Origin of the sequence: Pedobacter superstes (genome assembly GCF_037622515.1) — a bacterium.
Taxonomy (GTDB): Bacteria; Bacteroidota; Bacteroidia; order Sphingobacteriales; family Sphingobacteriaceae; genus Paradesertivirga; species Paradesertivirga superstes.
The window spans coordinates 519,045-576,715 of record NZ_JBBJCN010000003.1; the positions used below are offsets into that span (position 1 = coordinate 519,045).

A 57,671-nucleotide genomic window follows, 5' to 3' on the forward strand; every position below is an offset into this window, starting at 1 on the left:
ACTACTGAACAACTTATTGACGGGATGTGTATGACAATGGGAGGTCGTGTAGCTGAGGATATTGTATTTAATAAAATATCAACCGGGGCGCAAAACGACCTAGAACGGATTACAAAACTGTCATATGCAATGATTACCCTTTACGGGATGAACGATAAAGTTGGAAATATCTCCTTTAACGACCAGCAGGATCAGTTTAACAAGCCATATTCTGAAAAAACATCTGAATTAATTGATGATGAAGTTAGAAAATTAATCACCTCAGTTTACGATCGTACAAAGGATCTGTTAAACGACAAACGTGAGGGATTGGAAAAATTGGCTCAAAAGCTTCTTGAAAAAGAAATTCTGTTCCAAAGCGACCTTGAAGAAATTCTAGGTAAACGCCCTTTTGAAAACCGTACAACATATGATGAATTCGTAAATGGTGACGATTCCGGAAATCAGGCGCCTGTTGCAGAAAACCTGCATCCGGAACCTGTTGGCGATACTACAGAACCATTAAAAAGCTCTGATACGACATTATAAGTAAAACACTAATTTAGAAAAGCCCCAGAAATTCTGGGGCTTTTTCTTTGAATTAAACTTGCGATACCTCATTTTTGTAACCCGGGATGAAAGAAACGACTGCCAAAGAAAAGATGCTGAAAAAAATACGGAAAGCGTTATTAGAAAAACGTGATAATCCGTATCCAAATCTTGAAGAAGCACCTTTATACGAAGACCATACTGATTTATTAGAAGTTCTGTTCGCAGAACAACTTACCTTAGTTGCAGGCAAATTTATCTTTTGTGAAGATGAATTCCAGTTTATTGAAAATCTGCTTCTTTTGGCAGATGAAAAAAGCTGGCGAAAAATATATTGCTGGGAGCCATCACTCCAGGAAATGTTAAGTCAGTACGAATTTCCATTTTACAGCACCGATACAGACTTTCTTCAGGCAGAAGTAGGTATCACCTTATGTGAATCGCTTATAGCCCGCAATGGCAGTGTTTTGATATCTAATGGAAATGCAGCAGGCAGAAGATTAAGCATCTACCCGCACCATCATGTAGTAATCGCTTACACATCTCAACTGGTGCTTGATCTAAAAGATGCCTTTAAGCTTTTGAAAACCAAGTATGAGGATAAACTCCCTTCACTGGTATCAAACATCACAGGTCCAAGCCGCACGGCTGATATTGAAAAAACGCTTGTACTTGGCGCACATGGCCCCAAAGAACTGATCGTTTTTTTATTGGATGATTCGAATTAATTTTTAAGCTCTAAAAAAAATGGCGTTGTGAAATTCACAACGCCACTTTTTTGTCAATCAGGATCTATACTATAGCTTCCGTTTAACCTCAACTTGTTCGTAAGCTTCTACTATATCGCCTTCCTTAATATCATTAAAGTTCTGAATATTCAGACCGCATTCGTAGCCTTTCAGAACCTCCTTAACATCATCCTTAAATCTTTTTAGAGATGCCAGCTGACCGGTGTAAACAACAACACCATCACGTATAATACGGATATTACTATTCCTGTTAATTTTACCATCAAGAACCATACATCCGGCGATTGTTCCTACTTTAGAGATCTTAAATGTCTCACGAATTTCAACATTTGCCGTAATTTGTTCTTCAAACTCAGGAGCAAGCATACCTTCCATTGCAGCCTTAACCTCGTTGATAGCATCGTAAATAATAGAATATAAACGGATATCAATTTCTTCTTGTTCAGCAAGTTTACGTGCACCGCTCGAAGGCCGTACCTGGAAACCTATAATGATCGCATCTGAAGCAGAAGCTAACAATACATCAGATTCTGAAATCTGACCGACCGATTTATGAATAATATTAACCTGAATCTGTTCAGTAGATAATTTCAATAACGAATCAGATAACGCTTCGATAGATCCATCCACGTCACCCTTAACAATGATATTAAGCTCCTTAAAGTTACCAATCGCTAAACGGCGACCAATTTCATCAAGAGTAATATGTTTTTGAGTACGTAGGCCTTGTTCGCGTTGTAACTGAAGTCGCTTATTTGCAATTTCACGGGCTTCAACTTCACTAGCTAAAGCATTAAATTTATCACCAGCCGTTGGAGCACCTTGCATACCAAGAACCTGTACAGGAGTGGAAGGACCAGCCTTATCAACTTTCTGACCACGTTCATTAGTCAATGCCTTAACTCTCCCGCTAAAGCTTCCGGCTAATATCGGATCACCAACTTTCAGTGTTCCTGCTTGTATTAGAACCGTAGTAACAATACCACGTCCTTTATCTAATGCTGCTTCGATTACTGTACCTGTTGCACGTTTGTTAGGATTAGCTCTAAGTTCCAATAACTCTGCCTCCAATAAAACTTTTTCAAGCAGCAGATCTACACCAACGCCTGTTTTACCGGAAATTTCCTGCGATTGATACTTTCCACCCCAATCTTCAACTAAGATATTCATCGCTGATAACTGCTCACGAATTTTATCGGTATTCGCGCCTGGCTTATCTATCTTACTAAATGCAAATACTATTTGAACACCTGCAGCTTGTGCATGATTAATTGCTTCACGCGTTTGCGGCATCACGCTATCATCAGCAGCAATCACAATAATGGCGATATCTGTAATTTTCGCACCACGGGCACGCATTGCAGTAAAGGCCTCGTGACCCGGTGTATCCAGGAAGGTTATTTTGCGCCCATCTTCAAGAGTAACTTCGTAAGCGCCTATATGCTGGGTAATACCCCCAGCTTCACCGCCAAGTACGTTTGTTTTACGAACAAAATCCAGCAAAGATGTTTTACCATGATCCACGTGCCCCATTACGGTTACAATTGGAGCCCTTGGAATTAAATCTTCTTCGCGATCTTCCTGTTCAAGACTGGCTTCTTCGTCTTCCGGTTTAACAAACTCAATTACATATCCAAACTCATCGGCAACGATAGTAAGAGTTTCGGCATCCAGTCTTTGATTAATAGATACGAACATCCCCAAACTCATACATGTTGAAATGATTTGAGTAACCGGAACATCTATCATACTTGCCAACTCATTTGCAGTTACAAATTCCGTTGTTTTAAGTACTTTAGATTGTAGTTCGCTTTCCATTGCAGCATCTTCTGCTGACTGAGCAACATCATCTCGCTTCTGACGACGGAATTTTGCTCTCTGAGCGAATTTTCCAGACTTACCCGCTCCGCTTAAACGTGCAAGAGTGGCTTTAATCTGATCTTGTATTTCTTTTTCTGTTGGTTCTTCTTTAGACCCTCCGCCAGCTGAACGTTCGCCCATCTGAGCTTTACGGCCTCTGAAATCCGGTCGTCCGGGATGCTGTGATTTAGTTTCTCCGGTTGCTCCGGTTCCACCGGCTGCGGGTGGACGAGTTCCTGGCTGACCAGGATTTGCAGGACGAGCTGTTTGTCCCTGTCCTTGCCCCTGAACTGAAGGAGTTTGACCCGGTTGACCTTGCGGACCACCTTCTTTACGTTTACGTTTACGTTTATGGTCGTTACCAGCTACATTCGAAGAAGAAGCCACAGGCTGATCTTTACGACGACTTGACTGCTGGTTTGATAAATCTATTTTTCCGATTACATTTGGTCCTGTTAATCGCTGAGCTTTAGCTCGAATAACCTCATCAGGCTCTTCGGCTGGCTCTGAAGCCTCAGCTGCTTTTGAAACAGGTTCTTCCGGAACAACTTCTACAGGCTCCGGAGTTGAAATTACTTTTTCAGCTTCAACAGGCTTAGCCTCTTCAGGTTTAACCTCAGCTGGCTTGACTTCTTCAGGCTTAGCAGCTTCAGGTTCCGGCAATTCAATTACAGGTTCCGGTTTAATTTCAGGTTTAACTTCTTCCTTAACAGGAACAGGTTCAGGCTCCAGTTTCATTTCCGGCTGGTGCTCTGGTTCAGGATCTGGCTGCGGAGTAACAAACTCGACAGGAGCAGGTTTCTCAACTTTGACCTCTTCAGCAGGTTTAATTTCTGCACGCCCTTTACTGTTAAGTGCGTCCAGATCTATTTTACCTACAACCTTAACGCCAGGTAAAGTTCCTTCTTCAGGAGTTTCCTTAGCTGGAGCAGGCTCAGCTTTTGGCTTATCTGCAGGGGGAGGAATAAAAGATCCCGTATTTTTAATTAAGATTTCTTCTTGTTCAAAGTCGTTCCCACGACGTGGTTCTGGTCTTTCCGGTGTAGAAAGAGGCGCATCATCACGACGTATTTTGCCTATAACAATCTGTCTTGCTTCTTCACGCACGATTTTATCACCCTGATACTCTTTCAGGAGGACTTCGTACATTTCCTCGGTGAGCTTTGTATTAGGCTTAGCTTCAACCTTGTAGCCTTTTTTTGTTAACGACTCTACCGCGGTTGCTAAGCCAATATTCAGCTCTTTAGCAGCTTTAAGTAAGTTTATGCTTTTACTTTCTGACATCAAAAAAAATTACCTCTTAAAAATTTGTACAAAAGTACGTTTTTATATTGTTATTGAACAGTTAAACCTGACCAACTTATTATTCAAATTCCGATTTCAGTATTCCAACTACTTCTTTTACTGTACTCTCTTCCAAATCTGTACGTCTTACCAACTCATCAACCGACAATTCAATAACTGATTTAGCAGTGTCTAATCCGATCCTCTTAAACTCATCGATAATCCAGCCGTCAATTTCGTCAGAGAATTCTTCTAAATCTACATCTTCATCATCAACGTCAGATTCTCTGTAAACATCAATCTCATACCCTGTTAGTTTACCGGCAAGTTTAATATTATGTCCGCCGCGGCCAATAGCCAACGACACCTGATCAGGTTTTAAATAAACCGCAGCCCTTTTATCTTCATCATCCAGTTTGATGGTGGTAATTTTTGCAGGACTAAGCGCACGTTGTATATATAGTGAGTTATTATTCGTGTAGTTTATCACATCGATGTTCTCATTCTTAAGCTCACGTACGATACCATGAATCCTCGAACCTTTCATACCTACACATGCTCCAACCGGATCTATTCTATCATCATAGGACTCAACAGCCACTTTGGCACGTTCTCCCGGCTCACGAACAATCTTCTTGATAATAATCAAACCATCAAAAATCTCAGGAACCTCCATCTCAAATAAGCGTTGCAAAAATTCCGGAGCAGTACGTGAAATAATGATCTTTGGATTATTATTTATCATCTCAACTTTAGAAATCACCGCTCTCAGAGAATCACCCTTTTTGAAGTAATCTGCAGGTATTTGTTCAGTTTTAGGCATAATTAACTCATTGCCTTCATCGTCAAGCACCAGAGTCTCTTTTTTCCATACCTGGTAAACTTCCCCGGTAATAATCTCGCCTACTCTGTCTTTATATTTTTTAAATATTTCGTCTTTTTCAAGCTCAAGAATTTTTGAAACAAGAGTTTGACGGGCAGCTAGAATTGCACGGCGACCAAAACTTTCAAGAGTTATCTGTTCAATAAAATCATCGCCAACTTCTAAATCAGGGTCAATTTTATGTACATCGGCAAGCTCTATCTCCAGATCATCATCCTCCGAAAAACCATCCTCCATTACCGTTCTTGTGCGCCAAATCTCCAAATCCCCATTATCAGGGTTTACAATAACGTCGCAATTTTCATCTGTTCCGTATTTTTTACGGATCATACTACGAAAAACTTCTTCAAGTACACTAATGACCGTTGGCCTGTCAATGTTTTTAAAATCTTTGAATTCCTGAAAGGAATCAATCAAATTAATATTGCTCATTTTTCTACTTAAATGAAATTAAAACCTTTGTTTCTATTATATCACTAAAAGGTATAAAGCTTTCAACAATTTCCGCTTTCTTTCCTTTTTCTTTCACTTTCTCTTCTATTGCAATACCCTCGTCTGCAACGCTCAGGAGCTTACCCTCACGCGACTTGGACTCAGCCTGTTTAATCCCAAGGTTCCGACCAATGTTTTTTTCGTACTGGCGCTTCATCGTTAATGGAGTGTCGAGCCCCGGAGAAGATACTTCTAAATTATATGCCTGTTCAATTACATTCTCTTCCTCAAGATAGAAGCCAACATGGCGACTTATTGCAGCACAATCTCCAACGCCAATACCATTATCTCCATCAACCAGAATAATAAGAGTGCCATTTGGATACATCTTAACATCTACCAAAAACAAATCTGGTCTTTCAGAAATTTTTTCCTCAACTAAATCAATTACCCTTTGCTCAATATTCATTTTTAATCCTACAAAAAGTATCTAAAATAAAAGAGGGGACACACGTCCCCTCTTTTCAGATGGTGCAAATATAATTTTTTTTATTTGTACAAAGAGAATTTTGAAAGCAAAAAGATTTATTTCTCAATACAATAGCCTTTAAATTATAAAATTCTAAGTTTCGCAATATCAAATAAACTTAAAGTTTAAAATGATGTTTAACCTGAAACAACAAGAATTATGAAATTGATAATTGAAATTTTATTAATGGGTGCTGCCGTAGCGTTGGCAGCCTTTCTTATTCCCGGAGTGCAGGTCAGTGGGTTTTTGAGTGCAATTATTGCCGGAGTGTTAATCGCTCTGGCAAATGCAACTATAGGAACTATTTTACGCCTCCTTACATTTCCCATCAATATTTTAACGCTGGGAATCATGTCATTTATTATTACAGTACTAATGGTTTTGCTAGTAGATAGCCTGATGGATGGATTTAACACCAGCGGATTCTTAGCGGCTTTACTCTTTGCTATTGTACTAGCGTTAATTAAAATGGTTTTTGGAATGTTTAACAGGGATTAATTCTTGCGATGGTCGCCTTAGTTCCCGAATTAAATCGAATATTGCTTACCTATACCGGGACAATATGAGCCCGGTATACATTTTGTACAACGTCAGAGCTCTTATGAAAGCTTGAAAAAGTCCCTATGAGTATTAACACTCAGAAATATTAAACCGCCATTACTTTAAAATTTCCCTTGAAATTATCAATTTCTGGATCTCAGAAGTCCCTTCATAGATCTGGGTAATTTTAGCGTCACGCATCAGCCGCTCAACGTGATATTCTTTAACGTAGCCATAGCCCCCATGAATTTGTACCGCTTCTATCGTAGTTTTCATGGCAATTTGCGAAGCAAATAATTTTGCTTTAGAAGACGCTTCTGCAAAAGGCTGATGGCTGTCTTTCAGCCAGGCAGCTTTTAAACACAATAAACGTGCGGCTTCAATATCAGTAGCCATTTCAGCTAATTTGAAACCAATAGCCTGATGATCGGAGATAGGCTTCCCAAATGTTTTCCTTTCTTTTGAATAGGCTAATGCTAACTCATATGCTCCGGAAGCAATACCCAGAGCCTGTGCAGCAATGCCAATCCTGCCTCCCTGCAAAATTTTCATGGCAAATTCGAATCCAAATCCCTGATTACCTATCAGGTTATCTTTGGGGACCTTTACATCAGAAAACATAATAGAATGTGTATCAGAACCGCGGATACCCATTTTATTTTCTTTGCGGCCAACCGTTACCCCTGCTGTTGCCTTTTCAACAATGAAAACATTCATGCCATGTGAACCCAATTTTGCATCGCTTTGTGCTATTACAATATAAACCGACGCAGACCCTCCATTTGTTATCCAATTTTTAGTTCCATCCAATAGATAATGATCACCGGCATCTTTGGCAAAGGTATGCTGAGCGTTAGCATCGGATCCAGCTTCTGGTTCTGACAAACAAAAAGCCCCTAAGATTTCACCTGCGGCAAGTGGCTTTAAATACTTTTCCTTTTGTTCTTCAGTTCCATATTTTTCCAGGCCGTAACAGACTAAAGAATTATTTACAGACATTATAACAGCAGTTGAGGCATCTATTTTAGATATCTCTTCCATAGCCAAAACATAAGAAACAGTATCAAGCCCTGAACCATTGTATTCAGGAGAAACCATCATTCCTAAAAATCCCAAATCAGCTAACTTTTTGATTTGTTCGGCAGGAAACTTTTGTAATTCATCCCGCTCTACCACTCCTGGCTTCAGCTCATTACGCGCAAAATCTCGTGCAGCCTGCCGGATCATCAAATTTTCTTCACTGAATTGGAATTGCATACTGTCAGATTAAGGGTATCAGCTATTACGAATTTTCTGTTCGATAGCAGATGTAGAATATCCTGCAATATATTCTATAGTTTTCACTTGACCGCCATTCGCAAGAACTATATCCGAACCTACTATCTTATCAACAGTGTAGTCCGATCCCTTAACCAATACATCGGGATTTATCGCTTTTATAAGCTCAAAGGGCGTGGCTTCGTTAAATAACACTACCGCGTCAACGAAAAACAATGAGGCCAGCAAATGTGCGCGGGAAATCTGATTGGTAATTGGCCGGCCAGTTCCTTTTAAGGAGGATGTTGAGCTATCGCTGTTAAGGCCAACTATAAGCTTATTCCCCAGATCGGCGGCTTTAGCGAGATAGTCTATATGGCCAAGATGCAGCAAATCAAAGCACCCATTGGTAAAAACAATCTTTTGTTCCTTAAAACGCCAAATGCTTAAAAAGGGATTAAGCTTTTCGAGGGGAAGGATTTTATTCTCGACCAGGGTAAGGTTGTCCATTAAACGCATATATTTTTTTTACAAAAATACTTTATTTGGACAGATTGTTCTACTTAATCAAATGATTATCATCATCGGGGAAAACTGATATAGGATTATATTTTCTCGCTTCTTCCATTGGCAAATGTCCATAAGACATGATAATCAGAATATCCCCAAGCTGGGCCAGTCGTGCGCAGGATCCATTAAGGCAAATTGTACCAGAACCCCGCTCGCCTTTTATCACATAAGTTTCAAACCGGGCGGCATTATTGTTATTCACAACCTGAACTTTTTCATTGGCAATAATATTTGCAGCGTCCATTAAGTCCTCGTCAATTGTGATACTTCCAACATAATTCAACTCCGCCTGTGTCACTTTAACCCTATGTATCTTTGACTTCAAAATCTCAATAACCATATACAAAAGTAAAAAAGTTTAATTTATGATTCCATTTTAATCCCATCAACTCATTAAGCATTTACTTTAAGATTATATTATCAATCAATCTGACATGCCCTACTTTTGCTGCTACAAGGGCAACAATACCCTCTGCATCCTTCGATTCTATTGGCAAAAGAGTGGCGGAATCACATATTTCAAAATATTCAGGAATTATTCCCTCAGTATTGCTCAATATGCCCCAGGCTTCACTCTTCAACTGTTCAATTGATAGTTGGTTGAACTTTTCACTAGTCCGAAATAAAACTTTTGAAAGAGCTAAAGCCTGTTTACGCTCACTGTCTGAAAGATGAATATTTCTGGAACTCAAAGCTAAACCATCTTTTTCACGGACTATTGGACACATTACCAATTCCAAAGGCATCTTTAATAATTTCACCATATGGTCGAGAACCATCACCTGCTGGTAATCTTTTTGACCAAGAAACATATAGTCTGGTTTTACTGCATCAAGGAGTTTTTTCACGATCTGAGTAACTCCCTGATAATGACCGGCACGGAATTTTCCTTCCATGAGGTTCTCCAGATAGCCAATTTCAAAATTCCATTCCTCCTTTTCACTATACATTTCATTCACTTCCGGAAGGAAAAGCACATCACAACGCGATGCCTTTAACAGATTAGTGTCAGCTTCAACTGGCCTGGGATACCTTTCAAGATCAATTTGGCTGGTAAATTGAGTCGGATTTACGAAAATACTGCAGACCACAATATCCGTCAGTTCAGCTGCAATTTTTATAAGCGACATATGGCCCGCATGAAGTGCACCCATGGTCGGTACAAAACCGATAACTTTATTTTCTTTACGGAAGTTGCTAAGTAAGTCGTTAAGGTCTGACTTAGATGTGAGAATTTCCAAATTTATGTTATATTCAATTTGCGCAAAGGTGGTCATTAGTAAAAAATTATCAAAGCCCCTTGCGTAATTCATTGATATATCATATAATATGCTTATATTTGCAGTCCGAAATACAATTCTATTTATCTAACATTTGGAGATGGCAAAAACGAAGCTACTGTTTATTACCCACGAAATGTCGCCTTTCCTGGAGTTAACAAAAATTTCTGAAATAACACGGCAGTTACCCCAAGCGATGCAAGACAAAGGTCTGGAAATCAGAATCCTTATGCCTCGTTTCGGAAACATTAATGAACGCAGAAACCGCCTTCATGAAGTTATCCGCCTTTCAGGGATGAACATCATTATTGATGAAAATGATAACCCATTGATTATTAAGGTTGCCTCTATACCTTCAGCGAGAATGCAGGTATATTTCTTAGACAATGAAGAATATTTTCAGCGAAAGCAGGTATTTAGAGATAACGGCAATAAATTTTATGCTGACAATGACGAACGCGCAATTTTCTTTTGCAAAGGCGCATTAGAAACCGTTAAAAAGCTGGGGTGGTCTCCTGATGTGGTACATTGCCATGGGTGGATGAGTTCTTTAGTTCCGGTTTATTTGAAAACAACCTATAAAGACGATCCGACTTTTAAAAATTCGAAAGTTATATATTCTGCTTACAGCAACTGTTTTACCGAAAAATTGAACTTAGATTTTCCGAAAAAAGCAATTATGAATGGCATGAGTGCCGAGCACACTGAGGCATTTACAGCGTGCGATAACAATGCAATGCATATCGGAGCAATAACCTATTCTGATGCTGTTGTATTTGGAGATGCAGAGGTTAGTGATGAAGTGTTAAAGTTTGTTAAAAGCACTCAAAAAGTCACTTTATCGTATGACTCTACATCAGATTACGAAAATTATTATAACCTTTACGAAGAAATTGCAAACGAAGAACTCGTTTCTGTAGCTTAATAAGGAAATTATCATGAAATATATTAAACTGGACTTATTAACCTTGTTGATAAGTCTTTTTATTTTAAGCAGTTGTGAAAAAACTGGCACAATAGGATTAGATATTGCTCCTCAGGATTCTATCAAAAGTATTTTTACAGATGCTATTACGGTGCATTCAGTAACTGTCAAAGAAGATAGCGTAAGCACTTCAAATATTTCACAAAACCCCTTTGGATTTTTAACTGATCCTATTTTTGGCACCACGGAAGCGAACCTTGCATTGGGATTAAATCTTCCATCAGATAATTATTCTTTTGGATCCAATCCTACATTAGACTCTGCCGTACTGGTACTTAAATATGGTGACGAGTTTTATGGTGATTCATTAACTTCTAATTACATTATTAACGTTCACCAACTAAAACCTACGTTTAATACCTCGATAAACTATTTTAACACTAATAAATGGGGTGATTATACTTCAGACCCGGTAAGAGGCTCATCGCCAATTGTAAAAAGGTTTGCCTGGAATGATAGTACAACCATTAATACAATTGTTAAGGGCGGCCCCGATAAGTCTGCAGTAGTAGCGCCTCAAATTCGGATTAAATTAGATGCTGCATTTATTACTACTAATTTTTTAAATGCGGGTTCTGCGAGGCTTAAAAATAATACAACCTTTTCCAGCTTTATAAAAGGCTTATATGTACGGATTAATAAAAATCAGTCTACTGGTAATGGCGGTATTATCTTTTTTAACCTTCAATCGACTATAAGCGCATTAGAAATTTATTATAAAACTCCCAATGGAGCAGCAATTGACAGCAATGTAGCTATTTTTAAAGCTGTGGGTGCATCAGAAATTAAACATAATCATGGAACAGCTATTCAGGCCCAGTTAAATAACCCCAGCCAAAATAGCGCGACCGTTTATGTACAGCCTTTAGCTGGACTAAGAACGAAATTGAATTTCCCGGATTTAAAAGGGCTAAAAAATGAAGGTAACATTTCAGTAAATAAAGCAGAACTGGTTATTTCTGTTGATGAAGGTTCTGTCAATTTCTTTAAGCCAGCTCCCAGATTAACACTTTATCAATTGGATATCGCAGGGCAAAGAAAGGCCGTGCCGGATAATGCAATTGGCGGAACTGATGCAAGATTCCTGGATGAGCGGATATTCGGTGGGTTTTATAATGCAAGCAGTAAAACGTATACGTTTAATATTACATCGTATATACATGATTTAATCAATAAGCCAATCATTCAATACGATACCTTTATTGCTCCTATTGATTTGCCTTTAACAGGAAGATCAAATATATTCCCTGCGGCAACAACCGCAGCAAGATCTGTATTGGGTCCTATAAAGTTAAAACTTACTTATACCAAGCCGAATTAAACCTCCGGCTTTTTTTTAACCTTTCAAATTTTGTAGCTTAGCAGGCTAAATTTTACTACCATGTGCGGAATAGTTGGTTATATAGGGCATAGAAATGCCTGGGACGTTATTATCAAAGGCCTTCATCGTCTAGAATACCGTGGGTACGATAGCGCTGGTGTAGCCTTAATGAATCATGACCTGAAAATTTACAAAAAAACAGGGAAGGTTAGCGAACTGGAAAACTTTGCTAAAGATAAAGACATAAGCGGAACCATGGGCATGGGGCATACCCGCTGGGCTACACATGGAATTCCATCCGATTATAATTCTCACCCCCATACCTCTGGAAGTGGCCGCCTGTCTATAATACACAACGGCATTATAGAGAATTACGCTGTCTTAAAAGAAGCGCTTATAGCAAAAGGACATACTTTTACCAGCGACACAGATACTGAAGTTCTTGTACATTTTATAGAAGAAATTCAAATCGCTAATAACCTCGATGTATTCGAAGCCGTACGTGTAGCACTTCATGAAGTTGTAGGAGCATACGCAATTGTTGTAATGAGCGATGACGAACCTGATCTTTTAATAGCTGCAAGAAAAGGTAGCCCGATGGTTATCGGCGTAGGCAAGGACGAGTATTTTATAGCCTCTGATGCCTCACCAATAGTAGAATATACTAAAAATGTCATTTATCTTAAAGATAGCGAGATTGCTTATATTAAGCGAAACGAACTCGTTATTAAAGGCACAGACAATCATGTAGTGACGCCGTCTATTCAAGAACTGGCTATTGAGCTTGAAATGCTTGAAAAAGGCGGTTATGATCACTTTATGCTTAAGGAGATTTACGAACAGCCACGTTCCATAAGAGATTGTATGCGGGGACGTATCTATCCCAATGAAGGCAAAGTTCAGTTAGGTGGAATTAAGGATTATGCCGACAAATTAAAAAACATTGACAGAATCATAATAGTCGCTTGCGGAACTTCATGGCACGCTGGATTAGTGGGGGAATATTTGATTGAAGAATATGCCCGTATCCCGGTCGAAGTGGAATACGCATCTGAATTCAGATATAGAAATCCCATTATTTCTGAAAAAGATATTGTCATCGCGATATCCCAGTCGGGTGAAACGGCCGACACCATGGCTGCTATAGAATTAGCGAAAGAAAGAGGCGCTACGATTTTCGGAATTTGCAATGTTGCAGGTTCTTCCATACCCAGAATATCTGATGCCGGAGTTTACACCCATGCCGGGCCTGAGATAGGAGTTGCTTCAACTAAAGCATTTACAGCACAAGTAACCGTACTGACTCTGATGGCTTTCTTTATGGCTCAGCAAAGAGGCACGCTTAAAGAGAGTACTTTGGTAAGCTTATTAACCGAATTGGATACTATCCCGGAGTTGGTTGACAGATGCTTAAAGGCAGATAACCATATCATAGAAATAGCCACTGCTCTAAAAGATAAAACTAATTGCTTGTTCCTTGGAAGAGGCAGCGGTTTCCCGGTTGCTTTAGAAGGTGCACTAAAACTTAAAGAAATATCATACATCCATGCAGAAGGTTATCCGGCGGCTGAAATGAAGCATGGTCCTATTGCACTTATTGATGCTGAAATGCCTGTGATTGTAATTGCCACCAGGAATTCATCCTACGAAAAAGTTATCAGCAATATCCAGGAAGTAAAAGCCAGGAAAGGAATTGTAATTGCAATTGTTACTGAAGGTGATAAGGATGTTAGAAAAATGGCGGATTACGTTATTGAGATTCCTGACGCTAATGAAGCATTCTTACCTTTATTAGCGACCATTCCACTACAGCTGTTATCCTATCATATTGCAGTTATGCGGGGTTGTAACGTTGACCAGCCCCGAAATTTAGCGAAATCGGTAACTGTAGAATAGCAACAGATAAAAAGGAAAAAGAGGCAAAATTGCCTCTTTTTTTGTATCTTATGTCTTTTCACCATTACTATTCACTATTTACCTCTTCAAATAAACCTTACAGGTAAATTACCGTAAAGAGCGTACCCCCTAGCTTTTTACTCTATACCCATTATATAAATAATATCAATATTAAGTATATTCGTATAATTCAATATTATATGACACTCGTACAATTGGAGTATATAATTGCTCTTGATACTTTTAGAAACTTTGTTACTGCCGCTGAAAAATGTTTTGTTACACAACCTACTTTAAGTATGCAGATTCAAAAGCTGGAGGAAACATTAGGTGTTAAGCTATTTGATCGCAGCCGGCATCCCGTCGTTCCAACGGAGATCGGGCAGCAGATCATTGCCCAGGCAAGAGTAATTCTCAACGAAAGAAATCAGTTAAAAGAACTGGTTAAAACTTTCAATAACGAACTTTCAGGAGAATTGAAAATAGGCGTAATTCCAACTGTAGCCCCTTACCTTCTTCCTCAAATCATACCAAATTTCACAAAAAATTACCCCAATGTTCAATTAATGATCTGGGAATATACTACAGAGCAAATTATTCATAACCTAAAAGTGGGAACATTAGATTGTGGTATCTTGGCAACACCGCTTGAAGAGAATAGTCTACATGAAATCCCTATGTTCTACGAAAGTTTTGTAGTATATCTCTCGGCTACCAGCTCATTAATTCCAAAAAAAAATATTCATTATCAGGACATCAACTTTGATGAACTTTGGTTACTAAACGAAGGGCATTGTATGCGTAACCAGGTTTTGAATATCTGCAACCGCAAGAAAGCTGGGAGTAACCAAAAACTATTCGAATACAATACCGGAAGCGTCGAAACCTTAAAGCGAATGGTGGACCTAAACAGCGGAATAACCATTTTACCAGAATTAAGCCTAAAAGATCTAACTGAGGAACAAGCTAGTCGTGTTCGAAGTTTTGCTGTCCCTGTACCGGTTAGGGAAATCAGCATTGTTACCCACAGAAGCTTTTTAAAACGAGGTGTTATTACCGCACTTGAAAAAGAAATTATAGAAACTGTTCCCAGAGAGATGCTTCAAAAAGACAAAAAAGAAATTTTGGAAACGTATTAACTTCTTCCACTAAATGATCTGACTATCCAGATTATCACTGCAACAATTATTATGACTACAAATATCGCTGAATAAAAGCCGGCTTGAAAAATATCTCCAATAAGCTCACAGCCCGACAAAAATGTAAGTGTTAAAAAAGCGAGGGAAAAAAAGATAGAATTTCTCATAGGTCTAAAATCAAAAAAGTAGTGTATTTATTAAATACACCACTTTTTAAGAAAGGTTTTTTATTATAGATTACTTTTTTGCCGCAGCGTAACGTTCTGCTACTGCATTCCAGTCAATTACATTAAAAAATGCAGAGATGTAATCAGGACGACGGTTTTGGTAATTTAAATAATAAGCGTGCTCCCAAACATCCATTCCCAATACAGGAGTTCCTTTAACATCCGCAACATCCATCAATGGATTATCCTGATTTGGGGTTGATGACACCTGCAGTTTCCCATCAGCACCAACACTTAACCAGGCCCAACCAGAACCAAAACGGGTTGCTCCTGCTTCGCTGAATTTCTTCTTAAATTCTTCAAAAGATCCAAAAGCTTCGTTAATTGCTTCAGCCAGTTCTCCAGAAGGCTGACCACCAGCGTTTGGACCCATAACTGTCCAAAACAGACTATGATTGTAATGACCACCGCCGTTATTCCGTACAGCAGCCGGATACTTAGAAATAGATGCCTGAAGCTCTTCCAGTGACTTGGATTCTGCATCCGAGCCTGCAATAGCATTGTTAAGATTTGTAACATAAGCATTATGGTGCTTTCCGTGATGGATTTCCATAGTTGCTTTGTCAATATGAGGTTCAAGTGCGTTGCTTGCGTAAGGTAACGCTGGTAATTCAAAAGCCATAATATTTGAGTTTTTAAGGTTAAAATTTCAAAGACACAAATATAACTTATGATTAAAATATTTGTTCAGCCGGATGTCAACTTTTATTTCTTTTCGACAAAAAGAAATCTTTTACCAGCGCTGAACACTCTGCCTCCTTAACTCCGCCGATAATTTCTGTTTTCGGATGAAGTATAGGATATTTAATCCGCTGGAACCCCCGCTGGGCATCAGGAGCACCATAAACGATTCTGCTTATCTGTGTCCAGTAAGATGCCCCGGCACACATCACACATGGCTCAATGGTAACGTAGAGGGTGCAATCTTTAAGATATTTGCCGCCGAGATAGTTAGCGGCTGCTGTAAAAGCCTGCATTTCCGCGTGAGCTGTAACATCATTTAAGCGTTCTGTTAGGTTGTGCCCGCGACCAATTATTTTTCCATTTAAAACAATTATAGCACCGATCGGGACTTCATCCAAACTTAAAGCAACCTTAGCCTCCTTTAACGCTTCATTCATAAAAAACTCATCAGGAGATATTGTTGGTTCATCATTAAAGCTTACGTATCTCATTTGATTCTTTGTTTGCTGCGCATAAACGGTCTATTTAGAAAGGAAATATGAATAAGAGGCGCTCCCAGTCTGCATACTCTTTCCGAGTCAAAATTAGGATAATCCTCTTTTCAAACCCGCCATTTTTTCAAACTTTTAAAAATGCTATTTGATCAGTAATCAAAAAGTATAGATTTGCAGCATGGCTGAAGCACGATTAAAAAAGGGAAAAGAAAAAGCAGTAAGGCAATTACACCCCTGGGTATTTTCAGGAGCAATAGAAACGGTGAAAGGGAACCCGGTTAACGGGGAAATAATTTCAGTAACCGATTCCAATGGTGAATTTCTTGCAAAGGGCTTTTTTAATAACCAATCTCGTGTTGCGGTTAGATTACTTGAATGGGATAAAGATGTTGAGATAAATGAAGAATGGTGGCGAAACCGGATTGCAAAAGCTGTTAAAGCAAGGGAAATTTTGTTAAATTCTGAAGAAACTACTGTTTGCCGTATTATATTTAGTGAAGCAGATTACCTCCCGGGACTAATAGTTGATAAATATTCAGACTTTTTATCCGTTCAAATTCACACTGCCGGGATCGAAAGCATTAAGCCAATTTTGCTTGACGAATTACAAAAGCAACTTAATCCAAAAGGAATATTTGACCGAAGTGATGCCTCCGCCAGAGCCCATGAGGGACTTGAACCTACGCACGGCATCTTAAGAGGGATCGCTCCTCCTGAATACGTCGAGGTGCTTGAAAATGGAATAAAGTATTTAATAAATATTTCTGAAGGGCAAAAATCCGGTTTCTTTTGCGACCAAAGAAATAACAGGCGCATAGTGGCAGAGCATTCACAGGGAAAGAGGGTTTTAGATTGTTTTTCTTATTCCGGAGGTTTTAGTTTAAACAGTCTGCAATCAGGTGCAGCTGAGGTTGTAAGTGTAGACAGCTCTGCCTTAGCTATTGAGACCTTAACAAAGAACATAGAACTGAACAACTTCGGCAGATCAAAACATCAATCCATACAGTCTGACGTTAATAAACAGCTAAGAATCTTCCGCGAAAGCGGTGAAAAATTTGATATTGTAATTCTAGACCCGCCTAAATATGCACCAACGCGATCTGCTTTGGATAAAGCGTCGCGAGCTTATAAAGATTTAAATAGAATCGGCATGTCACTTTTAAACAGCGGGGGCTTATTAGCCACTTTTTCCTGCTCAGGCGCTGTTGATATAACCCATTTTAAACAAATATTGGCTTGGGCAGCTCTAGATGCCGGTAAAGAAATTCAGTTCATTTACCAGTTCTGCCAACCCGAAGACCATCCGGTAAGAGCATCCTTCCCGGAAGGTGAATACCTAAAAGGATTGCTCTGCAGGATAGTTTAACTATCCATGAAAATCGGCATTCCCTGGATTATTGTGTAAGCTAACCGGTTTGGATTTTGCTCTCATTCTCAGATTTAACATTTCAACCAGTACCGAAAAGGCCATAGCAAAATAAATATATCCTTTAGGAATATGTTGTTCGAAGCCCTCTGCAAGTAAAGAAACGCCAATCAGCAACAGGAATGAAAGCGCCAGCATTTTAATAGTTGGATGATTGTTTACGAAAGAGCTAATTGCGCTGGCAGAGAACATCATTACAATAACTGCGATTACTACTGCAGCAATCATCACTAAAATTTCATCTGCCATACCTACAGCTGTAATTACCGAATCGAGCGAGAAAACAATATCCAGAATCAATATTTGAACAATAACTCCTGTAAAAGAATGAACTTTACCAGTTTTTTGGTGGTGCTCTTCTCCCTCAAGCTTTTCATGGATTTCACTTGTGCTTTTGTAAATAAGAAAGAGTCCGCCTGTTATTAGTATTAAATCACGACCTGAAATAGCCATTTTCTCATAAAGCCCTGCGTTTGTTACTCCAATCCAATCCGCCGGATTAAATAAAGGAGATGTTAAGCTCATTACCCAGCTTAATGACAACAGAAGAAGCACCCTTGTAATCATTGCCAGGGCCAGGCCTAATTGTCGGGCCTTCTTTTGTTGATGTTGAGGCAGTTTACCTGATAAAATAGAAATAAATATAATATTATCTATTCCCAGTACAATCTCAAGAACTGTTAAGGTTATAAGCGATATCCAGATTTCCGGACTAGAAAGAAGTTCCATAATTTTATGTAAAAAAACTAATGCGAATAAACGAAAAAAACCTCCCAAACACTGGAAGGTTTTTTTAATCATTAATTTAAAAAGAACGTATGTATACTTAGAAAGCTAAGTCAATTCAATTCAAGCAATTACTACCTTAAAAATCAATATTTTAGGTTTTTCCGCTTTTATCTAAGATGTTCGGATAAAATTATTGTTACAGAAAATTCCGGGTACTTTTAAACTACTTTTCGTAACAAACATACATTAAATGTTCATAGTTAAAATGTTAATTTTTGTTAAACAATACTAAAATAACCCTGAAGATATTTATTTGGCAAAATCAGGTATACTATAAGCCCTTAATTCAGATCATGCCAAATAATTATCAATACTGCTTACCGCATTCCTGAATCTACTCTTGTTTGTACCAGATATAGTAACATAATTAGCATCCAAATTTTTTAATTCCTTATGCCATACTTTCATGAAGTATTCCCTCATATGTGGAAAATCTCTAAGCGGATCATCCTGCCAGGGTAAATCAATATCCATTAAAAGGTAGAGATCGTATGGATGCTTCGGAATCTCTTCCACTACTTCTTGCGGCGACTTGCCAAACATATAATCGCTCCAGATTTTTACCGTAATAAAGGTTGTATCGCAAATTAAAAGCTTGTTTGCTTTAGCAATTAATCTATTCTCCAGAGCAAGCTGACCTTTAAACATATTAATTTCATCAAGCCAGGTGCATGGTTCCGTCAATTTTTCGCAGTATTCCCGAGCGTACTCAGGAACCCAGACAGTATGATAATGTTCTGCCAGTTGACGTGATAGAGTTGATTTGCCGGTAGATTCCGGTCCGACTACCGCGATTTTTTTTATTGGGTTGATTGCTTCCATGTACGTTGCCAGTCAAGAAAACCTATAATTGCCAAAGCGAGGAATAGGGTATACAAAACAGCGGTTAAGGCTAGATTTTTATACAAGTATAGGGGCACATAGCATATATCCACAATAATCCATAATAGCCAGTTTTGCAAAACCTTACGAGTCATTAAAAATTGAGCTACAAAACTTATAGCTGTGCAGGTACCGTCTATATAAGGAACGTCTGTATCAGTAAACTTATCTAAAAAAATCCCCAGTAACACCGAAAGAATAATTATTAAAAGTATTATTCCTGCGTATTCCATCCTATTTAAAGATACAATTGGCTTTGCACTCTGCTCGCGCTTTAACCAATAAAACCAGCCATAAATACTTGCGCCAAGAAAATATAATTGTAAAGCCGCATCACCATAAAGTTTATATTCATAAAATAAAACCATATAGGCTAATATGCTGAGAATAGCAACAGGCCAGTTTAAGATATGTTGCCTGGCAGCGAGGTAGACGCAGGAAAAACCTGTAATGGTACCAACCCACTCAAGCGCCGAAGTTTGTAAAAGCTGCTCCCAAACGAGTTGCCAGAAAGAAGATTGGCAGAATATCACTCAACAAATTTAGCGTTATGATGTGTATAAAAAAACCTTCCCAAAATTGAGAAGGTTCTGCTTCAAAAATAAAGCTTATTGGGCGGTTGCAGGATTAGAAGTAAATCCTAAACTGGCTTTTACACTTACATCAGCATTTAATGAATTTCGTAAAACATACTCCATTCTTACTCTTGCTGTAGAACTCTTTATAATATCATCCAAAAATCGTGAATTATCAATATCAAGAACTATGCTTGAACCCGCATTAGCAGAAATATCATTACGACTGGCAACTAAAACCTCCCCGGAACCATCACCTCTTGAAAGATATAATCTAACGGTACTAAATACTCCAAGATTCTGGTTTGATGGGCTACTTGCCTCTATTCTGGCATTGGCAATCCTCACTTCTTTTATTTGAGAGTTCGAACTTCCTCCAAAAATCTGGTCAGCACTACTGGCAGGGCTTACAGCCGATCGCATGCTACCGGAGCTTGTCCCGGCGGGAATAATCAATGTAGCGGTATAAGGTAATGTAGACCTGACAATTGACTGAACAGTGGCACAAGCAGTAATTATTGAAAGGGCCATTAAGCCTAAAAGTAACTTTTTCATAATTGTGTGTATTTTGATGTGTAACAGTTATGCTGATAAAAGGTTTTTTTGGCTATTTTGGTGATTTAATAATTGCTTATGAATTGCTTTTCCTTAATTGGTTTAATCACCTTCTCTCTTCTGTGTGAAATGAGCTTTGCTCAAAAAAAGCAAAGCATGTATTTTTTGAAGAATAACGGGAGTCAGGTAAAATTGAAAGACAGCGCAGATTTTATCCGGGTAATACAGGAACCCGATTCTGGCTCAACTTTTTATAATCTATATGAGTATTATCAAAACGGCAATAAAAAGAGATTAGGCAAACTATCATCTTTTGATCCGAAACTGATTTTTGAAGAAAGCCTGGCGTCTTATTATCCTAATGGCAAAAAAGAAGAGATTGCGGTATACGCAAGAGGTAAAACCAGGGGAACAGTATACAACTACTATCCCAATGGCCAATTAAAGAAAACAAGTGTAAATGAGACCGCTAAAAACAACCTCAATATATTAGGCATTAATTCCAAAATAATATCATACTATGATTCTACAGGAGTTGAATTAGTAAAAGAAGGAACTGGCTATTATAAAACTTTTGCAGAGGAAGGTGATCTAATAGAGGAAGGCAGTTATGTTGACAGCGTAAAACATGGAGCGTGGAAAGGATCTTTTATAAAAAGGAATGCTTCATATGAAGAACAATATGACCATGGAAAGTTTATTGAAGGAGAATCAAAGTTGAATGATGAAGCTCCGGTTAAATACACGAAAATTGAAGAAATGCCAAGCTTTAAAGGCGGAATAGAAAAATTCCTGCAATATATCGGCAGAAATTATAGATATCCGAGAGAAGCCTCTATCCAAAAGATAAGTGGGAAAATAATAGTATCATTCGTAGTAGAACAGAATGGATCTTTAACTAACTTAAAAGTTTTGAAGGATTTAGGAGCCGGCACAGGAGCCGAGGCCTTAAGAATTGTCAGGCAGTCTCCAACGTGGATTCCCGGCCGTCAACATGGAATTCCGGTCAGATTTTCTTACACTCTTCCTATACATTTAAAAACGCAATAAACAGGAAATAGGCCCCGAATTTTTTTGGATAATATTTAAGGTAAAAATAGCTTCTTTTTTATACCTTTGCATCCCGACAATCAGGTCGGGACTTTCGTGTCAAAGCGCTCCCCGGCAATTATTGAAAATCGCATTTTTAAATTTTGACTTACAATTTTTTCACTCCCTAAAATGCCAAAAGACACTTCCATAAAATCAGTATTAATTATCGGTTCAGGACCTATTATTATCGGTCAGGCTGTAGAATTTGATTATTCAGGTTCTCAGGCAGCTCTATCACTTAAAGATGAAGGAATTGAAGTTTCTATCATAAACTCCAATCCGGCTACTATCATGACTGATAACGTTATTGGAGACAATGTTTATTTGTGGCCCCTCACTTGCGAAAGCATTGAGAAAATACTGCAGGAACGTCATATAGATGCAGTTCTTCCTACAATGGGAGGGCAAACAGCTCTAAATCTTGCCAAAGAAGCCGAGGAGCGTGGTATTTGGGAAAAATACGGAGTTCGTATAATTGGAGTTGATATCGCAGCTATCGAGAAAACTGAGAACCGCGAAGAGTTCCGCCAACTAATGGTTGATATTGGTGTTGGTGTAGCTCCATCAAAAATTGCAAATTCTTTTCTAGAAGGGAAAGAGGCTGCGCAGGAAATCGGATTTCCTTTAGTTATTCGCCCTTCTTACACAATGGGTGGTTCTGGCGGCGGCTTTGTACACAAAAAAGAAGATTTCGATTTAGCCTTAAGCCGCGGCTTACAGGCATCCCCAACACATGAAGTTTTAGTTGAAAAAGCGGTAATTGGCTGGAAGGAATATGAGCTTGAGCTGCTCCGCGATAGTAAAGACAACGTAATTATCATTTGCTCCATCGAAAACTTTGACCCGATGGGTATCCATACCGGAGACTCAATAACCGTTGCCCCGGCAATGACTTTAAGCGACCGCTGTTACCAGGACATGCGTAATCAGGCAATTACCATGATGCGTGCGATAGGTAATTTTGCAGGAGGTTGTAATGTTCAGTTTTCGGTAAATCCTGATGATGAATCGATCATAGCCATCGAGATTAATCCGCGCGTTTCACGTTCATCAGCGCTAGCTTCAAAAGCTACCGGTTACCCTATTGCAAAGATCGCAGCAAAACTTGCTATTGGATATAATCTTGATGAAATTGAAAATCAGATTACAAAAACAACATCAGCGTATTTTGAGCCAACACTGGATTACGTTATCGTAAAAATACCACGCTGGAATTTCGATAAGTTTAAAGGTGCCAATATGGAACTAGGGCTTCAAATGAAAGCTGTTGGTGAGGTAATGGCTATCGGACGTACGTTTGTGGAAGCACTGCAAAAGGCTTGTCAGAGTTTAGAAATAGGCAGAGCTGGTTTGGGTGCTGATGGCCGCCAGAACCGCAATCTTGATGAAATCATGTATGGCCTCGAGCACCCAAGCTGGAATCGTTTGTTCCTCATAAAGGATGCTATGACACTTGGAGTTCCTTTGGAATCAATTCGCAAAGTAACTAAAATTGACAAGTGGTTTTTGGTTCAGATTCATGATCTTGTACAGCTTGAGCAAGAACTTAAACGTTATTCATTAACAAACATACCAAAGGAATTCTTTTTCACTCTTAAACAAAAAGGGTTTTCCGACATACAGATCGCATGGCTGTTAGGCAATGTTACTGAAGATGAGGTTTATGACCGCAGAAAAGAATTAGGCATTAAACGTGTTTATAAAATGGTAGACACATGTGCGGCTGAATTCCCTGCACAAACTCCTTATTACTATTCAACCTTCGAAGATGAAAACGAGTCGACACCAAGTGATAAGAAAAAAATCATCGTATTAGGTTCCGGGCCGAACCGCATCGGACAAGGTATTGAGTTCGACTACTCCTGCGTTCATGGCTTAATTGCTGCTAAAGAAAGCGGATTTGAATCAATTATGATTAACTGCAACCCTGAAACCGTTTCAACAGATTTCAACATGGCAGACAAATTATACTTTGAGCCGGTTTTCTGGGAACACGTTCGGGAGATTATAGAGCTTGAAAAGCCCGAAGGAGTAATTGTTCAGCTTGGGGGGCAGACAGCTCTTAAAATGGCTGAAAAGCTTCATCAATTCGGAATTAAAATAATTGGCACCTCTTATGACAACATGGATATCGCCGAAGATCGCGGCAGATTCTCGGATCTGTTAAAAGATCTTGAAATTCCTTATCCGAATTATGGAGTTGCCGAAGATGCAGAAGAAGCCCTGGTAGTAGCTAAAAAAGTAGGCTATCCTGTTCTGGTTCGCCCAAGTTATGTAATTGGTGGACAAGGGATGAGCATCGTAATCAACGATGAAGATCTTGAAAATGCAGTTGTCAAACTTCTTGGAGATCTTCCGGGAAACCGTGTATTAATTGATCACTTTTTGGATCGGGCTGCTGAAGCAGAATCGGATTCCATTTCTGATGGCGATGATGTGCATATTGTTGGATTAATGGAACATATTGAACCGGCGGGTATTCACTCTGGTGATTCCAGCGCAGTGCTTCCTCCCTTCGATCTGTCGCCAAATGTTATCAGCCAAATGGAAGAATATACCGTGAAGCTGGCCAAAGCCTTAAATGTAAGAGGATTACTAAACATTCAGTTTGCAATAAAAGACGAAAAAGTTTACGTTATTGAGGCTAATCCAAGGGCTTCTCGTACTGTTCCTTTTATCGCCAAAGCCTACGACGTTCCTTATATTAACATTGCTGCCAAAGTAATGCTTGAAGTAAATAAACTTAAAGACTTCACTATTGAAAGAAAACTGGTTGGTTATGCCATCAAAGAACCCGTTTTCTCATTCGATAAGTTCCCTGAAGTTGAAAAGCAATTGGGCCCTGAGATGAAATCGACTGGTGAAGCAATCAGATTTATCAAAGATTTGGAAGACCCTTACTTTGTAAAATTGTACAAAGAGAAATCGATGTACTTGAGTAAATAGAAATTGAAGCCGGTTATCTTGAGCCGGCTTTAATTCACATGTTTTTATTAAATTAGGATCTGCGCGTTTTAATCTTAAACTGCTACAATTAATAATCCCCTTAATAGCCTGCCTATTACAGATTCTCTTAAAAAACGCATGTAGTTAGTGATTCAATATCGCTTCACAAATTGCCAATGGAGATCAGAAAACAAAGCCAGTTAATTCTCTTTATCAAAGTTATTCTGTAGAGCCTTTAATTTTGGCTATAAAATAAACCGTACTTTTTTGGATTATTAAAATAATTAAACCAACTATCAGCCCCTCATCAAAAGACAACTCCCAGTTTTTTATAAATGTTGTCATTGTTATCACCAAAAGCATAACTGATGGAAACTGATATCCGAATATTTTTTTTAAATTAAACGACCGCTGGCATAAAGGAACAGCTTTCTTTAAACTATACACTTCTAATAATATAGAAATTTGCACTAGAATTAAACATACAAGACTACTTCGCATCTATCAATATATATGACTTAACATATCCTCGGGCAGATTCTTCTATTCCGCAGTACAGTCCTCCACAATAAAATCCTTTGCACCCCCGGCATTGCCACAAGGCTCCCGAAGAATCATCCTCGCAAATCTATAAGGTTGAACCAGATTGTGCAATTTGAAACACAAGCAAGTAATTTGGAAACGTTCCCAATATATGGGAATGCTCCCATAGCCTTGAATGTCCTTTAATTCTATTGGGAGTTCGAAGGTTAGCAGCAGCAGTTTCCCGATATAAACATTGGTTTATTTTAGGACAATTAACCAAACAAGGAACTAAACACCTCTTCTATTTTCGAAACACTGTTTATTTCGATAGAATAACGTTTTATATCAAGGCCTTTTTGATTGTATTTGGATATATATATCTTTTCAAATCCCAACTTTTCTGCCTCAGCAATACGCTGCTCAATCCGATTCACAGCTCTTATCTCACCAGACAAGCCCACCTCTGCAGCAAAGCAAACTTTAGTTGAAACCGAAATATCTTCGTGTGAGGAAATAATTGCAACCACCACCGCTAAATCTATGGCCGGATCTTCAACTTTAAGTCCGCCGGCAATATTTAAGAAAACATCCTGGGCGCTTAAACGAAAGCCGCAACGCTTTTCAAGAACAGCCAAAAGCATATTCATCCTTTTCGTGTCGAAACCAGTTGCCGAACGTTGAGGAGTTCCATAAGCCGAAACACTCACTAAGGCCTGCGTTTCAATAAGCATAGGCCTTGCACCTTCCAGCATGGCTGAAATAGTAATTCCACTTAATTCTTCATCCCTTTGAGAAAGCAGGATCTCTGAAGGGTTAGAAACTTCACGCAGGCCACTTCCCTGCATTTCATAAATCCCGAGTTCTGATGCAGATCCGAAGCGATTTTTAATTGCTCTTAAAATCCTGTACACATGGTGCCTGTCGCCTTCAAACTGCAAAACGGTATCAACCATATGCTCCAAAATTTTAGGGCCCGCAATGGCTCCGTCTTTCGTTATATGACCTATAAGAAAAACAGGGGTAGAACTCTCTTTGGCGAAGCGAAGTAATTCTGCGGTGCATTCACGCACTTGTGACACACTTCCAGGAGTGGACTCAATGTGTGCCGAATGAAGAGTTTGTATAGAATCGATTATTACAGCCTGTGGCGCTAGGAGTTCAATCTGCTTAAAAATATTCTGCGTGGAGGTTTCTGTAAGAATATAGCATTCGCCGCCCTTTCTTTTGGATAATGGTGCAAGTCGTTCTGCTCGCATCTTAATCTGCTGCTCGCTTTCCTCTCCGGAAACATACAAGATTTTCATATCAGGAAGATTTAACGCTAATTGCAGCATCAAAGTGGATTTCCCAATACCTGGTTCACCTCCTATAAGCACTAAAGACCCGGGGACAATGCCACCGCCAAGAACACGATTGAACTCCGTATCAGGGGTGATCAAACGACTTTCTTCGGCAAATACTATTTCATCAATTGCAGAAGGCTTTGCGATTCTTGAGTTCCCCTGACCAGTCTTCCATTCCGGAACAGAACTATTAGACTTTTGAATAACTTCTTCAACAAAACTATTCCATTGATTGCAAGACGGGCATTTTCCAAGCCATTTTGCTGATTCGTAACCGCAACTCTGACAAAAATATGCTGATCTGGTTTTAGCCATTATTTTATATGCAAATGAAAAGGATGTGCAAATGTGCAGATATAAAAGTGGAGATGAAAAAGAAATGTACAGATGGCTATATCAGCACATCTGCACATTAAAAATTTGTGTCTATAACTTGATTTCTTCGTCCTTAGAATTGAGGAAGTGAAATTCTGTCAGATAGTAAGAAGGTTCCCCTTTTACTTTGATCCATTTACTAAAATTAAAGAACCATTTCCACTGGCGTGAATAAATTCCTTTTTTAATATATGCTTCGATATAGGGATGCACGCAAAGCGTAATATTTTTTTCATTCTGCTCATTAAGGATATAATTGAGATTATTTTCAATGTCATCCATCAGAATTATGCTGGCCTTAATTTCACCTGTGCCGTCGCAAGCAGGACATTTTTCATTCGTCACGATATTCATCTCCGGACGAACTCTTTGTCTGGTTATTTGAACAAGGCCAAATTTACTAGGGGGCAAAATAGTATGCTTGGCACGATCAAGTGTCATTTGCTCCCTTAAATACTCGAACAATTCTTTCCGATTGGTAGGTTTATGCATATCGATAAAATCGATCACTACAATTCCCCCCATATCTCGCAAGCGTAATTGCCTGGCAATTTCTTTAGCCGCCTCCTTATTTACCTGAAAAGCGTTTTCTTCCTGATTCTCCGGATGTGCAGTACGATTACCGCTGTTTACATCAATTACGTGTAAAGCTTCTGTATGTTCTACAACCAAATACGCGCCACCTGGCAGGTTTACGGTTTTACCAAATGCCCCTTTGATCTGTTTGTCAACTCCAAAATGCTCAAATATCGGTTCGCGCTGTTTATAGAACTTTACTATGCGTTCTAACTCAGGTGAAATCCCTTGAATATAAGAGCGCACTTCTTCGTAAATAGAAGCATCATTTACATGGATATTTGTAAAATCAGCATTAAGCAGATCACGTAAAATGGTTGAAGCTCTTCCCATTTCACCTAAAATCTTTTTAGAAGGCTCCGTTAACGGAAGTCTGCTTGTAAAGGATTCCCACTTTGCAATCAGATCGAGTAAGTCTTTTTGTAATTCAGCAACCCCTTTCCCTTCAGAAACAGTACGAATAATAACACCAAAGTTTTTTGGTTTAATGCTTTCAACAATCTTTTTAAGACGATTTCTTTCGCTATTATTTTTTATTTTTTTCGAAATAGAAATTACATCAGAAAAAGGCACTAATACAACAAACCTTCCTGCTATAGAAAGATCGGAGCTTAGTCGCGGGCCCTTTGTTGAAATTGGTTCTTTAGCGATCTGAACCGGCAATAACATATTGCGATTCAGGATCTCGGAAATTTTGCCGGATTTGTTTATGTCCTCTTCCAGCTTAAAACTATTTAGCAGTTTCTCTTTGTAACTGCCATTCTTTACAATCTTAGTCAGCTTTACAAGCGACTGTACCTGAGGCCCCAGGTCAAGATAATGCAAAAAAGCATCTTTTTCATATCCAACATCCACAAAAGCAGCATTTAGCCCAGGCATGATCTTTTTTATCCGCCCAAGGTAAATATCACCAACAGCATAATTGTTGTTAATGTGCTCAGTGTTGAGTTCTACGAGTTGCTTATCCTGCAGTAAAGCTATAGTCACCCCGTTGGGGGTTGAATTGATGATTAATTCTTTTACCAACAGCTATTCTTTTATGGCGGTGGTGCCGCCCGGGTACAACACGAAAAAATGAATAATAACACAAGAACCTCCTATCGCGAAGCGTGGAGGTAATAAAGTTAATTAGTGCATAGCACATTAGTTAACTAGTATAGAACCAATTAACTAATGCCTAACGACTAATAAACTATTTTTTCTTATGTCTATTTTTTCTTAAACGCTTTTTACGTTTGTGAGTAGCCATTTTATGTCTTTTTCTTTTTTTACCGCTTGGCATAGCTTTTAGTTTTTAAAATGTTTTATTTGATTATTTCTTTAATTCTTGAATTTTACCGTCAACATACCTGGTCAGATTCGGGTCAGCTGCGAGCTCCTTACTTTTTTCATAAGCAGTTATTGCTTCACCTTTTTGTCCGAGATTTTCGTAGGCCGAGGCCAAATAAAACCATGCGTCTGGCGTAGGTTTTACCTCAATTACTGTTTTGAATCTGTTGACTGCTTTATCAAATTGGCCAGACTTAATTGAGAATAATCCCAAATTTAAATTGGCCTTAACGTTTTTGGGATCCTGCTTAACAACTTCTAAAAGAAGCGTGATTCCCTGCATTGGATTTGGTGTTCCGCTTACATAAGCAACCCCCAAACCCGTTTTAGCATCTAAGCTTCCCGATTGTAATTCCAGGGCTTTTTGATACGATTCTATAGCTTTCTGCACCAGGGCAGGTTGTATCAAGCTATCTTTTTCTGATTGATAGGCGTCAGTAAACAGATCTCCTGCCTTTATCCAATCAGAATAATTGTTGCCAGCCTTAGCAAGCAATTCAAAATAAAAAGCACCCGGCGCAGGCTGATTTACATCATCCCACTTTGCTGCAAGTTGCTTTTGCAAATTTAATTTTTCGGTAGCATCAGCTGATTTTAGCTGATTTTCAAGATCACTGATTTGCTGCGCTAAATTAGCATTAAGACTTTGTTTACCCGTTTCGGAAGCGGATTCGATTGTTAAAACTGAAGCTTTTGTTTCTCCAACTTCAGCGGAATGATCTTCTTCTTTAACTAATCCCTTAATATCTAAAGAAAGCAAAAGCCCCATTAGCACAACTACTAATCCGATAACCGCTATTTGCTTTCTGTTCATTTGATATTAAGCTTCTGCACCAGCCGCTTCTTTAGCTGCTGCTTCTAACTTTGTAACATTACCGTTTTTAACTTTTTCAACAAACACTTTAGCAGGCTTGAAACTTGGAACGAAATGTTCCGGGATAATAATGGCCGTGTTTTTTGAAATGTTACGTGCTGTTTTTGTCGCTCTCTTTTTCACTACAAAGCTCCCAAAACCTCTTACATACACATTTTCACCTTCTACCATTGAGGTTTTCACCACTTTAAAAAACGCTTCTACCGCTTCTTGTACATCTAACTTCTCAATTCCAGTCTTACTAGATATCTCTGCGATAATTTCTGCTTTAGTCATGTCTAAATTAATTAAACTTTATTCGTAAACACTTAATTGTTTTGGGGTTGCAAAAGTATTGCTTTAAATCGAATTCATGAAATAAAACAAAAAATTATTCCTGCAACATTGTATTTATACGTAATTACCTTTGCAAAATTGTTTTAACAGATTGCTAAATGAGTTTTATTAGAGAGGTTATTGAGTGGTATAATATCCATAAACGTGACTTGCCCTGGAGAAAAACAACAGACCCATATATCATTTGGCTATCTGAAGTTATTTTACAGCAAACCCGTGTAGATCAGGGCTTACCTTACTTCTATCGCTTTGCTGAAAAATACCCTGAAGTATCTGATTTCGCATCTGCCAGCGAAGATGAAATTTTAAATTTGTGGCAAGGCTTAGGATATTACTCACGCGGAAGAAACATGCATCGCACCGCACAAATTGTCATGGAAGATCATGCAGGTTATTTTCCTAAAACATACGATGAACTTATTAAACTAAAAGGGATTGGAGAATATACTGCTGCAGCAATTTCCTCATTTGCAGCTAATGAGGTTAAAGCAGTGGTTGACGGGAATGTGTTCCGGGTTCTGGCCAGATATTTTGGAATTGCTGAACCAATCAACACGTCAAAAGCTAAAAAAACCTTCACCAAAATAGCAAATGAAGTTATTGATGATGCAAATCCAGCATTGAGCAACCAGGCATTAATGGAGTTTGGGTCGTTACAGTGCAAGCCGAAAAAACCCCTTTGTTCAAATTGCCCCTTACAGAATAGCTGCCATGCTTATAAATACAATCTGACTGATACACTTCCTGTAAAATTAAAAAAGACAGCTGTTCGGAATCGTTATTTTAATTACATCGTTTTTATAAAGGACGAAAAAATATTAATGAACAAAAGAGGGCCGAATGATATCTGGCAAAACCTGCATGAATTTCCCCTAATAGAAACTGAAGATCTGAAGAATGCGTCAGATATAGTTACAGATGGTGAATTTCAGAAGCACTTTGGAAGTGTTGAAATTAAATCCGTGGAAGGCCCGATTAAACACCTGTTAAGTCATCAAAAGATACACGCCCAATTTATAATAATTGACAAGGTAAAGAAGGGTATCAACTTTGCAGATAATAACTGGTTTTATACGGATTTTAGTACTTTGGATAAGCTTGCCCAGCCAAAATTAATTTTTGCTTTCCTGAAAAAATTCCTACCTTGAAACCTGATTTACTTATAAAATTATTTTCATGTCAGGAGTTAACAAAGTTATTTTAATTGGACATTTAGGTAAGGACCCTGAAGTCCGTCATCTTGAAGGCGGTGCTACTTTAGTTAATTTCCCTTTAGCCACCTCCGAAACCTATAATAAAGACGGCAAAAAGGTTGAACAAACAGAATGGCACAATATTGTTATGTGGCGCGGACTTGCAGATGTAGCTGCTAAATTTCTTCAAAAAGGAAAACAAGTTTATATTGAAGGAAAACTCCGTAGCAGAACCTATGAAGATAAAGAAGGAAATAAAAGATATGTTACCGAAATTGTAGCAGAAAACTTCACAATGCTTGGTCGTAAAAATGAAAACGAATACAGCAATGGCAATACCCAAAATTCAAACAACCAAAATTCCGTAAAAAACGAAGAACAAATGGTTGATTTTCACGAAGATGGCTCTGACGATTTGCCATTCTAAAGACCACTCATTCAGCAAGTTACACCTTAACTGAATGAGTAATTCCTTCCTTTTTCACAGGCATTATCTCTGTTACTGGAAAACATACATTAAATTTACATTACCTATTATGTAACTTAACTTTTATTCGATACTTTTGCATGCTTTAAACCTTTTAATACACTGTAAGTCAAAGCATAGAAATGAACGTATCAAACTACATAACTACAACTTCCACTCCATACAAAAATGGGTATGTGAGCTGTATGGTACGTGAGAAAAACACTACTGAACGTTTGGTTTTAAGGCACCGACGACCGTTCATGCCCAGGGTTTGATTTCCAACTCTCTACCTGGTTCCGAATAATCGGAATAGATAAACAACAAATTTTCTTTAAAACTGTAAAAGCTTAATGCTTTTTTATCCGTAAAGCGGATTTTTTTAATAAAATGAACGAAAACGATTTCTCTATAGTAGTAGCATCTGAAGCCCATATCAAATATGCGCAACAGATTTGTGATGAAATGGCCGAATCAGCTAAAGCTCGTGGAACCGGTATCGCAAAAAGAAGTCCAGACTATGTGGGCAACAAAATGTGTGAAGGGAAAGCGGTTATTGCTTTGCATAAGGATGGCACGTGGGCGGGGTTTTGCTATATCGAAACCTGGGATGGCGAATTTGTAGCTAACTCTGGCTTAATAGTGAATCCCATTTACCGCAAAGCAGGACTAGCCAAAGCAATTAAAAAAAGAATCTTCAATCTGTCAAGGGAAAAATATCCTGATGCAAAGATATTCGGCTTAACTACCGGCTTGGCGGTAATGAAGATAAATTCTGAATTAGGCTACGAACCGGTAACCTATTCTGAGCTTACCAAAGACGAAAATTTCTGGAGCGGCTGCAAAAGTTGCGTCAACTTCGACATATTAACCATGAAAGAACGTAAAAACTGTCTCTGTACAGCAATGCTTTACGATCCGGTTGAGAAGAAAAAAGATGCCGAAGAAGCTGCAGAAAAAGCACAAAAAGAGATGACTCATAAAGCTTCTTTACTTGAGCGAATTGAGGAATCTATTAAAAAATCTCTAAAAAGCGTTATTTCATATATTAATCTTGTTCCTGATACTTACACCAATAAATAATGAAGAAAAAAGTTGTTTTAGCCTTTAGCGGCGGTTTAGATACATCATATTGTGCCATTTACCTAACTAGAGACTTGGATCTTGAAGTACACTCTGTAATTGTTGATACAGGTGGTTTTAGTAAAGAGGAACTTGTTCAGATTGAAAAAAGAGCCTACTCATTAGGGGTTACATCTCATCACGCGGTAGATGCGGTGAAAGGCTATTACGAAAGTTCTATCCGTTTCCTGATTTATGGAAACGTATTGAAAAACAACACCTATCCGCTTTCAGTGAGTGCAGAACGCGTTACCCAGGCTACTGCCATTGCTGAATATGCAAAAGAAATTGGTGCCGATTTTGTTGCTCATGGTTCAACCGGAGCTGGAAATGATCAGGTACGTTTTGATATGATATTTAATATCCTTTGCCCTGAAGTGGGGATCATTACTCCTATTCGCGATTTAAAATTATCCCGCGAGGCAGAAATCAAGTATTTAAAGAAACATGGCGTTGAATTTAATTTCGAAAAAGCCCAGTATTCTATTAACAAAGGTATCTGGGGAACTTCTGTAGGAGGAAAAGAAACGCTTTCTTCAAAAGGAATTTTACCCGAAGAAGCATGGCCTACCCAGGTAACTAAAACGGATACGGAGCAGGTTGAACTTGAATTTAAAAAGGGGGAACTTATTGCCATCAATGGTCAGCAATACAATCATCCTGTTGAGGCCATTCAGGCTTTACAGGCTTTGACGGGCCCTTACGGAATTGGCCGTGATATACATATTGGTGATACTATTATCGGCATTAAAGGTCGGGTAGGATTCGAAGCTGCGGCACCAATGGTTATCATAAAAGCTCACCATACTTTAGAAAAACATACGCTTACTAAATGGCAGTTAAGCTGGAAGGACCAGTTGGCAATGTTTTATGGTAACTGGATGCACGAAGGGCAGTTCCATGATCCGGTTATGCGTAATATTGAGGCTTTCTTTACTGATACTCAGAAAACAGTTTCTGGTAAAGTCTTTATTCAATTAATGCCTTATCGTTTTCAGATTATCGGAATTGAGTCAGAACATGATTTAATGTCAAGTAAGTTTGGAAGCTACGGTGAAATGAATGAAGGTTATACCGGAGAAGATGTAAAAGGCTTTTCTAAAATTTTCGGCAACCAGGTAAAAATTTACCATAAAGTTAATCAGGACTCGGCAGCACTTGTGAACTCTAAATAACAAAGGCAGAGCAAAATTATCTCGATCATTTCACTACTATTAAAAATAAATCAAAACGAATGAAAATTAAGGCAGGTGTTGTTGGCGGCGCCGGATATACAGGAGGAGAACTGCTTCGAATCCTCATAAATCACCCTGATGTTGATATTACCTTTATTCATAGCAACAGCAACGCCGGCAATTACATTTATGATGTTCATACCGACTTAATAGGTGATACAGATCTAAAATTTACCGGAGAGCTTTCCCAGGATATTGATGTTTTGTTCTTATGTGTAGGACATGGAGATGCAAAGAAATTTTTAGACGCAAATCCTGTAGACAATGGAATTAAAATCATCGATCTGAGTCAGGATTTTCGTTTAACGAAAAGCGCGCAACTCGGTTCCAGGCAGTTCATCTACGGCCTTCCTGAGCTTAATAAGGAAACGATTAAATCTGCTAAAAACATAGCAAACCCCGGATGTTTTGCAACATGTATCCAATTAGCCTTATTGCCACTGGCTAAAGCAGGCTTGTTAAAAAATGAAGTTCACATTTCTGCAACTACAGGTTCAACCGGAGCAGGTCAGGGCTTATCTGCAACATCACATTTTAGCTGGAGAAATAATAACCTTTCAGTTTATAAAGCTTTCGGCCATCAGCATTTAAAGGAAATAACTGAATCTTTGCAAAAAGCGGGTTCTCCTCTAGGATCTGAGGGATTAAATTTCATTCCATACCGGGGAGATTTCCCAAGAGGAATAATGGCGTCTATATACACTGAATGTGATCTGAGCCAGGAAGCATTGGACGATCTATATCAACAATATTATGCTGAACATGAGTTTACACATGTCAGTAAAAAAAACATCGATTTGAAACAGGTAGTCAATACAAACAAATGCCTGATTCATGTCGAGAAACATGGAAACAAAGTCATGATACTAAGTATCATTGATAATTTATTAAAAGGAGCATCCGGACAAGCTGTTCAAAATATGAACCTAATGTTCGGACTAGACGAAAGAGCGGGATTGAAGTTGAAGGCAGCAGCGTTTTGAGCAGAAAGGTGAAAGCATAAAGCTCGGCATGATACGTTTTCAAAAAGAACTGCTTATTCTATTCCGATGATATTATTGAAGGCTGGGAAAGCATGCTGAAAAGGATTTTACGAATTTGATGAGTGGAATATTGGTGTTTGTTTTCCAAAGATTTAAATTAAATACCTGAAGAGCTATATATAAATATAAACAATGAAGTAAATCAGGTGAAAGCAATGCTTATGGCTTAATTAAGTCTATATGCGGCTAGGAGTTTTATGCTTTTAGCTTTCACCTTTAACCCTGGTAAAATGAAATTATTCGACGTATATCCTATCAATAATATAGAGATTATTAAAGGAGAAGGAAGTCTTGTCTGGGATAAAAATGGCCAGGAATACCTGGATTTATATGGTGGTCATGCTGTAATATCTATCGGACACACTCATCCGCATTACGTCAACCGGCTAACTGAACAACTAAATAAACTTGGGTTTTATTCTAATTCTATTGAAATTCCCTTACAGGCGGAATTAGCAGAAAAGCTAGGTAAAGTTTCCGGAAGGGAAGATTACCAGCTATTTTTAATTAGCTCAGGTGCTGAAGCAGTTGAAAATGCGTTAAAGCTGGCGTCATTTTATAATGAGCGTAAAAAGATAATTTCTTTCACCGGAGCATTTCATGGCCGGACATCTCTTGCAGTTTCAGTTACTGATAATCCAAAGCTGGTAGCGCCGGTTAACCAAACCGACAACGTTATTTTCCTTCCTCACAATGATGAAGCGGCATTAGAACGAGCTTTCTCTGAATCTGGAAATGAGATCTGTGCAGTAATCATCGAAGGGATTCAGGGCGTTGGCGGAATAAAAGTGGCAACAGAGAGCTTTCTTCAAAAAATCCGTTCGCTTTGCGATAAATATAACTCGGTTTTTATTGCTGATTCCGTTCAATGCGGATATGGCAGAAGTGGAAAATTCTATTCTCAGGATTTTGCCGGGGTAGATGCAGATATTTACACCATGGCAAAAGGAATGGGCAACGGTTTTCCAATAGGCGGAATATCAATATCTCCGAAGTTTAAGGCATGGCATTATATGCTGGGTACTACTTTCGGGGGAAACCATTTGGCTTGCGCAGCCGGTTTAGCAGTTCTGGAAGTTATTGAACAAGACAATCTGATGCAAAATGCCGCCGAAGTTGGAACCTATTTATTGAATGAGTTAAAAAAATTCGACAGAATTAAAGAGGTACGGGGTCGGGGATTGATGATTGGAATTGAATTGCCGGAAGAATTAAGTCACGTAAAAAAGGATCTTTTATTCAAACATCATATTTTCACCGGAGAGGCTAAGCCAAATGTGATTCGCTTATTACCCGCTCTTAATTTAAGTAAAGCTCATGCAGATCGTTTTCTCGAAGCTTTCAGTACCATTATGACATCTGCGGCTGTAACCGCATAGTAATTATTAAAATGAAGTTATTCACGTCTGTACATGATGTTGCCAATGTTCCTGCCATTGTAAAAGGAGCGTTGGAACTTAAAGCAAATCCTTTCGCTCATCAGGAACTTGGAAAAAATAGAACCATCGGGTTAATTTTCCTTAATCCGAGTCTGCGTACCCGTTTAAGCACTCAGAAAGCGGCGCTTAACTTGGGCATGAATGCTATTGTAATGAATATTGACAAGGAAGGCTGGGCCCTGGAAACCCGTGACGGTGTTGTAATGAATGGAACTACAGTGGAACATATTCGTGAAGCAGCTGGTGTTATGGGAGAATATTGCGATGTTTTGGGTATCCGTTCTTTTCCAAGTTTAAAAGACAAGGAAGAGGATTACAGCGAGGATATCTTTAACAAATTCATCAAATACAGCGGCATACCAGTTGTGAGTTTAGAAAGTGCAACTCGTCACCCCTTACAAAGCTTAGCAGACTTAATCACTATAGAAGAACATAAAAAAACGGCGAGACCCAAGGTTGTTCTAACCTGGGCTCCGCATGTTAAGGCGCTTCCTCAGGCAGTGCCAAACTCGTTTGCAGAATGGATGTGCAAAGCTCAGCAGGAGGGAATGATTGATTTTGTTATCACTCATCCGGAAGGCTATGAACTGGCAGAAAATTTCACTCCAGGTGCAAAAATCACTTACAATCAGGATGAAGCCTTAGCAGGAGCAGATTTTATTTACGTAAAAAACTGGTCGAGCTATCGCGATTACGGGAAAATTTTAAGTGATGGAGAAGGCTGGATGATGTCGCAGGAAAAACTCAAAATCACGAACAAAGGGAAAGTGATGCATTGCCTTCCTGTTCGCCGGGATCTGGAATTAGCTTCTGATATTTTGGATAGCGAAGATTCTTTGGTGATAAAGGAAGCCGGTAATAGGGTGTGGGCAGCTCAGGTTGTATTAAAGAGTATATTGGAAGAATTGTAATGAAACCGCTTTATGTAATTAAAATAGGTGGCAACGTAATCGACAATTCAGAGAACTTATACAACTTCCTGAACGATTTCGCCGGACTGGAAGGTCATAAAATTCTTATTCACGGAGGCGGCAAACTGGCAACGGACCTTTCGCACTCTATGGGTGTAGAACCCAAAATGGTGGATGGTCGCAGAATTACCGACATAGAAACATTGCGTATTGTAACCATGGTTTATGCAGGTTTAATCAATAAAAACATTGTTGCTCAACTTCAACGCTTCGAATGTAATGCTATTGGTCTAACAGGAGCAGATGCAAACTTAATTCGTGCAAACAGGCGGCCAGTGAAAGATATTGATTACGGATTTGTTGGCGATTTGCACGAAGGTTCAGTAGCAAAGGATAAGTTAAGGGCCTTACTCGAAACTGGCTTAATTCCAGTTTTTTCTGCAATCACTCACGATGGTGAAGGTCAGCTTTTGAATACCAATGCCGACACGATCGCTTCAGCCATCGCGATGGCAATGTCATCTATATATAAGGTTAGTCTCGTATATTGCTTTGAAAAAAAAGGGGTACTAACCGATGTAAATGATGATGAGTCGGTTATAAGACAGATCAGTTCATCTGAATTTGAAAAGCTTAAAGCAGATAACATTATTGCAGGTGGCATGCTGCCAAAACTTGAAAACGCTTTTAAAGCTATTAACACTGGGGTTAATGAAGTTTACATAGGCAAATCTGATGAGCTTGCCCTATTAAATGAACAATTATTCGGAACACGACTATTTGCATAACATGGAAAATAACGGAAATATCGCCATACTTGGAAGCGGAAACATGGGCCTGGCTTTTGCGGATGGTCTGGTAAAATCTAACACCTATCTCCCTTCACAAATCATATTGACAAGAAGAAGTATCAACAGTTTATCCAAACAAGCTGAGGAAGGTTACCAAACATCGACTAACAATTTTGAAGCGGCAAACAATGCTTCAATTGTTGTTCTGGCAGTTCTTCCTCAACAGTTAAATACACTTCTCGCAGAAATTCAGGGGGCGATTAATCCGGAAAAACATCTGATTATTTCTGTAATAACAGGCGTTACCTGTAAAGATATTAAAGCGAAATTAAGCGAAAATATACAAGTTGTCCGCGCTATGCCTAACACTGCAATTTCAATCGGTCAATCTATGACCTGTATTACTACTGATAGTGCAAGGAAAGAAAATTTAAATCTCACTGAAAAGCTATTTGAAACGGTGGGTTCTGTAGTTCAGATACATGAAGATTTAATGTCGTCTGCAACAGCTTTATGTGCCTGCGGAATTGCTTTCTTTTTACGGGCAATAAGGGCAGCGTCTCAGGGTGGAGTTGAAATAGGGTTCCATGCTGAGGACGCTTTGAAAATGGCTGTACAAACTGCTAAAGGCGCTGCCGACTTACTATTAGTTAATGGAAGTCACCCTGAGCATGAGATTGATAAAGTTACATCCCCTAAAGGCTGCACCATTGCAGGATTAAATGAAATGGAGCACCAGGGATTTAGCTCCGCATTGATCAAAGGAATTAAGCTTTCTGCGCTAAAAGCAGGCGGACTATACACAGAGAAATAATTGTAATGATTGAGAAGCTTGCTGAAGAAAGTATTGATTTATTAAAGAAGATAATTAGCATTCCCTCTTTAAGCAGAGAAGAAGATAAAACTGCAGATGCTCTTGAATACTTTTTTGCTCAACACAACCTCAATCCCAAAAGAAAGCAAAATAATATCTGGAGTGTAAACCAATTTTACGATCCGGAAAAACCTACAATTTTATTAAACTCACACCACGATACGGTAAAGCCCAACTCTGGCTATACTCGTGATCCTTTTTCTCCTGATGTTGAAGATGGAAAGCTATATGGATTGGGGAGCAATGATGCAGGCGGATGCCTTGTATCATTAATTGCCGCTTTTCGCCACTTTTACAGCCATCAAAATCTTAACTATAATCTTTGTATTGCTGCAACCGCAGAAGAAGAGATCTCAGGAAAAAATGGAATAGAATCTCTCATTCCCGATTTAGGTTCTCTGGATTTCGCAATTGTAGGCGAACCAACTTTAATGGATCTGGCTATTGCCGAGAAAGGACTCATGGTGCTTGATTGCGTTGCTCATGGAAAAGCTGGGCATGCTGCCAGAGAAGAAGGTGAAAATGCCATTTATAAAGCAGTAAAAGATATTGAGTGGTTCCGTTCGTTTAAGTTCCCGAAAGAATCAGAAGTATTCGGACCAATAAAAATGTCGGTAACTGTTATCAATTCAGGGTCTCAGCATAATGTGGTTCCTGCACAATGCGATTTTACTGTTGATGTTCGTGTTACTGATGCCTACCGGAATGAAGAAGTGGTTGATATTATAAAACAACATGTCGACTGTGATGTAACTCCCCGCTCGACAAGACTAAAACCTTCTTCTATAAGTAAAGAACACCCCTTTGTTAAAGCGGGATTAGCCTTAGGTAGGAAAACCTACGGTTCTCCTACTACAAGTGATCAGGCTTTGCTTGATATTACATCGGTCAAGATTGGTCCCGGCGATAGTGCCCGATCGCATATGGCTGATGAATTCATTTATGTAAGTGAAATTCGTGAGGGGATTGAGCTGTATGTAAGAATGCTGGAAAAATTACTTTAATTTACGAATTACGATTCTTGATTTACGATTCAAATCGACTAAAATACAACGTTCAATACGATTCTCATCCAAAAGCTGATGGACAAAGAAATACTTAAAAAAAGAACAAAAACATTTTCCATAGAAATTGGGAAATTAATTCTGTCTTTGCCATTTAACGTCATCAATAAAAATTATTCAAATCAGATAGTTAGGTGTTCCAGCTCGGTTGGCGCTAATTACCGGGCTGCTTGCAGAGCAAAATCAAAAGCTGATTTCATTAATAAACTTAAAATTGTAGAGGAGGAGCTCGATGAATCGATGTTCTTCTTAAAGTTGTTAGTTGAATTTAACCCAGATAAAAAAGAAACAATTACTGAATTATGGAAAGATGCTAACGAACTTCTTTCTATAATTGTAGCATCATTAACAACTTTACGTAAGTCATTGGCTCAATCGTAATTTAGACATTTTGTTTACTTATTGGCCAAATGGTAAATGAGCGTTTTTACGCATCCGGCAAATCGTAAATCAAAAATCGTAAATCGTAAATTAAATGAAACTTTGGCAAAAAGATAAGCAGGTAGAAAAATCAGTAGAAACCTTTACTGTAGGGAAGGACCGTGAATTAGATGTAGAAATGGCAGCCTTTGATGTACTTGGATCACTGGCTCACACCAGAATGCTGGAAAGCATCAATTTGCTTGATAAAGAAGATTTAAGTATTGTTCAGAAAGAACTGAAAAATATTTACAAAGAAATTGCAGAAGGCAAATTCTTCATAGAAGAAGGCGTTGAAGACGTACATTCACAGGTAGAATTACTCCTCACCAAACGCATCGGAGAAGCAGGTAAAAAGATTCACAGCGGACGCTCGCGTAACGACCAGGTTTTAGTTGACCTGAAACTATATTTCCGCAGTCAGATCCAGCGCACAGTGGAAAACACTCAGGCTCTATTTGATCAACTCATAGCTCTTAGCGAAGAACATAAAAACAAGCTCCTCCCGGGATATACGCATTTACAAATAGCCATGCCTTCATCCTTTGGCTTATGGTTTGGAGCTTATGCCGAAAGTCTTATTGATGATTTAGAGCTTATGCTTGCTGCCTGGAAAGTTTGCAATAAAAACCCTCTGGGATCTGCAGCGGGCTACGGTTCCTCTTTCCCTTTAAACCGTACCATGACAACCGAATTGTTAGGCTTTGATTCGCTTAATTATAATGTGGTTTATGCTCAAATGGGACGGGGGAAAACAGAACGAATCCTGGCTCAGGCAATGTCATCTATCGCAGCCACACTGGCAAAATTATCGATGGATGTAACCTTGTTCATTAACCAAAACTTTAGTTTCATAAGTTTTCCCGATGAGCTTACTACCGGTTCGAGCATCATGCCTCATAAAAAAAATCCTGATGTATTCGAACTAATGCGGTCGAGATGCAATAAAATACAGGCTTTACCTAATGAAATCGCTTTAATGACAACCAATCTTCCTTCTGGCTATCACCGCGATCTACAGCTATTAAAAGAAAACCTCTTCCCTGCATTGCAATCGTTAAATGAATGCCTTGAAATGGCTGTCTTTATGCTTCAGAATATTTCAGTTAAAGATGATATTTTAAAGGACCCAAAATACCTTTACCTATTCAGCGTAGAAGCAGTGAACGAAGATGTTTTAAAAGGTATGCCTTTTCGTGAAGCGTATAAAAAAGTAGGCCTTGAAATTGAGAAAGGCGAATTTAAGGCACCAGAAAAAGTTCAGCATACACATGAAGGCAGTATAGGAAATCTTTGTAATAAAGAAATCAGCAATGCTTTTCAAACAACATTTTCTTCATTCAATTTTAAAAAAGTAGAACAAGCCATTCAAGAGCTTGTATCCGAATAGCAACACAACACTATGAGCGTATCACTTTTAGCACAAAATCTAAGAGGTTCTGAAATTATAAAAATTGCAGGCGAAATTAATGAGTTAAAAAAACAGGGCCAAAATATTGTCAATCTAACTATTGGTGACTTTGACCCAAATATCTATTCCATTCCTGAAGAACTTCAAAAGGGAATTGTTGAAGCATATGCTGCTCATCAAACTAATTACCCCCCTGCCGATGGAATGTTAAGTCTTCGCGAAAGCGTAAGCGGATTCCTGAAGGATGAACTGGGCTTAAGCTATGCAAACAACGAAATATTAATTTCAAGCGGTTCCAGACCTATTATTTACGCCACATATCTCGCCTTGATTGATCCGGGAGATAAAGTGCTTTTTCCGGCACCGTCCTGGAACAACAATCATTATTGCGACTTAACCAGCGCCGATGGAATTGCTGTTCCAACTACCGCTGAAAATAATTTTATGCCGACGGCTGAAGACTTACGTCCGCATATCTCCGGAGCTACCTTGTTGGCTTTATGTTCTCCACTTAATCCAACCGGAACGATGTTCTCCAAAAAAGATCTGGAAGAGATCTGCGATCTGGTACTTGAGGAAAACAGTAAAAGAAAAGCGGGTGAAAAACCTCTGTATATTCTTTATGATCAGATTTACTCGATGCTTACTTTTGGAGACCACCAGCATTTTGATCCTATAACGCTCCGCCCTCAGATTAGAGATTACGTAGTATATGTTGATGGTGCATCTAAATGTTTCGCCGCAACAGGGGTGCGCGTGGGATGGGGCTTTGGCCCCAGTACTGTTATCGATAAAATGCGTTCAATAGTGGGTCACATGGGTGCATGGGCTCCCAAAGCAGAGCAGGTTGCGATGGCCGAATTTCTTAAAAATAAATCTGCCGTTGATACTTACCTAAGCAACTTTAAAGTGAGAGTTACCAAAAGCCTCGACACTCTTTACAACGGTTTTCAGCAATTAAAAACAGAAGGTTTTAGTGTGGATGCCATTGAGCCAATGGGCGCAATTTATCTTACATTAAAGCTCGATTATTCAGGAAAAACCACACCAGAAGGACAGGTGCTAAAAGATAGCAACGACATAAATTTTTATCTTATCAAAGAAGCCAAAGTTGCGTTGGTCCCTTTTTCATCATTTGGCACAGGTCATGAGGTAAATTGGTTCAGAGCATCTGTTGGAGCATGTTCTGCTGAAGAAATTGCTGCAATGATCCCACGAGTTAAAGAAGCTTTAAGCAAATTAAAATAGTGCATTAGAACTTTCCAAAAGTTTAAAAACTTTTGGAAAGTTCTAAAATAAATGCCTCCTCATTTGGAACACGGAAAGCTTCCCTCATAGCAATTGCAGCCGTTTTCCGTTACAAGTCCTCACTTTTCTCTTCCCAAATCCATCGCTTGTTCCGGGCTTTTCAATTAATCGGGGTTACATTGGGTGGCTTTCCCTACCCGAACCTTATTCTATACGTCCATCTTCAAACATTAATGCCTTTAGTGTGTTCAAAATAGTACACCACAAATTATAAACAAATGAAATCCGTAAGAATTTACTTTTTAACACTATTGATGCCTCTAGCATTGATTGCAAGCTCCTGTTCAAATAATTCTGCAAAAGCAGATGAACCTGAAATTGAAACGATGGACTCTGTATCTAATGAGCTCAATCAAACAACTGAAAAATTGGAGGATCAGGCTAAAAAGGTCGAGGCTTCCCTGGAGAAAATTGATAAAGAATTTGAAACTGCTCAATAAGAAATCATGAAAAGAAAAAACTTTCTAAGGATAGCTATCCTTCCGATAATACTGTTGACAGTTCTGGCCTTCACTAATTTACAGCCGCAGAAAGATAAAAAAGACGATAAGGGGAACAAACAGCAGGACCAATCTTCAAATAAGGGAAAAGGTCAGGAAGCTAAAGAGAATGACAATCATTCTCAGGGAAACAAAAATCAAGACAACTATAAAGGTGTAAAAAGAGACAACGCACAGGATAATAACTCCGGTAAAGGAAATAAACGCCAGGGTCACGATAATTCAGATCGGAAAGATATGAAGAACGTTGACTCTAATAAAAATAAACAATTCAACGGTAATAGTAAGAAACTAAACGGAAACAGGGATGTCGATATCGATTGGAATCTGAACGATTTTGCAAACAGAAAACATCCAAAAGATCAAAAGAAAGTAACTATTTGCCACAGTCCTTCGTCTGATAAAAGTAATGGAGTAACTATTAACGTTTCGGAAAACGCTCTTCAGGCTCATAGAAATCATGGAGATCAATTAGGAAATTGCACGATTGATTATTCAGATCGCTGGTCTGACAGATATATTAGGTCCAGAGAGAATGTTTACAATACCTACGAGCAGACCTGGGAAACGATGTCGTATAGTGAAGCACTTTTGAGACTCGCTGCTACAAAATTATTGGGAATAAAAACCAATCTTGACAGAAACAGAACAACTTTAACATCTAATGAAATACAACGCCGGGAAGCATTAATTCTTGACCTTCAAAACAATGTCTATTCTCTTGAAAATCAGCTGGGTCAAACCAGGCAAAAGCTTGATTCTGATGTGAATATTATTATTCAGCTATAAAAACGACAAGGGGGTTGTGCCAAAAATCTGAACGATATGCTCAAGTTAAAAGATGCTGAAATAAAATTCAGTATGACATGGACTTTTGAGACAAACTCCTTGTTTTTTGATTAATTAATTCAAGCTGCCTTTGAAATATGCTTTACCAAGCTTCTTTTTGCAAGAGGTAAAAGCGTTTGCTCCAGAGGAAAAGTAATATCACTTTCAATATGATAAACCGCTGGATTGGGAAATTCTCTTCTGCTAATTATTAAATCCTTTTTTATTGCCTCGGGTGTATATATAAAGGTTCTTGCATAACTTGTTATAAATGCCGTATTTATACCCCGGTATTTTTCATCTTTACCTTCAAAAATCGTGACCTGGTATTCATACACATAAGTAGCTTTTTCCTCTCCATTTCTTAACAGAAGATACCCCTGATACGGATATAAAGGCATTACTCCAATTGGTTCTATAATCAGCCGGCTTTCAACAAATTCATATATTTCCTTTCCTTCCATAATTGCAGGATTAAGCTTATTTAAAGAAAAACTTATTATCGTTTCTATTTCCTGCATTAAAGAATCGTCTTTTACCATCTTCTCGTAAGTCAGTTTTACAGCCTCGATATCTGCATGAGATAAACGTTCGGGAAAAGCCTTTTGAAGAGCATATTTGTTCTCCTTGAACTTAGTAAGGTTATTGTAATGAAACACTAAGTCATTAAAATCGGGATAGAGTTTGGTCTTATGAAAATGATAATTGATCTGTTGCAAGTAAGCAAGCAACTGATATTTTTTTGATTCGAAATCTACTGAACCTTCTATAAACCAGTTTACACTTAATGAATTCATATTTAAATTAATTTAAAGTGAATAATTATTTAGTTACACAGAGTCCCCCATCTGGTGTATTCCTATAAATCGGCACGATCGTTAAATAAATATAATAAATTTGCAAGGATGCCCAAAGGAACACTTTTTCTAATTCCGGTGCCCTTAGCCGAAAATTCGGCTGACAAGGTCCTAACTACTTATCAGTCTACTCTTATTAACAATCTTTCTACCTATATAGTTGAGAACGAAAAAACAGCCCGTTTCTGGTTAAAGAATATGGGATTAAAAATCCCTCAAAGTGAATTACTTATTCATGTTTACGGTAAACATTCAGAAAAAGTTGACATGCGCAGCTATTTCAATGAGCTTGAAAGCGGTAAAGATGTGGGTTTAATGAGCGAGGCGGGCTGTCCGGCTGTAGCCGACCCGGGATCTGATATTGTAGCCGAAGCGCATAAGCGCGGAATCAAAGTGGTGCCTATGGTTGGACCAAGTTCTATTCTACTCGCTTTAATGGCCTCTGGTTTTAACGGACAAAGTTTTACTTTCCACGGATATTTGCCAATCGATAAAACATTGCGAAGCAAACGCATTAAAGAGCTGGAAAATATTGCAGAGAGGCATAACCAAACGCAGATTTTTATTGAAACCCCTTTCAGAAACAACCAAATTCTTGAAGATATCTTAAAAACCTGTACCCCCCGAACCCGCTTATGTGTAGCATGTAATCTAACGGCAGCGGATGAACAGATTATATCACAATCAGTAGAACAATGGCGCAAACAAAAGGTTGATTTTCATAAAAAACCCGCAATCTTTTTGATATGTAAATGATCAACTTACCAACCCAAAGTTCGGTAATTATTATCGGTGCTGGTCCATCCGGGTTAATGATGGCTGCACAGTTATTACGCTTTGGTATACAGCCAATCATTATCGATTCGAAAACTGAAATAACCAGGGAGTCGAGAGCATTAGCAGTTCAGGCACGTTCTCTCGAAATTCTGCGTCAGATGGGACTTGATGAGATTGCTCTAAAAGAAGGAAACATTGCAAAAGGCTTAATTCTCCATCAGGATACGGAAGAGATAGCGCAAATTAACTTATCATCCCTTGGCGAAGGCAAAAGCGCGTTTCCTTACGTACTGATTCTTGAGCAAGCTAAAACTGAGCGTATTTTAGTAGATTATCTTACCTCCAATACCTGTCCTGTCTACTGGAACACTAAACTGCTCGATGTTCATCAAACCGACAGGCTTGTTACTATTAAAATTCACCGCAACAATCAGGAACAACTTCTTGGCTGCGATTGGCTTATAGCAGCTGACGGCGCATCCAGCAATGTACGACAAACCCTCAAGGTGCCGTTTGTCGGAAGAACTTATCAGCACAGCTTTTTTCTGGCTGATTTGAAAATAAATGAAGAAATTTATAACGATGCTGTCAGAGCTTTCTTTACGGAGAAGGGCTTCACAGCTATCTTCCCCATGAAGGGTTCTAATTATAGAGTTATCGGAACAGTCCCCAAAGCACTTAATGCCAAAACGGATATTTCATTTAATGATTTAAGACCCTATCTGACTTTCAATCTCGGTTTCCCGATAACTGAACAGTGCTGCAACTGGTTTTCAATTTATAAGGTTCACCATAAAATGGCAGAAAGGTTTAAGATTCAACGCTGCTTTTTAATTGGCGATGCCGCACACATACACTCTCCCGCAGGAGGCCAGGGGATGAATACCGGCTTGCAGGATGCATATAATCTAGCCTGGAAACTGGCAGGGGTTATCAATAAAAAATATTCTGAGTCTATTTTAGATACTTATGCAAAGGAAAGGATGCCTGTTGCTAAAACATTATTGAAAACAACCGACAGGCTCTTTTCAGTTATGATTGGACAAAACTGGTTAATCAGAACCCTCCGTAACTTATTTCTTCCCTTACTTGGGAGCAAAATCTGGAAAACCACCGTAGTTAACCAGAAAGTTTTCGGGCTTATTTCACAAACATGGATAAATTACCGGGAGAGTTCACTTTCTCTTCATCACAGTAATGCCCAAAATATTAAAGCTGGCGACAGGCTTCCGTATATAAAATTTTACGATGAGAAATTAAAGCAGGATACGGATTTACATGCATGGTGTAAGTCAGCTGGCTTCAATTTGATCGTTATAGGCCAGTTGAGCCAGCGGGAATTATTAGCTATAGTGAAATGGATAAAATTAACTTATCCTTTAGGTCTTAACTTTTTTTATATGCCACCCTCAAAACGCAATCAGCACGTGTTCGATACTTTTGAGATTAATGAAAACGGCAGGAAAGCACTAATTATCAGACCTGATATGTATATAGGCTATATGAATGATATAGTTGACATAGAGTTATTAAATGGCTATTTAGCAGAAAGTATAAGTTGGAGGTAATCGAAAAATACAGATTTAACCATGTATCGTTTCTTTTTTTCCATAACGCTGAATCACTTCAGCCTCATAATCAAGCAATTCATTCCACCTTTTATCCACATTAATAGTTTCAGCGTATTTCTTGGCTAATTTTATAAACATTGCATAGTGTCCGGCTTCACTTATCATAAGCTCATGATAAAATACCGATAACTGTTCGTCATTGATATTATCTGATAAAACCTTAAATCGCTCGCAACTTCTGGCTTCGATCATAGCAGAGAACAACAAACGGTCTATTAGCTGAGCTTCCCTTCCGCCTCCCTTTATTACAAACTTGGCCAATTCATTTACGTAATTGTCCTTTCGTTCTCTTCCCAGCACATAACCACGTTCCAGGATAATAGAATGAACGCGCTTAAAATGATCTATTTCCTCACGAACCAAATCAGCCATTTCCTGGACCAAATCAGAAAGATTAGGATTCTGAACAATTAACGTTATAGCATTACTCGCCGCTTTTTGCTCGCAGAACGCATGATCAGTAAGAATTTCTTCGATATTACTTTCAACAACGTTTTTGACCCATTTCGGATCGGTTGGAAGTTTTAGCTTTAGGATGGTTTTATCAGTATTCACGCTGCAAAGGTAAATACTTGCGCGTTTTAACGATATAAATTTTTAGACTCTATAAATTCCAGAACAGGATCGGGAACAAAGAACTGAACGTTTTTTCCGTTGAGAATAGATTTCCTGATAAATGTCGATGAAATTTCCATTTGAGGTGTATCGGAAATCGTTATAGAAGGATGGGCTGCTAATTCTATATTTTCATTGCCCGGCCTCGGATACACCAATATTTTATAATCTCTAAGAAGCAGTTCATAGTTCTTCCACTTCTTTAAAGACTTTAAGTTATCAGAACCCATGATCAATGTAAATTGGTGTTCGGGATAGATTTCTTTTAAATGAGTTAAGGTGTCAATGGTGTAGGACGGTTGCGGAAGCTTAAACTCAATATCGCTGACTCTGATTCGGTCAGCATTTTCTGTGGCAAGCTTGGCCATTTCAAGCCTGTCGTACATATTTACCAAATCGCTTTTGTTTTTTAAAGGATTATGGGGCGATACGACCAGCCAGACCTGGTCTAGATTAGTATAATGAGCTATGTAGTTAGCAATTATTAAATGACCTGTATGAATTGGGTTAAACGAACCAAAAAAAAGACCTATTTCCATCAGAATATAAATTGTTTTTTAATGGAGATGAAGCTATCAAGAGCTTATTCATTGCTATTTGTAAGAGGTATACTCAAGATGGTTTCATCAAGAATTGAGATATAAAGTTGAAAAACTTAACACTTCAATACTTCTTCAAAATGACTCTAGTCTTCCTGTCTTTGAGAATAAGCCGGGATTACACCCACAATAAAATCTTTTACTAAGCTTTCTGCATCCTTACATGCGGTTAACAAATCATTGTTAGGGAGGACAACGTCAAACTTATCAGCGTATCCCAGTTCTTTTCCTGCTTTATCAATTCGTTCTTTAAGTTTTTCCGGGCTATCGGTTCCCCGGCCTGATAACCTTTGAATCAGAACCTCAAGAGAAGGGGGTTGAACGAATATCGCTAATGCCTGATCGCCAAACTTTTTCTTCAACCTAAGGCCTCCTTCAACATCGATATCAAAAACCACCACTTTACCTGCTTCCCAAATACGATCGACTTCAGATTTCAGTGTCCCATAAAATGTTCCGGAATAAACTTCCTCAAACTCAATAAATTCATGTTTGGCCACTTTGTGCAAAAAGTCTTCTTTGGATATGAAGTAATAATCTTTATTCTGAAGTTCTTCACCTCTGCTTTGCCTTGTTGTAGCGGAAATTGAAAATTCTAACTCGGGTAAATTCTTTAATAAATAATGTACAATAGTAGTTTTACCCGCACCAGAGGGAGCCGAAAATATTACAAGTTTACCAGTTTGCATTTTATTTGTGAGTTGTAAGTAATCGATCCGTAAGTATAAACTTGCAGGCCATCCGCTTAAAAATTATAATACATTTAATAATTGCTCTTTTACTTTTTCCAGTTCCTCTTTCATGCCAACAACCAACTGCTGGATATGTGCGTCATTAGCTTTAGAGCCGATAGTGTTTATCTCTCTGCCAATTTCCTGGGAAATAAAACCAAGCTTCTTGCCGTTAGCATCCGGAGCCTTAAGAGTTTCCAAAAAATAATCACAATGGCTTTTCAGTCTTATTTTTTCCTCAGTTATATCCAACTTATCAATATAAAAAATAAGCTCTTGCTCTAAACGGTTGTGGTCAACATTTTCTTTCCCAACATGCTCTTCCAACATATTTGCCAAACGTTCTTTAATCAAAGGAATACGCTTTGGAGCTTCTTCTTCAATCTTTTGAAGCGCCTCATAAATATTACTTATTCTAAAAACCAGGTCATGCTGTAAAACCCCTCCTTCATCACTACGAAATTTTTGAAAATCGAGCATCGCTGCTTCAAAAGTTTTATGCATTTGAAGCCATTCATCTTCAGAAATCGTATCTTCCTCATATTTTACAACATCAGGAAAATTAAGTGCCATTTGCAGTAAATTACTGCCGGAATCTTTTAACTCCTGAGAGGCCTGAAGTAGTTGATTATAATAAGATTTAAGAAGCTGGCTGTCTATGGAAGCGGTCTTTTTTTGAACTTCGGTATATTCAACTGTTACAGAAACATTCACTTTACCTCGTTCAATTTGCTTGCTGCATTCATTCCTGAGAACAAACTCTTTGTCTGCAAAAGATTTGGGAAGCTTTAAAGCCAGTTCGAGAAACTTGCTGTTAAGTGATTTAATCTCAACAGTAAACTTAGCGTTGGCAAAATCAGTTACTGCAATACCGTAACCGGTCATTGATTTAAGCATGGGCAAAGATATAATTTATTCATTAACCCAAAACCAACAAAGAAGTTCTGAATCGAATTTAGATATTTAATACCTCACACGCTTTTTCTGCAGCTAGTTTTTCTGCATTTTTCTTGTTGTAATCACGGCCTGACCCAACGTTCTCACTATCTACTGTTACTTGTATGGTAAATAGCTTCGCACTATCTCCCTCGGCATTGGCAATTAATTCAAAGGTCACGTCCTTTCCATGGCGCTGACACCATTCTATTAACTTGCTTTTGTAATTGGTTTCCGTATTTTCTAATGTGTGAATATCAATATGAGGCTTTATAATATGGTTTAGAAGAAAATTCTGAGTAAAGTTATAACCCTTATCCAGATAAATTGCACCTATCAGAGCCTCAAAAGCATCACCAAGTAATGAACCTTGCTTATTTGGATAATTTACTATGCGATTATCATATTCAATTAAATCTCCAAGGCCAAGTTTCCGAGCCAGTTGATTGAGATTGGCCCGATTAACTATTTTGGAACGCATTTCGGTAAGAAAACCCTCGTCTTTATAGGGATAACGCTTAAATAACTCTTCTGCTATAACCGACCCTAAAACGGCATCCCCTAAAAACTCAAGCCGTTCATTACTGTTCTTTGTGCCATTTTTCAACACGACAGCAATTGAACGATGACGAAAGGCCATTTTATACAACTTTACATTACCCGGAACAAAACCTAAGAGGTTGCTCAAGCGTTGAATGTATGCACGATTAGGGGAAAAGTGAAGTTTATATATCTTGGAAAACAGCATCGTATACGTTAATAAATATATTAACTTTTAGATATAAAATAGCAGTGCATTATTAAATTACACTGCTATTTATATTATGCTTCATATTTCTTGAAGATAACTGATGCATTATGTCCACCAAAACCGAATGTATTACTTTGTGCAGCTCTGACAACACGTTTCTGAGCAACATTAAAGGTTAAATTCAAACTAGGATCTATTTCAGGATCATCAGTAAAATGATTTATTGTAGGAGGGATAATGTCATTCTGAATTGCAAGAATACAAGCAATACTCTCAATTGCACCCGCAGCGCCTAATAAATGGCCGGTCATTGATTTAGTAGAGCTGATATTCAGCTTGTATGCATTTTCGCCGAACAAATCGATAATTGCTCTGGATTCGCTAATGTCGCCTAAAGGTGTAGAAGTACCATGAACATTGATGTAATCAATATCCGAAGTAGTTAAACCTGCATCATGCAAGGCATTAGTCATTACTAAACGGGCACCCAAACCTTCCGGATGAGGAGCTGTAATATGGTTAGCATCAGCGCTCATACCTCCGCCGATTAACTCAGCGTAAATCTTTGCACCTCTGGCTTTCGCATGTTCAAGTTCTTCCAGAATAATTGTTCCGGCGCCTTCACCTGCTACAAATCCGTCCCTGTCTTTATCAAACGGTCGGGACGCAGTAGTGGGGTCATCGTTTCGGGTAGAAAGGGCATGCATAGCATTAAAGCCACCCATTCCGGCCTCGTTAATAATTGCTTCAGAGCCACCGGAAATAATTACATTGGCCATTCCCAGCCTGATGTAATTAAAAGAATCTATCAATGCGTTTGTTGACGACGCACAGGCAGAAACGGTAGAAAAATTTGGTCCTCTAAGACCATACTTAATTGAAATATGACCCGGAGCAATATCCAGTATCATTTTCGGGATAAAGAAAGGGTTAAAACGCGGAGTGCCATCGCCTTTTGCGAAATTAACCACTTCATCTAAAAACGTTTTTAATCCTCCAATACCTGATCCCCAAATTACTCCAATACGATTGGTGTCTAACTCGCTGAATTTTAAACCCGAATCTTTTACAGCTTCATCTGTAGCTGCAAGTGCGTAATGCACGAACGGATCTAATTTTCTGGCTTCCTTTCGATCTAAAAAATCTTCGGGATTAAAGTTTTTAACCTCACAGGCAAACTTAGTCTTAAAGTTTGTAGTATCATATTTAGTAATTGGAGCGGCTCCGCTTACTCCATTAATCAATCCGTTCCAGTATTCTGAAACCGTATTTCCTATGGGAGTAAGCGCACCCAATCCTGTAACTACAACTCTTTTTAGCTCCATGTATACTGAGGCAGCGAGATTACTTTACGTTTTTTTCTAAGTATGCGATAGCCTGACCTACTGTACCAATAGTTTCAGCCTGGTCATCAGGAATAGCAACGTTGAACTCTTTTTCGAACTCCATGATTAATTCCACGGTGTCTAAAGAGTCGGCACCAAGATCGTTAGTAAAAGATGCTTCAGGCGTCACTTCGCTTTCATCCACACCTAGTTTTTCTACGATAATTGCTTTTACTCTTGAAGCGATATCAGACATAGTTTTTATATTTTAATGGTTAAATAATTCTGTGCAAAGAAAAATAAATTCTAATTAATATCAAACCTTTTTGTTTTTGCTTAAAAACTGGCCTGATAGTCCTTAATTCAAAGAAACTTAGTAATTTCGTTTTTTTTTAAGATTTAAAATTGAATCGACTTACTCTAAAATACGAACTAGACCTTGATTTTGTTTTAATCGCAATCACTTCGCAGTTGAAAGATTATATGCTTTGTTTTAAACTGAACAAGCAACTCAATATAAATTTCCACAAGATAGATGAACTTATAATCGAAAACAATTCTGGGGGCTTATTTTTTTCCAGATATCTTTATCAGACTCCCGAAACCGAGACGGATTTCTATTTATTGGCAAATAAAGGCGATTATGGCTATTTAATTCCGGAAATGAAGACTGTTGATTACTTTATTATTATCCGCAATTATATTAGTCAGGATGAAGCAGAGCAACTAATCGACGGTATAAACAGGTTACCAGAAGTACTTGCCGCAATAGAAGTTGATCCAAGAAGGTTGAAATCTAAAGAAAATCTGATATTTTAGCGCAAAATTAATTAGTGTATAAAATACACCACCTAAAAAATAACCCATTAACGATGAAACAGGTACATAAAAGGACCAAAATTGTTGCCACGCTTGGCCCGGCATCATCTAACAAAGAAGTTTTGCTTAGTATGATCAAAGCCGGAGTAGATGTTTGCCGATTAAATTTTTCTCATGGAAATCAGGCGGATCACCAGGCGACAATTGACACAATACGCGAAATAAATAAACAATATAAAACTCATATCGGAATTCTGGCTGATTTACAAGGCCCTAAAATCCGTATAGGAATGGTGCAGGATGGTGGTATTCACCTGATCAATGGAAGTAAAATCGAAATTACCACTAACGAACTTCTGGGAAATGACAAACAGATTTACATCACATATCAAAGCTTCCCAAGAGATGTAAGAGCTGGTGAAATTATTCTGTTAGATGATGGTAAAATCCAGATGCGGGTTATTGATACCAATAATAAAGATACCGTTACCTGCGAGATTGTTCATGGAGGAATTCTAACCTCCCGTAAAGGTGTGAATCTTCCAAATACAAAAATTTCTATCCCTAGTTTAACTGAGGAAGATTTAAGTAACCTTGAATTTGCTTTGGAAAATGATGTCGAATGGATAGGATTATCTTTTGTTCGTACTGCTGACGATATTATAGAGTTAAAAAGAATCATCACCCGTAGCGGAAAAACAGCACGTGTTATTGCCAAAGTTGAGAAGCCTGAGGCGATCGACAATATCGATGCGATTATTTCTGTAACCGACGGTGTTATGGTTGCTCGTGGAGATCTGGGAGTAGAAATGCCTATGGAACAGGTTCCTGTTTTACAAAAAATGATTGCTCGCAAATGCCGTGAAGCATCAAAACCTGTAATTGTTGCCACTCAGATGCTTGAGAGTATGATCACTACTCCCCGCCCTACAAGAGCGGAAGTAAATGACGTTGCGAACTCTGTTCTTGACGGCGCTGATGCTGTAATGCTTAGTGGTGAGACTTCGGTTGGAGAATTTCCGGTTATTGTAATTGAAACCATGAGTAAAATCATCAAGAATATTGAGGATGTTGCTTATCCGTACCAAACACCTAAAAAACTGAACCCTAGTTCGCCTACATATATTGCTGATGCTGTTTGCGGATCAGCTGTTTATCTTGCCGAAAAAACCAATGCGGTTGGTTTAGTATCTATGACTTCTTCAGGTTATACTGCCTTTGAAATATCAAGCCACAGACCGAAAGCAGAAACTTTTATTTTTACAAGTAACAGAACACTGTTAAATACATTGAGTCTGCTTTGGGGAGTAACGGGTTTTTATTATGACAAGTTTGAAACTACAGACAAATCGATAAGTGATGTAAACCGGATTCTGAAAGATGAAAGAATGGTTACAACCGGCCAGGTTGTTATTAATACTGCCGCAATGCCTATTGAGAAAAAAGGCAAAACGAATATGATCAAAGTAACGGTAATAGACTAAGATAAAATCTGTTTATTCAAAATCCTGGTAAGTAATCTTATCAGGATTTTTTTTTTTGAAAAACAACACAAAACCTATTTTCAGACACTGATAAAGCGCTTTAATTTAAAAAGTCATCGTACATTAATCTTTTCTCAGACAGGAAACTTATTGTCAAAAAAAGCGTTAAAAATTTAAGTTTTCCACATATTAAATACCTACAAATCATGGATTTACCTGCAATAAAATATAACAGGCACAGGTCCGCCAACATACTGTGGAAAAGTCAAATTCAGTTGAGTATTAGATAAAGATAAATTTGATAAAAAACTCTTTATAGTTTTTTATCGAGGAAATAGTTCAATACCAACAACATAATTTACAGAGATGGGTAAAAACAATGCAACCAAAAAGGGAACTGGCAAAGGCTTACAGTTTCAGCGCTACTTCAGCAAGGAAGGCGTGAATGTTTATGATTTATTTCAATATGAGAAACGTTCGTCAGTTATACGAAATCCTGCAGGAGATGCAGTGTTCGAAATGAACGATGTTGAAGTACCCGGATCATGGAGCCAGGTTGCTACTGATATTCTTGCTCAAAAATATTTCCGTAAAGCAGGTGTTCCTCAGCCCGACGGAAGTACAGGCTCTGAAAAAAGCGTTAAACAAGTTGCCCATCGTATGGCTCATTGCTGGAAAAGTTGGGGAGAACGCTATGGATACTTCGCATCTGAAAAAGATGCCGGTATTTTTTATGATGAATTGGTATATACCATTGTTGGTCAGCTTGCGGCACCAAATTCTCCACAATGGTTCAACACTGGCTTGCATAGCTCTTACGGCATCACAGGAAAGCCTCAGGGACATTATTTTGTTGATCCGGACACAGAAGTATTGAGTAAGTCTACTTCAGCTTATGAGCGCCCTCAGCCTCATGCTTGCTTTATTTTATCAGTTAATGATGATCTGGTAAACGAAGGCGGTATCATGGATCTTTGGGTTCGTGAAGCACGTATCTTTAAATATGGCTCAGGTGTAGGTACAAACTTCTCTGCTATTCGCGGAGAAAATGAAAAATTATCTGGCGGAGGTTATTCTTCAGGACTAATGTCTTTCCTGAAAATTGGTGACCGTGCCGCGGGAGCAATTAAATCTGGTGGCACCACCCGTCGCGCAGCTAAAATGGTTTGTTTAGACCTGGAGCACCCTGAAATTGAAGGATTTGTTAACTGGAAAGTAGAAGAAGAGCGTAAAGTTGCAGCTTTAATCGCCGCAGGATACTCTTCGGATTATGAAGGCGAAGCTTATCGTACCGTGGCCGGACAAAACTCTAATAACTCGGTCCGTATTCCTAACACTTTCTTTAAAGCGCTTGAAAGCGGAAAGAACTGGGATCTGATTGGCCGCACTAACGGAAAAGTTGTAAAATCAATTTCTTCAGAAAAATTATGGCAGGATATCGCATTTGCCGCATGGGCTTGTGCCGATCCCGGCGTTCAATTCGATACTACAATCAACGAATGGCATACCTGCCCTGAAGGTGGACGCATTAATGCATCAAATCCATGTTCAGAGTATATGTTTTTAGATAACACAGCTTGTAACCTCGCCTCTATCAACCTTGCGCATTTCTTTAATCCTGATACATTAATATTTGATGTTAAAGGCTTTGAACATGCTTGCCGTGTATGGACTGTAGTTTTAGAGATCTCTGTTTTGATGGCTCAGTTCCCATCAAAAGAAGTGGCTCAATTATCATACGATTACCGTACACTAGGTTTAGGATTTGCTAACCTTGGCTCAATGTTAATGGTTGCAGGTATTCCTTACGATAGTGAGAAAGCCCGGGCGATAGGAGGATCAATCTCAGCCATCATGACTGGTACTGCTTATGCTACTTCGGCGGAAATGGCCAAAGAACTTGGCACTTTCAAACGTTACGAAGACAATAAACAACATATGCTTCGCGTAATGCGCAATCATCGATATGCAGCTTATAATGCAACAGATGCTTATGAAGGGCTGGAGATTGCGCCTCCCGGAATTGACCAAAAATATTGTCCTGATTATTTACTTTCTGCTGCGTGTAACTCTTGGGATAAAGCAGTTGAATTAGGAGAAAAATACGGTTATCGTAATGCTCAAACTACTGTAATTGCTCCAACCGGAACCATTGGTCTGGTGATGGACTGTGATACTACCGGTATTGAGCCTGATTTTGCATTAGTGAAATTCAAAAAACTTTCCGGCGGTGGTTATTTCAAAATCATTAACCAGGGAG

The 57,671-nt window shown here is 38.6% G+C and carries 56 protein-coding genes (2 of these 56 cut by a window edge); 30 read left to right on the forward strand and 26 right to left on the reverse strand.

Translation table 11 applies throughout. The features are described from left to right. Positions 1-528, forward strand: partial view of an ATP-dependent zinc metalloprotease FtsH gene (gene ftsH / locus WG906_RS11035; protein ID WP_339992654.1) — the end only. The gene continues 1,560 nt to the left of window position 1, outside the view; the window shows 528 of its 2,088 coding nt (coding positions 1,561-2,088); its start codon lies off the left edge, out of view; the stop codon is at positions 526-528. Positions 529-614: 86 nt separating this feature from the next. Next, the gene (locus WG906_RS11040) at positions 615-1,256 is read left to right on the forward strand and encodes a LutC/YkgG family protein (protein WP_339992655.1); all 642 of its coding nucleotides are present in this window, start codon (positions 615-617) and stop codon (positions 1,254-1,256) included. A 69-nt stretch (positions 1,257-1,325) separates the two neighbouring features. Here the strand turns inward: WG906_RS11040 and infB are convergent, their stop codons facing one another. From infB to rimP, 3 genes are all read right to left on the reverse strand, one after another. Further along, complete coding sequence (gene infB / locus WG906_RS11045; RefSeq protein WP_339992656.1) at positions 1,326-4,421, reverse strand: translation initiation factor IF-2; 3,096 nt, start codon at positions 4,419-4,421, stop codon at positions 1,326-1,328. 79 nt (positions 4,422-4,500) lie between these two features. Beyond that, positions 4,501-5,736, reverse strand: a complete 1,236-nt coding sequence (gene nusA, locus WG906_RS11050) for a transcription termination factor NusA (protein WP_339992657.1) — start codon at positions 5,734-5,736, stop codon at positions 4,501-4,503. A 4-nt stretch (positions 5,737-5,740) separates the two neighbouring features. Further along, positions 5,741-6,205, reverse strand: coding sequence for a ribosome assembly cofactor RimP (gene rimP, locus WG906_RS11055; RefSeq protein ID WP_339992658.1), 465 nt, complete (start codon positions 6,203-6,205; stop codon positions 5,741-5,743). Between the two features lie 219 nt (positions 6,206-6,424). Between rimP and WG906_RS11060 the strand changes: the two genes are divergently transcribed. Further along, positions 6,425-6,763 (forward strand): phage holin family protein, encoded by a 339-nt coding sequence (locus WG906_RS11060; protein ID WP_339992659.1) that lies wholly within the window; start codon positions 6,425-6,427, stop codon positions 6,761-6,763. A gap of 159 nt (positions 6,764-6,922) precedes the next feature. Here the strand turns inward: WG906_RS11060 and WG906_RS11065 are convergent, their stop codons facing one another. From WG906_RS11065 to panC, 4 genes are all read right to left on the reverse strand, one after another. Then, positions 6,923-8,062: an acyl-CoA dehydrogenase family protein gene (locus WG906_RS11065; RefSeq protein ID WP_339992660.1), complete on the reverse strand. Its 1,140-nt coding sequence runs from the start codon at positions 8,060-8,062 to the stop codon at positions 6,923-6,925. A gap of 18 nt (positions 8,063-8,080) precedes the next feature. Next, positions 8,081-8,572 (reverse strand): D-glycero-beta-D-manno-heptose 1-phosphate adenylyltransferase, encoded by a 492-nt coding sequence (gene rfaE2 / locus WG906_RS11070; protein ID WP_339992661.1) that lies wholly within the window; start codon positions 8,570-8,572, stop codon positions 8,081-8,083. 49 nt (positions 8,573-8,621) lie between these two features. Beyond that, entirely contained in the window at positions 8,622-8,972 is a 351-nt protein-coding gene (gene panD / locus WG906_RS11075) for an aspartate 1-decarboxylase (protein ID WP_339992662.1), read from the reverse strand. Between the two features lie 61 nt (positions 8,973-9,033). After that, complete coding sequence (gene panC, locus WG906_RS11080) at positions 9,034-9,945, reverse strand: pantoate--beta-alanine ligase (RefSeq protein WP_339992663.1); 912 nt, start codon at positions 9,943-9,945, stop codon at positions 9,034-9,036. Between the two features lie 67 nt (positions 9,946-10,012). Between panC and WG906_RS11085 the strand changes: the two genes are divergently transcribed. The 4 genes from WG906_RS11085 to WG906_RS11100 all read left to right on the forward strand — a co-directional run bounded on the left by WG906_RS11085 (position 10,013) and on the right by WG906_RS11100 (position 15,253). Further along, the gene (locus tag WG906_RS11085; protein ID WP_339992664.1) at positions 10,013-10,837 is read left to right on the forward strand and encodes a glycogen/starch synthase; all 825 of its coding nucleotides are present in this window, start codon (positions 10,013-10,015) and stop codon (positions 10,835-10,837) included. A gap of 13 nt (positions 10,838-10,850) precedes the next feature. Next, positions 10,851-12,218: a DUF4270 domain-containing protein gene (locus WG906_RS11090; RefSeq protein WP_339992665.1), complete on the forward strand. Its 1,368-nt coding sequence runs from the start codon at positions 10,851-10,853 to the stop codon at positions 12,216-12,218. Positions 12,219-12,278: 60 nt separating this feature from the next. Beyond that, positions 12,279-14,114, forward strand: coding sequence for a glutamine--fructose-6-phosphate transaminase (isomerizing) (gene glmS, locus WG906_RS11095; RefSeq protein WP_339992666.1), 1,836 nt, complete (start codon positions 12,279-12,281; stop codon positions 14,112-14,114). Between the two features lie 200 nt (positions 14,115-14,314). Next, positions 14,315-15,253, forward strand: coding sequence for a hydrogen peroxide-inducible genes activator (locus tag WG906_RS11100; RefSeq protein WP_339992667.1), 939 nt, complete (start codon positions 14,315-14,317; stop codon positions 15,251-15,253). Between the two features lie 237 nt (positions 15,254-15,490). Here WG906_RS11100 and WG906_RS11105 read toward each other — a convergent pair whose 3' ends face one another. Together WG906_RS11105 and WG906_RS11110 are read right to left on the reverse strand one after the other, a co-directional pair. Next, positions 15,491-16,102: a superoxide dismutase gene (locus tag WG906_RS11105; protein WP_339992668.1), complete on the reverse strand. Its 612-nt coding sequence runs from the start codon at positions 16,100-16,102 to the stop codon at positions 15,491-15,493. A 76-nt stretch (positions 16,103-16,178) separates the two neighbouring features. Next, positions 16,179-16,655: a nucleoside deaminase gene (locus tag WG906_RS11110; RefSeq protein ID WP_339992669.1), complete on the reverse strand. Its 477-nt coding sequence runs from the start codon at positions 16,653-16,655 to the stop codon at positions 16,179-16,181. A gap of 181 nt (positions 16,656-16,836) precedes the next feature. Between WG906_RS11110 and WG906_RS11115 the strand changes: the two genes are divergently transcribed. Continuing rightward, positions 16,837-18,024 (forward strand): class I SAM-dependent rRNA methyltransferase, encoded by a 1,188-nt coding sequence (locus WG906_RS11115; RefSeq protein WP_339992670.1) that lies wholly within the window; start codon positions 16,837-16,839, stop codon positions 18,022-18,024. Here WG906_RS11115 and WG906_RS11120 read toward each other — a convergent pair whose 3' ends face one another. The 4 genes from WG906_RS11120 to WG906_RS11135 form a co-directional block, all read right to left on the reverse strand. Next, a complete protein-coding gene (locus tag WG906_RS11120; protein ID WP_339992671.1) occupies positions 18,025-18,813 on the reverse strand; it encodes a TerC family protein in 789 nt (262 codons plus the stop codon). A 351-nt stretch (positions 18,814-19,164) separates the two neighbouring features. Continuing rightward, complete coding sequence (locus tag WG906_RS11125) at positions 19,165-19,695, reverse strand: AAA family ATPase (RefSeq protein ID WP_339992672.1); 531 nt, start codon at positions 19,693-19,695, stop codon at positions 19,165-19,167. Beyond that, on the reverse strand, positions 19,674-20,288 hold the full coding sequence (gene pnuC / locus WG906_RS11130; protein WP_339992673.1) for a nicotinamide riboside transporter PnuC: 615 nt from the start codon (positions 20,286-20,288) through the stop codon (positions 19,674-19,676). Before pnuC ends, WG906_RS11125 begins: the two co-directional genes overlap by 22 nt. A gap of 75 nt (positions 20,289-20,363) precedes the next feature. Next, positions 20,364-20,885, reverse strand: coding sequence for a hypothetical protein (locus tag WG906_RS11135; RefSeq protein WP_339992674.1), 522 nt, complete (start codon positions 20,883-20,885; stop codon positions 20,364-20,366). Between the two features lie 78 nt (positions 20,886-20,963). Here WG906_RS11135 and WG906_RS11140 point away from each other — a divergent pair, with 78 nt between their 5' ends. Next, entirely contained in the window at positions 20,964-21,935 is a 972-nt protein-coding gene (locus WG906_RS11140; RefSeq protein ID WP_339992675.1) for a TonB family protein, read from the forward strand. 171 nt (positions 21,936-22,106) lie between these two features. Continuing rightward, complete coding sequence (gene carB, locus WG906_RS11145; RefSeq protein WP_339992676.1) at positions 22,107-24,923, forward strand: carbamoyl-phosphate synthase large subunit; 2,817 nt, start codon at positions 22,107-22,109, stop codon at positions 24,921-24,923. A 219-nt stretch (positions 24,924-25,142) separates the two neighbouring features. Here the strand turns inward: carB and WG906_RS11150 are convergent, their stop codons facing one another. The 5 genes from WG906_RS11150 to WG906_RS11170 all read right to left on the reverse strand — a co-directional run bounded on the left by WG906_RS11150 (position 25,143) and on the right by WG906_RS11170 (position 30,221). After that, the gene (locus WG906_RS11150; RefSeq protein WP_339992677.1) at positions 25,143-25,394 is read right to left on the reverse strand and encodes a hypothetical protein; all 252 of its coding nucleotides are present in this window, start codon (positions 25,392-25,394) and stop codon (positions 25,143-25,145) included. 326 nt (positions 25,395-25,720) lie between these two features. Next, entirely contained in the window at positions 25,721-27,106 is a 1,386-nt protein-coding gene (radA, locus tag WG906_RS11155; RefSeq protein WP_339992678.1) for a DNA repair protein RadA, read from the reverse strand. Between the two features lie 111 nt (positions 27,107-27,217). Next, on the reverse strand, positions 27,218-28,768 hold the full coding sequence (locus tag WG906_RS11160; RefSeq protein ID WP_339992679.1) for an Rne/Rng family ribonuclease: 1,551 nt from the start codon (positions 28,766-28,768) through the stop codon (positions 27,218-27,220). A gap of 286 nt (positions 28,769-29,054) precedes the next feature. Then, positions 29,055-29,885, reverse strand: a complete 831-nt coding sequence (locus tag WG906_RS11165) for a tetratricopeptide repeat protein (protein ID WP_339992680.1) — start codon at positions 29,883-29,885, stop codon at positions 29,055-29,057. A gap of 6 nt (positions 29,886-29,891) precedes the next feature. Next, positions 29,892-30,221: an HU family DNA-binding protein gene (locus WG906_RS11170; protein ID WP_339992681.1), complete on the reverse strand. Its 330-nt coding sequence runs from the start codon at positions 30,219-30,221 to the stop codon at positions 29,892-29,894. Between the two features lie 158 nt (positions 30,222-30,379). On the opposite strand from WG906_RS11170, the gene mutY reads away from it, so the two are divergent. The 15 genes from mutY to WG906_RS11245 all read left to right on the forward strand — a co-directional run bounded on the left by mutY (position 30,380) and on the right by WG906_RS11245 (position 44,847). Then, the gene (gene mutY, locus WG906_RS11175) at positions 30,380-31,429 is read left to right on the forward strand and encodes an A/G-specific adenine glycosylase (RefSeq protein WP_339992682.1); all 1,050 of its coding nucleotides are present in this window, start codon (positions 30,380-30,382) and stop codon (positions 31,427-31,429) included. 28 nt (positions 31,430-31,457) lie between these two features. Beyond that, positions 31,458-31,901, forward strand: coding sequence for a single-stranded DNA-binding protein (locus tag WG906_RS11180; protein ID WP_339992683.1), 444 nt, complete (start codon positions 31,458-31,460; stop codon positions 31,899-31,901). Between the two features lie 429 nt (positions 31,902-32,330). Further along, the gene (locus WG906_RS11185) at positions 32,331-33,023 is read left to right on the forward strand and encodes a GNAT family N-acetyltransferase (protein ID WP_339992684.1); all 693 of its coding nucleotides are present in this window, start codon (positions 32,331-32,333) and stop codon (positions 33,021-33,023) included. Continuing rightward, entirely contained in the window at positions 33,023-34,237 is a 1,215-nt protein-coding gene (argG, locus tag WG906_RS11190) for an argininosuccinate synthase (RefSeq protein ID WP_339992685.1), read from the forward strand. The genes WG906_RS11185 and argG overlap by 1 nt, the downstream gene beginning before the upstream one ends. 59 nt (positions 34,238-34,296) lie before the next feature. Then, entirely contained in the window at positions 34,297-35,280 is a 984-nt protein-coding gene (argC, locus tag WG906_RS11195; RefSeq protein ID WP_339992686.1) for an N-acetyl-gamma-glutamyl-phosphate reductase, read from the forward strand. Positions 35,281-35,570: 290 nt separating this feature from the next. Then, positions 35,571-36,719: an aspartate aminotransferase family protein gene (locus WG906_RS11200; RefSeq protein ID WP_339992687.1), complete on the forward strand. Its 1,149-nt coding sequence runs from the start codon at positions 35,571-35,573 to the stop codon at positions 36,717-36,719. A gap of 11 nt (positions 36,720-36,730) precedes the next feature. Beyond that, entirely contained in the window at positions 36,731-37,690 is a 960-nt protein-coding gene (locus tag WG906_RS11205) for a Rossmann-fold NAD(P)-binding domain-containing protein (protein ID WP_339992688.1), read from the forward strand. After that, positions 37,690-38,478, forward strand: coding sequence for an acetylglutamate kinase (argB, locus tag WG906_RS11210; RefSeq protein WP_339992689.1), 789 nt, complete (start codon positions 37,690-37,692; stop codon positions 38,476-38,478). The genes WG906_RS11205 and argB overlap by 1 nt, the downstream gene beginning before the upstream one ends. 1 nt (position 38,479) lies before the next feature. After that, on the forward strand, positions 38,480-39,295 hold the full coding sequence (proC, locus tag WG906_RS11215; RefSeq protein WP_431844478.1) for a pyrroline-5-carboxylate reductase: 816 nt from the start codon (positions 38,480-38,482) through the stop codon (positions 39,293-39,295). Between the two features lie 5 nt (positions 39,296-39,300). After that, positions 39,301-40,359 (forward strand): M20 family metallo-hydrolase, encoded by a 1,059-nt coding sequence (locus tag WG906_RS11220; RefSeq protein WP_339992691.1) that lies wholly within the window; start codon positions 39,301-39,303, stop codon positions 40,357-40,359. 78 nt (positions 40,360-40,437) lie between these two features. Beyond that, the gene (locus tag WG906_RS11225) at positions 40,438-40,800 is read left to right on the forward strand and encodes a four helix bundle protein (protein ID WP_339992692.1); all 363 of its coding nucleotides are present in this window, start codon (positions 40,438-40,440) and stop codon (positions 40,798-40,800) included. Between the two features lie 94 nt (positions 40,801-40,894). After that, complete coding sequence (argH, locus tag WG906_RS11230) at positions 40,895-42,229, forward strand: argininosuccinate lyase (protein WP_339992693.1); 1,335 nt, start codon at positions 40,895-40,897, stop codon at positions 42,227-42,229. A 12-nt stretch (positions 42,230-42,241) separates the two neighbouring features. Next, entirely contained in the window at positions 42,242-43,498 is a 1,257-nt protein-coding gene (locus tag WG906_RS11235; protein WP_339992694.1) for a pyridoxal phosphate-dependent aminotransferase, read from the forward strand. Positions 43,499-43,776: 278 nt separating this feature from the next. Further along, complete coding sequence (locus WG906_RS11240) at positions 43,777-43,998, forward strand: hypothetical protein (protein WP_339992695.1); 222 nt, start codon at positions 43,777-43,779, stop codon at positions 43,996-43,998. Positions 43,999-44,004: 6 nt separating this feature from the next. Further along, positions 44,005-44,847 carry a hypothetical protein gene (locus WG906_RS11245; RefSeq protein ID WP_339992696.1) on the forward strand — a complete coding sequence of 281 codons (843 nt, stop codon included), beginning with the start codon at positions 44,005-44,007 and terminating at the stop codon, positions 44,845-44,847. 119 nt (positions 44,848-44,966) lie between these two features. Here WG906_RS11245 and WG906_RS11250 read toward each other — a convergent pair whose 3' ends face one another. Next, on the reverse strand, positions 44,967-45,683 hold the full coding sequence (locus WG906_RS11250) for a hypothetical protein (RefSeq protein WP_339992697.1): 717 nt from the start codon (positions 45,681-45,683) through the stop codon (positions 44,967-44,969). Positions 45,684-45,791: 108 nt separating this feature from the next. Here WG906_RS11250 and WG906_RS11255 point away from each other — a divergent pair, with 108 nt between their 5' ends. Then, entirely contained in the window at positions 45,792-46,499 is a 708-nt protein-coding gene (locus WG906_RS11255) for an SAM-dependent methyltransferase (RefSeq protein WP_339992698.1), read from the forward strand. Continuing rightward, entirely contained in the window at positions 46,496-48,088 is a 1,593-nt protein-coding gene (locus WG906_RS11260) for an FAD-dependent oxidoreductase (protein ID WP_339992699.1), read from the forward strand. The genes WG906_RS11255 and WG906_RS11260 overlap by 4 nt, the downstream gene beginning before the upstream one ends. Positions 48,089-48,103: 15 nt before the next feature. Here WG906_RS11260 and WG906_RS11265 read toward each other — a convergent pair whose 3' ends face one another. From WG906_RS11265 to WG906_RS11295, 7 genes are all read right to left on the reverse strand, one after another. After that, entirely contained in the window at positions 48,104-48,706 is a 603-nt protein-coding gene (locus WG906_RS11265; protein ID WP_339992700.1) for a MiaE family protein, read from the reverse strand. 26 nt (positions 48,707-48,732) lie between these two features. After that, the gene (nadD, locus tag WG906_RS11270) at positions 48,733-49,305 is read right to left on the reverse strand and encodes a nicotinate (nicotinamide) nucleotide adenylyltransferase (protein ID WP_339992701.1); all 573 of its coding nucleotides are present in this window, start codon (positions 49,303-49,305) and stop codon (positions 48,733-48,735) included. Positions 49,306-49,451: 146 nt separating this feature from the next. Continuing rightward, positions 49,452-50,054 (reverse strand): guanylate kinase, encoded by a 603-nt coding sequence (gmk, locus tag WG906_RS11275; protein WP_339992702.1) that lies wholly within the window; start codon positions 50,052-50,054, stop codon positions 49,452-49,454. Positions 50,055-50,117: 63 nt separating this feature from the next. Next, positions 50,118-50,993: a YicC/YloC family endoribonuclease gene (locus WG906_RS11280; RefSeq protein ID WP_339992703.1), complete on the reverse strand. Its 876-nt coding sequence runs from the start codon at positions 50,991-50,993 to the stop codon at positions 50,118-50,120. A gap of 58 nt (positions 50,994-51,051) precedes the next feature. Further along, complete coding sequence (gene rnc, locus WG906_RS11285) at positions 51,052-51,780, reverse strand: ribonuclease III (protein WP_339992704.1); 729 nt, start codon at positions 51,778-51,780, stop codon at positions 51,052-51,054. Positions 51,781-51,854: 74 nt separating this feature from the next. After that, on the reverse strand, positions 51,855-53,108 hold the full coding sequence (gene fabF, locus WG906_RS11290) for a beta-ketoacyl-ACP synthase II (protein WP_339992705.1): 1,254 nt from the start codon (positions 53,106-53,108) through the stop codon (positions 51,855-51,857). A 19-nt stretch (positions 53,109-53,127) separates the two neighbouring features. After that, a complete protein-coding gene (locus WG906_RS11295) occupies positions 53,128-53,364 on the reverse strand; it encodes an acyl carrier protein (RefSeq protein ID WP_008508386.1) in 237 nt (78 codons plus the stop codon). Between the two features lie 149 nt (positions 53,365-53,513). Here WG906_RS11295 and WG906_RS11300 point away from each other — a divergent pair, with 149 nt between their 5' ends. The 3 genes from WG906_RS11300 to WG906_RS11310 form a co-directional block, all read left to right on the forward strand. Further along, a complete protein-coding gene (locus WG906_RS11300; protein WP_339992722.1) occupies positions 53,514-53,927 on the forward strand; it encodes an IPExxxVDY family protein in 414 nt (137 codons plus the stop codon). A 53-nt stretch (positions 53,928-53,980) separates the two neighbouring features. Then, positions 53,981-55,411: a pyruvate kinase gene (pyk, locus tag WG906_RS11305; RefSeq protein ID WP_339992724.1), complete on the forward strand. Its 1,431-nt coding sequence runs from the start codon at positions 53,981-53,983 to the stop codon at positions 55,409-55,411. A gap of 366 nt (positions 55,412-55,777) precedes the next feature. Beyond that, positions 55,778-57,671, forward strand: the 5' portion of a protein-coding gene (locus WG906_RS11310; RefSeq protein ID WP_339992725.1) for a vitamin B12-dependent ribonucleotide reductase. The gene runs 1,412 nt beyond the window's last position; the window shows 1,894 of its 3,306 coding nt (coding positions 1-1,894); it begins with the start codon at positions 55,778-55,780; the stop codon falls past the right edge of the window.

Coding starts and splice junctions, on each gene's coding strand:
- WG906_RS11040 (WP_339992655.1), top strand. CDS start 615: ATGAAAGAAACGACTGCCAAAGAAAAGATGCTGAAAAAAATACGGAAA.
- infB (WP_339992656.1), bottom strand. CDS start 4,421: ATGTCAGAAAGTAAAAGCATAAACTTACTTAAAGCTGCTAAAGAGCTG.
- nusA (WP_339992657.1), bottom strand. CDS start 5,736: ATGAGCAATATTAATTTGATTGATTCCTTTCAGGAATTCAAAGATTTT.
- rimP (WP_339992658.1), bottom strand. CDS start 6,205: ATGAATATTGAGCAAAGGGTAATTGATTTAGTTGAGGAAAAAATTTCT.
- WG906_RS11060 (WP_339992659.1), top strand. CDS start 6,425: ATGAAATTGATAATTGAAATTTTATTAATGGGTGCTGCCGTAGCGTTG.
- WG906_RS11065 (WP_339992660.1), bottom strand. CDS start 8,062: ATGCAATTCCAATTCAGTGAAGAAAATTTGATGATCCGGCAGGCTGCA.
- rfaE2 (WP_339992661.1), bottom strand. CDS start 8,572: ATGGACAACCTTACCCTGGTCGAGAATAAAATCCTTCCCCTCGAAAAG.
- panD (WP_339992662.1), bottom strand. CDS start 8,972: ATGGTTATTGAGATTTTGAAGTCAAAGATACATAGGGTTAAAGTGACA.
- panC (WP_339992663.1), bottom strand. CDS start 9,945: ATGAATTACGCAAGGGGCTTTGATAATTTTTTACTAATGACCACCTTT.
- WG906_RS11085 (WP_339992664.1), top strand. CDS start 10,013: ATGGCAAAAACGAAGCTACTGTTTATTACCCACGAAATGTCGCCTTTC.
- WG906_RS11090 (WP_339992665.1), top strand. CDS start 10,851: ATGAAATATATTAAACTGGACTTATTAACCTTGTTGATAAGTCTTTTT.
- glmS (WP_339992666.1), top strand. CDS start 12,279: ATGTGCGGAATAGTTGGTTATATAGGGCATAGAAATGCCTGGGACGTT.
- WG906_RS11100 (WP_339992667.1), top strand. CDS start 14,315: ATGACACTCGTACAATTGGAGTATATAATTGCTCTTGATACTTTTAGA.
- WG906_RS11105 (WP_339992668.1), bottom strand. CDS start 16,102: ATGGCTTTTGAATTACCAGCGTTACCTTACGCAAGCAACGCACTTGAA.
- WG906_RS11110 (WP_339992669.1), bottom strand. CDS start 16,655: ATGAGATACGTAAGCTTTAATGATGAACCAACAATATCTCCTGATGAG.
- WG906_RS11115 (WP_339992670.1), top strand. CDS start 16,837: ATGGCTGAAGCACGATTAAAAAAGGGAAAAGAAAAAGCAGTAAGGCAA.
- WG906_RS11120 (WP_339992671.1), bottom strand. CDS start 18,813: ATGGAACTTCTTTCTAGTCCGGAAATCTGGATATCGCTTATAACCTTA.
- WG906_RS11125 (WP_339992672.1), bottom strand. CDS start 19,695: ATGGAAGCAATCAACCCAATAAAAAAAATCGCGGTAGTCGGACCGGAA.
- WG906_RS11135 (WP_339992674.1), bottom strand. CDS start 20,885: ATGAAAAAGTTACTTTTAGGCTTAATGGCCCTTTCAATAATTACTGCT.
- WG906_RS11140 (WP_339992675.1), top strand. CDS start 20,964: ATGAATTGCTTTTCCTTAATTGGTTTAATCACCTTCTCTCTTCTGTGT.
- carB (WP_339992676.1), top strand. CDS start 22,107: ATGCCAAAAGACACTTCCATAAAATCAGTATTAATTATCGGTTCAGGA.
- radA (WP_339992678.1), bottom strand. CDS start 27,106: ATGGCTAAAACCAGATCAGCATATTTTTGTCAGAGTTGCGGTTACGAA.
- WG906_RS11165 (WP_339992680.1), bottom strand. CDS start 29,885: ATGAACAGAAAGCAAATAGCGGTTATCGGATTAGTAGTTGTGCTAATG.
- WG906_RS11170 (WP_339992681.1), bottom strand. CDS start 30,221: ATGACTAAAGCAGAAATTATCGCAGAGATATCTAGTAAGACTGGAATT.
- mutY (WP_339992682.1), top strand. CDS start 30,380: ATGAGTTTTATTAGAGAGGTTATTGAGTGGTATAATATCCATAAACGT.
- WG906_RS11180 (WP_339992683.1), top strand. CDS start 31,458: ATGTCAGGAGTTAACAAAGTTATTTTAATTGGACATTTAGGTAAGGAC.
- WG906_RS11185 (WP_339992684.1), top strand. CDS start 32,331: ATGAACGAAAACGATTTCTCTATAGTAGTAGCATCTGAAGCCCATATC.
- argG (WP_339992685.1), top strand. CDS start 33,023: ATGAAGAAAAAAGTTGTTTTAGCCTTTAGCGGCGGTTTAGATACATCA.
- argC (WP_339992686.1), top strand. CDS start 34,297: ATGAAAATTAAGGCAGGTGTTGTTGGCGGCGCCGGATATACAGGAGGA.
- WG906_RS11200 (WP_339992687.1), top strand. CDS start 35,571: ATGAAATTATTCGACGTATATCCTATCAATAATATAGAGATTATTAAA.
- WG906_RS11205 (WP_339992688.1), top strand. CDS start 36,731: ATGAAGTTATTCACGTCTGTACATGATGTTGCCAATGTTCCTGCCATT.
- argB (WP_339992689.1), top strand. CDS start 37,690: ATGAAACCGCTTTATGTAATTAAAATAGGTGGCAACGTAATCGACAAT.
- proC (WP_431844478.1), top strand. CDS start 38,480: ATGGAAAATAACGGAAATATCGCCATACTTGGAAGCGGAAACATGGGC.
- WG906_RS11220 (WP_339992691.1), top strand. CDS start 39,301: ATGATTGAGAAGCTTGCTGAAGAAAGTATTGATTTATTAAAGAAGATA.
- WG906_RS11225 (WP_339992692.1), top strand. CDS start 40,438: ATGGACAAAGAAATACTTAAAAAAAGAACAAAAACATTTTCCATAGAA.
- argH (WP_339992693.1), top strand. CDS start 40,895: ATGAAACTTTGGCAAAAAGATAAGCAGGTAGAAAAATCAGTAGAAACC.
- WG906_RS11235 (WP_339992694.1), top strand. CDS start 42,242: ATGAGCGTATCACTTTTAGCACAAAATCTAAGAGGTTCTGAAATTATA.
- WG906_RS11240 (WP_339992695.1), top strand. CDS start 43,777: ATGAAATCCGTAAGAATTTACTTTTTAACACTATTGATGCCTCTAGCA.
- WG906_RS11245 (WP_339992696.1), top strand. CDS start 44,005: ATGAAAAGAAAAAACTTTCTAAGGATAGCTATCCTTCCGATAATACTG.
- WG906_RS11250 (WP_339992697.1), bottom strand. CDS start 45,683: ATGAATTCATTAAGTGTAAACTGGTTTATAGAAGGTTCAGTAGATTTC.
- WG906_RS11255 (WP_339992698.1), top strand. CDS start 45,792: ATGCCCAAAGGAACACTTTTTCTAATTCCGGTGCCCTTAGCCGAAAAT.
- WG906_RS11260 (WP_339992699.1), top strand. CDS start 46,496: ATGATCAACTTACCAACCCAAAGTTCGGTAATTATTATCGGTGCTGGT.
- nadD (WP_339992701.1), bottom strand. CDS start 49,305: ATGGAAATAGGTCTTTTTTTTGGTTCGTTTAACCCAATTCATACAGGT.
- gmk (WP_339992702.1), bottom strand. CDS start 50,054: ATGCAAACTGGTAAACTTGTAATATTTTCGGCTCCCTCTGGTGCGGGT.
- WG906_RS11280 (WP_339992703.1), bottom strand. CDS start 50,993: ATGCTTAAATCAATGACCGGTTACGGTATTGCAGTAACTGATTTTGCC.
- rnc (WP_339992704.1), bottom strand. CDS start 51,780: ATGCTGTTTTCCAAGATATATAAACTTCACTTTTCCCCTAATCGTGCA.
- fabF (WP_339992705.1), bottom strand. CDS start 53,108: ATGGAGCTAAAAAGAGTTGTAGTTACAGGATTGGGTGCGCTTACTCCC.
- WG906_RS11295 (WP_008508386.1), bottom strand. CDS start 53,364: ATGTCTGATATCGCTTCAAGAGTAAAAGCAATTATCGTAGAAAAACTA.
- pyk (WP_339992724.1), top strand. CDS start 53,981: ATGAAACAGGTACATAAAAGGACCAAAATTGTTGCCACGCTTGGCCCG.